We start from the raw sequence: 57531 nt of genomic DNA on the forward strand, positions 1-57531 counted from the left end.
GGAATAAAACGCATTGCCGCCATTTTTATTTATTACTGAGAATTGTTTTAGTTCTTATTAAATAAACTGCCAGCGTGACTGGCAGTAGCGGTTAATACCACGGATTCTGGCTGGAAGAGGTAACGGCATATCCCTGACATTTATACTGGATGGTCACACTTTCGTTCAGACAGAGTGAACCGCTGATCAGAGTGCAGGTTTTAATTGGCTGCCCGTAGGCTGACGCGGTGGCATAGCCCATATGTTGGCAGGCTTTGGTTGCCGTACCGTTATTAACATAGTCATCAGACCAGGCGTTTTGCAGCATGGCCTGGCCATAGTCGAGGCGCACAATTCCGTTAGGGGCATCCGTACTGCTGACTTCTGCCTGACGGTTGATGCTGCACCCGGCGAGCAACAGGATCGTTCCGGCTATGATTACTCTTTTCATGGTTCACTCTGCGTGACGGGAAATACGCCATTGTAACCAACGCGATGGCACGCAATGGCCGGAATAGCCGGAGGATCTACCCTCTCACCGTGCAACGAGCCGGGCCACCGCGCGAAATTGTGAGCGCAGCTTTGTTTTTTAAAACAAGTTTTCACTTAATTTGAAAGTGCGTTTGTTTGATAGTAAGGTTAAGTTGAAAAGGTATCCACAGCGGGATCGCCCGCCATGCATTCAGGAGAGACAAGATGAAAATTGCACTGATGATGGAAAACAGCCAGGCCGCTAAGAATCCCATCATCCTTAATGAGCTGAAAGCCGTTGCTGATGAGAAAGGTTTCCCGGTCTATAACGTCGGTATGAGTGATGAGAACGATCATCATCTCACTTATATTCACCTGGGCATCATGGCGAGCATTCTGCTTAACGCGAAAGCAGTCGATTTTGTTGTTACCGGCTGCGGTACCGGGCAGGGCGCGCTGATGTCCCTGAACATCCATCCGGGTGTGATTTGCGGTTACTGCATCGATCCTGCGGATGCCTTCCTGTTTGCGCAAATCAACAACGGTAACGCGCTCTCTCTGCCGTTTGCGAAGGGCTTCGGCTGGGGGGCAGAACTGAACGTACGCTTTATCTTTGAGAAAGCCTTTACCGGACGCAATGGCGAAGGCTATCCACCAGAGCGTAAAGAGCCGCAGGTGCGTAACGCCGGGATTCTGAACCAGGTGAAAGCGGCGGTGGTGAAAGAAAACTATCTGGATACCCTGCGTGCAATCGATCCTGAGCTGGTTAAAACCGCCGTCTCAGGCCAGCGCTTCCAGCAGTGCTTCTTCGAGAACTGCCAGGACAAAGAGATTGAAGCCTTCGTGCGCGGTATTATTGGCTGATTTAATTTGCCGGGCGGTGCGTTGCCTGCCCGGCAGATAGCGTTACTTTTTCGATGAGACCGCGCTGCCTGCATCTTTGGTCAGACGCAGCGTGTCAACCATTCCCACCAGGCAGATTAGCGCGATCGCCACAAATGCCAGCCGGAAGCTCATTCCCGGCATACCGGCAATCCCCATCGCCTCACTGACTTTTTCCCCGATACGAATACCAATCGCCCCGAGCGTGATCCCAAGCCCCACGGCAAGCTGCGTTGCGGTTGAAAACAGGGTATTGGCATAGCTCATCTGCGCCGGGGGCACATCCGCAAAGGCCAGCGTACTGATGGCCGTAAACTGAATCGAACGGAAAACGCCGCCCAGATAGAGGATCAGCATGACGAGCCACGCGGGCGTCTGCGGCGTAAGAAACGCGCAGGCCAGCAACGCCAGGACATTCAACACACCGTTAATCAGCAACAGCCGCTTAAACCCCAGGCTGCGGATCAGCGGCGTCGTCGCCGGTTTAATGGTGAGATTGCCAACGAAAACCGCCAGCACCAGCAGGCCAGAATGGAACGCGTCCATGCCAAAGCCGACCTGGAACATCAGCGGTAGCAGGAACGGAACCGCGCTGATGGAGGCGCGAAACAGCGATCCGCCGTACAGGGTGACGCGAAACGTTGGCACCTGCATCGCATCGAGCCTGATCATCGGCCAGGTTGCCCGCTTAAAGTGACGCAGCGCCAGGCTTAACGCGACAATACCGACGATAAACAGCGTGGCGGTTAATCCTGTCCGCAGAGGCTCTGCGCCCATCAACTCCATCGCATAAACCAGGCTCACCATGGCAAGGGTGGTGACAACAAAACCCGGTAGATCGAACGGTCGGCGCGTATCTTCATGCAGGTCTGGAATGATGCGCAGCGCCAGCAAAATGGCGATTATCCCCAGCGGCACGTTAATAAAGAAGATCCAGCGCCAGTCGGCATAGCTGGTAATGAACCCACCCAGCGGCGGGCCGATGATCGGCGCGACCAGCGCAGGCCACGTCAGGGTGGCGATTGCCGTGATGAGCTGATGTTTTGGCGTGGTGCGCAGTACGGCCAGGCGACCCACGGGCACCATCAGCGCGCCACCCATGCCCTGGAGGACGCGCATCGCGACGAACTGATCGAGCGTGGTGGACAGGCCGCACAATACCGAGGCCAGCGTGAAGATCGCCAGCGCGAGGGCAAACACTTTTCGCGCGCCGAAGCGGTCGGCGATCCAGCCGCTGGCGGGGATCAGCACGGCCAGGGTGATCAGATAGGCGCTGATGCCGATATTCAGATCCACCGCCTGTACGCCGAAGCTTTTTGCCATATCCGGCAGCGCGGTGGCAATCACCGTCCCGTCCAGAAACTCCATAAAGAAAGCACCGGCCACCAGCAGCGCCGCAGGTGATAATCCACGGCTCTCTTTGCCGGATACGTTTTCACTCATTCTCTTCCTGCTCGCTCAAAAAATTTTATAAACATTTACTGGAATTTATAAGCCTGTAACGTGCGGATTTATCATGGCTTTTTTTAACAAACCAGCAGCACTGAGGGTTTAATAACCGTGACACAGGTCACAAAATGGTTGATTTTTGTGATGGTGGTCATATTATAAGCGTATTGACGATAACACCTGCATAACACGTTACTGGAGCAACATAATGAAACTGCGCAAAATCCTGAAAAGCATGTGGGCAAACTACTGCACAACGTTTAAAGACGTCCCACCGGGTGCGATGTTCTGATAAAAAAACCTGCTTCGGCAGGTTTTTTTATGTCTGCGGTCGACGAGAGGGAGATGGAAGGGCGTCTGTTTTGCTACTATGGCGGCCTTTGAATAAGGAGAACCCCATGTCACAAAACCTGAGCGCCGATCAGGAACTGGTATCTGACGTCGTCGCCTGCCAGCTGGTTATCAAACAAATCCTTGATGTGATTGACGTTATCGCGCCGGTTGAGGTACGCGAAAAGATGTCGACCCAACTGAAAAACATCGATTTCACCAACCATCCTGCTGCGGCGGACCCGGTTACGCTCCGCGCGATCCAGAAAGCGATTGCGCTGATTGAACTCCGCTTCACACCGCAGGGTGAGTCACACTAAAATAAACCGATGTTTTAAAATTAGAAACTCTTTTCTGCTTTTACGTCGAAGGGCGACAGAGCCTGTCGCCCGCAGAAGGATCAGAAGAACGTCTGCACCAGCAGATAGCTCACCACGCAGGCACAACTGACGCCAATCAGCCCCGGCAGAATAAAGCTGTGGTTGATGATGAATTTACCGATGCGGGTGGTGCCGGAGCGATCGAACCCGATACAAGCCAGATCGCTCGGATAGGTGGGCAGCACAAAGTAGCCGTAGGATGCCGGGAAGAAGGCCACCAGCATTTTCGGATCGATGCCCAGCATCAACCCCATCGGGGCGACCGCGGTCAAGGCCGCAGCCTGGCTGTTGACCAGTTTTGATACCAGGAACAGCACGATGGCATACGTCCAGGGATGACTCTTCACCACCCCCTCCAGCGCCATTTTCAGCTCGTCGAGATGCGCCTGAAAAAAAGTATCGCTCATCCATGCCACGCCAAACACCGAGAAAATCGCGACCATCCCCGCCTTAAACACCGCCCCGTTTGAAATGGCCGACGCATTCACCTTGCAGGTCATCAGCATGATGGCCCCGGCGATCAGCATCATCATTTGAATGACAAGGTTCATCGACAGGGCCGTCATTTTGCCTTTGATCTCAAACGCCGGACGCAGCTCGGGCAGCGCACCCAGCAGGACCACTACGGCAATCCCGGCGAAGAAGATCCACGTGGACCAGTAGGCCTGTTTCGGGAAGCGCTGATCCATCAACGTCTCCGTTCCTCCATAGATAAACTCCCGCTGTTTCGGATCTTTCAGCTTTTCCTGAAATTCAGGATCGTCTGCGAGGTTTTTCCCGCGGCGTAAGCTCCACAGTGCTGCAATGGCGACGCCAGACAGTGAGGCCGGTACGGAGACGGCCAGAATTTCGAGGATCCCCCACGCGTGGCCGATGCCGTGCTGCGCACCCAGAATCGAGACCAGCGAAACGACGGCCACGGAAACGGGGGAGGCGGTGATCGCCATCTGAGAGGCCACCGAGGCCACCGCCATCGGCCGTTCCGGGCGTATGCCTTTTTTCAGGGCGATATCCGCAATAATGGGAAACATGGTGTAGACGACGTGGCCGGTCCCGCACAGGAAGGTCAACATCCAGGTGGTAAACGGTGCGAGAAGGGTGATGTGCTGGGGATGTTTACGCAGCAGGCGCTCTGCAAACTGCATCATTACATTCAGGCCACCGGCGGTTTGTAGCGTGGCCGCACAGCCGATGACGGCGAGGATCGTGAGCATCACGTCAACCGGCGGTTTACCGGGTTGCAGACCAAAGACAAAACTTAAAATAAACAGGCCGATACCGCTTATCAGCCCCAGGCCCATCCCGCCGAAGCGGGTGCCTATCAGCAGGCAGAGGATAATGACAATAAACTCAATGGTGATCATGATGCTCCCTCGTCAATGAATGTAATTAAATAAATCATTACACGATGTGTGGTTATTCATTGGGAGCAAGATCTGATTTGTTAAATGTCAGCAAAAGCAGGGAGTTGGTACCCACTCCCTGACGGGCTGAGGGATCCCCAGTAATTTGAAAGCAAAAGCGATAACGTTGCCTCAGAATAACTGAAGGCTTTCAGCGATGCCTCGGTCCGGCTGTAAATCGCTGAGGCGTTTCCTGTAGGCCGGGGCGAGGCGCAGGGATGCGCCGAGAGGGCGGGCTTTACAGGGATGTTACCTCCGCCCGTCCCCGATAAGCCGGAAGGAATAAGCCGAAGGCACCGCGAAGCGGCGATTTTCCGCCGGAAGCCCGGGTCGCCAGGGTGGTGGCGACTGAGCCACCCTGGCACGTTCACCGGTCATGTCGTGACAGAGTAGCAAGGAACATAAAGTGAACGGAATGACCACCAGAGCCGTATGTTCCCCCTCACCCCAGCCCTCTCCCTCAAGGGAGAGGGGGCCGTCTGTGCAGGCATTATTTTGTGGGGAACTCTCAGCCCTGACGGGAGCGGGTGAAGGACTTAGTGGTGTTGCACGGTCGCAATGTCGAGAAGATGGCGGTCCGTCTGCTCCAGACAAATCCCCGCGCGTTTCGCATTGCGGATTTCATCTGCGAGCGTCTTCAGCAGCATGCCATCCTGCTGCTGCTCTCTGTCCATATCGCGTAAAAACTTGAGGGTAATGATGTCCTGTTGCGCCTTGGCTTCATCAGCCAGTTTGCTCAGCTTCGCACAGCGTTGCTCATACTCTTCGAGCGTTTTCTGGAACAGATCTTCCAGAGAAGTGTAATTATCTTCAATCGTTTCAAGCTCTTTGACGGTAGGGTTTGCCCCGACAGCTTTCAAAAAGTTAAAGACGCGCATCATGTGCGTGACGTTACTTTGCGCCTGAGTACGAAAGAAGGTGGCAGTGCCGTTGAGGCTTTTTCTGGAACACCACGCGCTCAAATGCAGATGCAGATTGGAAGCATAAAACTCCAGGTTCATCTGGGCATTCAGTTTTTGCATCATCGTTTGGGTAGTCATTCTCATATCCTTATTGACTGCGGGACTTGATGTCCGCTACTTAACCTGACCCGGCAGGTATTGACGATTGAAGGGCAGAAATAGATTTCTGCAAGGTAAAAAAACTCGAAAATTCACTTCCTGTGTTCGATTTAAATAAGCATACGCTTCTCTTCGACTTAAGAAAACTCTTAATTGGGCTGTGTTTACCATACATTACAAATTTAAATATAGCCCAGAATGGAAAGAGGGTTACGAGATTGTGTTTTATATAAACTGTTGATTTTTATGAACATAAAATTAATTTTGCTCATTTTTATCGTTTCAGGAAACGTTCTTTGGCGGGAAATTCTGTAAAAGTGTTAAATCAGAAATAATATCTGCAAATATATCCTGTTGTATCAAATTTGAGCTAAATCAATTTTCACTCAATATACGGTTCTGTGATCGCGACGCAAGATTGCTATCTGATAATCCGAGAAAATGAAACACTGTTTTACATCGTTTAATTCGTTGAGGTTTATGATGGCTAACGTTGCGGTGCTGCTGGCACCCGGTTTTGAAGAAGCAGAAGCGATTATCACGATTGATATTCTGCGGCGTTTACAGATTGAGGTGGAGACGCTGGCCTGCGCGGCGTCCCGTGCGGTAGTGAGTTACCACAATATCCCAATGGTGGCTGACAGTACGTTAACGGAGCGCATTAATACGCTGTATGACGCAGTCGTGTTGCCCGGTGGGCCGCAGGGGAGCGTCAATCTTGCGGCTAACCAGGAGGTGCTCCGCTTTGTTTCCGCCCATGACGAGCAGGGTAAACTTATCTGCCCGATCTGCTCTGCGGCCGTGCGGGTGCTGGGCGGTAACGGGCTACTGAAGGGGCGTCGCTACGTCTGTTCCGGCGATCTCTGGCAGAGCGTTGATGATGGAGTATATGTGGATGGGCCGGTCGTGGTGGATAATAACCTCATCAGCGGCAAGGGGCTGGGGCACGCTTTTGACTTTGCGCTGACGCTCTCTGCTCGTCTGTTGGGTGACGACGCCCCCGTGCGCGATCATGCTGAACACATCTATTACCGCTGGTAATTTTTCTGCCGGGCGCTAAGGCGTCCGGGTTACAGGGATTTCTTAGCTGACCTTATGGATAATCCTGCTTAACACCTTTCCATTTGTAGGACAATTACGTCCTTTTTTATGTCATTTTCCGCTGAATTTATGTACGCAATTACTGTAATTCTGCGGTGTGATGTTGCTCTCTTATGGATGATTAATTTCCCGCTAAAACTATCTCCAGCAATAACGCTTATGACGAGGTAAGCGCTAATGCCTTGTTTTAAGTCCGATTAAATAAGTCGTTCGCCATTATTCCCTACAGATAAGAATGCTAAAGCTGGAGTTTACCATGCACAAATTTACTAAAGCGCTGGCGGCCATCGGCCTGGCTGCCGTTATGTCACAATCCGCTATCGCTGAAAATTTAAAGCTCGGTTTTCTGGTTAAACAGCCTGAAGAGCCGTGGTTCCAGACCGAATGGAAATTTGCTGATAAAGCCGGAAAAGATTTGGGATTTGAGGTAATTAAAATCGCCGTGCCTGACGGCGAGAAAACGCTGAACGCCATTGATAGCCTTGCGGCCAGCGGCGCGAAAGGTTTCGTTATCTGTACGCCGGATCCAAAACTGGGGTCAGCGATTGCCGCGAAAGCGCGCGGTTACGACATGAAAGTGATTGCGGTAGACGATCAGTTCGTAAATGCCAAAGGCAAACCGATGGATACCGTTCCGCTGGTAATGATGGCGGCCACCAAAATCGGTGAGCGTCAGGGCCAGGAGCTTTACAAAGAGATGCAAAAACGCGGCTGGGATGTCAAAGAGACCGCCGTGATGGCCATTACCGCTGACGAGCTGGACACCGCCCGTCGTCGTACCACCGGGTCCATGGACGCGCTGAAAGCGGCTGGCTTCCCGGAAAAACAGATCTACAAAGTCCCGACCAAATCCAACGATATTCCGGGCGCCTTTGATGCGGCGAACTCCATGCTCGTCCAGCATCCGGAAGTGAAGCACTGGCTGGTGGTGGGGATGAACGACAACACCGTACTGGGCGGCGTGCGTGCAACGGAAGGCCAGGGCTTTAAAGCGCCGGACGTGATCGGGATCGGCATCAACGGCGTTGACGCCGTGAGCGAACTGTCAAAAGCGCAGGCGACCGGCTTCTACGGCTCTCTGCTGCCAAGCCCGGATGTCCACGGCTATAAATCCAGCGAAATGCTCTACAACTGGGTGACCAAAGGGGTTGAGCCGCCGAAATTCACTGAAGTGACCGATGTGGTGCTGATCACCCGCGATAACTTCAAAGAGGAGCTGGCGAAAAAAGGACTGGGCGGTAAGTAATACGCTGTGATTGCGCCCCTCACTCACCGTGAGGGGCCAGACGTACACACTACAGGAATCACGGAGTCGTTATGCAACAGTCTGATCCGTATCTCTCTTTCCGCGGCATCGGTAAAACGTTCCCCGGTGTAAACGCGCTGACCGATATCAGCTTCGACTGCTATGCCGGCCAGGTTCACGCCCTGATGGGGGAGAACGGCGCGGGAAAATCCACGCTGCTCAAAATTCTCAGCGGCAACTACACGCCCACCACCGGCACGCTGGCCATTCGCGGCGAAGAGGTGGCCTTTGCCGACACTACGGCAGCGTTAAACGCGGGCGTCGCCATCATCTATCAGGAGCTGCATCTCATTCCTGAAATGACCGTGGCGGAGAACATCTATCTGGGCCAGCTTCCGCATAAAAGCGGCGTGGTCAACCGCTCGCTGCTCAACTATGAAGCGGGCTTGCAGCTCAAGCACCTTGGGCTGGATGTCGATCCGCAAACGCCCCTTAAGTATCTCTCCATCGGCCAGTGGCAGATGGTGGAAATTGCGAAAGCGCTGGCGCGTAACGCCAAAATTATCGCTTTCGATGAGCCAACCAGTTCGCTCTCGGCGCGTGAAATAGAAAATCTCTTTCGCGTGATCCGCGAGCTGCGCAAAGAGGGCCGCATCATTCTGTACGTTTCTCACCGTATGGAAGAGATTTTTGCCTTAAGCGATGCCATTACCGTGTTTAAAGATGGCCGCTACGTGCGCACCTTCACCGATATGCAGCAGGTCAACCATGACCAACTGGTGCAGGCGATGGTCGGACGCGATCTGGGGGACATTTACCACTGGAAACCGCGCGAGTATGGCCCGGAGCGTCTGCGTCTGGATAACGTCAAAGCCCCGGGCGTGCGCACGCCCATTTCACTCTCGGTGCGCAGCGGCGAAATCGTCGGGCTGTTTGGCCTCGTGGGGGCAGGGCGCAGCGAGCTGATGAAAGGGCTGTTTGGCGGGACGCGCATAACCCAGGGCCAGGTTTTCGTCGACGGGAAAAAGGTCGATATTCAGAAGCCTGCGCAGGCGATTAACGCGGGGATTATGCTCTGCCCGGAGGATCGAAAGGCCGAAGGCATTATTCCGGTGCACTCGGTGCGCGACAACATCAACATCTCTGCCCGGCGCAAGTTTATCCGCGCGGGATGCCTGATTAACGACGGCTGGGAGGCGAGCAACGCGGATCACCATATCCGTTCGCTGAACATTAAAACCCCCGGCGCTGAACAGCTGATCATGAACCTGTCCGGCGGCAACCAGCAAAAAGCCATACTGGGGCGCTGGCTGTCGGAAGACATGAAGGTCATTTTGCTGGATGAACCAACCCGCGGTATCGACGTGGGGGCGAAACACGAAATCTATAACGTCATCTATGAACTGGCAAAACGCGGTGTGGCGGTCCTGTTCGCCTCCAGCGATCTGCCCGAGGTGCTGGGCGTCGCCGACCGCATTGTTGTGATGCGTGAAGGTGAAATTGCCGGTGAATTGCTGCATGAACAGGCGAATGAACAACAGGCGTTGAGTCTCGCCATGCCTAAAGTTAGCCAGGCTGTCGCCTGAGTAAGGAGTCAATGATGTCCTCTGTTACTACATCCGGAGCGCCGAAGTCGGCTTTCAGTTTTGGCCGCATCTGGGACCAGTACGGCATGCTGGTGGTCTTTGCTGCCCTGTTCGTCGCCTGCGCGATTTTTGTGCCGAACTTCGCCACGTTCATCAATATGAAGGGGCTGGGGCTGGCTATCTCCATGTCCGGCATGGTGGCCTGCGGAATGCTGTTCTGCCTGGCCTCCGGCGATTTTGACCTGTCGGTCGCCTCGGTGATTGCCTGTGCAGGCGTCACCACTGCCGTGGTGATCAACATGACCGAAAGCCTGTGGATCGGCGTGCTGGCCGGGCTGCTGCTCGGCGTGCTGAGCGGCCTGGTGAACGGGTTTGTCATTGCGCGCCTGAAGATTAACGCCCTGATTACGACGCTGGCGACCATGCAAATCGTGCGCGGTCTGGCCTATATCATCTCCGACGGGAAAGCGGTCGGGATTGAAGACGAGCGTTTCTTCACGCTGGGCTATGCCAACTGGCTGGGTCTGCCTGCGCCAATCTGGCTGACGGTAGGCTGTTTGATCCTGTTTGGATTCCTGCTCAACCGCACCACCTTTGGCCGTAACACGCTGGCGATTGGCGGGAATGAGGAAGCGGCGCGTCTGGCGGGGGTCCCGGTCGTACGGACCAAGATCATTATCTTCGTGCTTTCCGGGCTGGTTTCGGCGGCGGCGGGGATTATTCTGGCGTCGCGTATGACCAGCGGCCAGCCAATGACCTCTATCGGTTATGAGCTGATCGTCATCTCAGCCTGCGTTTTAGGGGGCGTTTCCCTCAAGGGCGGCATCGGAAAAATCTCATATGTGGTGGCGGGGATCCTGATTCTGGGGACTGTAGAGAACGCCATGAACCTGCTTAATATTTCTCCGTTCTCGCAGTACGTCGTACGCGGTCTGATCCTGCTGGCAGCGGTGATCTTCGACCGTTACAAGCAAAAAGCGAAGCGTACCGTCTGATTTATTTTTAGCCATCGATATGCTCAACTATTAACCATAGTTGACCCCCTGACCGGCCCGCCAGTTTTGCTGACGGGCCGGTTGCCAAATGGCGAGCGCCGTCACACTGTCTATACTTACATGGCTGTTTTGTTCACTGTAAGGAGGATTAGGGTGGCTGACTTGTTAACCGCACCGCCTGTACTGCCCGGAAAATTTGCTTTCTTTTTTGACCTCGACGGGACGCTCGCCGGGATTGAACCGCATCCGGATGACGTTGTTGTACCGGACACGGTGTTAGAGAATTTGCAGCAGCTCTCCCGACAGAACGAGGGGGCACTGGCATTGATTTCAGGGCGCTCAATGGCCGAGCTGGACGTGCTCGCCAGTCCTTATCACTTTCCGCTGGCCGGTGTGCACGGAGCGGAGCGCCGCGATATCCATGATCAACTGCATATAGTTTCACTCCCCGACACGCTGATTCAGGCGCTGCATACGCAACTCTCTTCGGCTCTGGCAATGCTTCCCGGTACGGAACTGGAAGCCAAAGGCATGGCCTTTGCGCTGCACTACCGTCAGGCGCCCCATCATGAGGCGGCGATCTTTGCGATAGCAAGAAGCGTGGCGGAAGCCCATCCGGAGCTGGCGTTACAGCCGGGTAAATGTGTGGTCGAGATTAAACCGGCAGGAATTAACAAAGGCGCTGCCATTGCAGCGTTTATGGCGGAAGCGCCGTTTAAAGGGCGTACGCCAGTCTTTTTTGGGGATGACCTGACCGACGAGCCCGGGTTCAGGGTGGTAAACCAGGCCCAGGGCATGTCTGTCAAGGTTGGATCTGGTGAAACCATTGCCGGATGGCGGCTGGAAAATGTCGCCAGCGTCTGGCAGTGGATATCTGACGTCGCTAACCAGCAACAACAACAAATAGCGCAAAACAACGGGAGAAATCATTATGGGTCGCTTAGTCGTCGTCTCTAATCGCATCGCACCGCCGGATGATAAAAAAGCCAGTGCCGGTGGCCTGGCGGTCGGGGTATTAGGTGCCCTCAAAGCCGCGGGCGGTCTCTGGTTTGGCTGGAGCGGGGAAATCAGTAATGAAGAGAAACCGCTAAAAAAGGTGTCACGGGGCAATATCACGTGGGCCTCCTTCGCCCTTAGCGAAAAGGACTACGATGAATATTATTCCGAGTTCTCAAACGCCGTGCTGTGGCCAGCGTTTCACTATCGTCTGGATCTGGTGAAATTCCAGCGCGAATCCTATGAAGGCTACATGCGCGTTAACGCGCTGCTGGCAGATAAACTGCTGCCGCTGATCGAAGAAGACGATATTTTATGGATCCACGATTACCATCTGCTGCCCTTCGCGAGGGAGTTGCGGAAACGGGGTGTGAATAACCGGATTGGCTTCTTCCTGCATATTCCGTTCCCGACCCCGGAGATCTTTACGGCGCTGCCGCAGCACGAAGAGATCCTGGAGGCGCTGTCTGATTACGACCTGCTCGGCTTCCAGACGGAAAATGACAGGCTGGCCTTCCTCGACAGCGTGTCGGGTAAAACCCGGCTGGTCACTCGCGGCGGCAAATCTCACACCGCGTGGGGACGAAATTTCCATACCGAAGTCTACCCGATTGGTATTGAGCCAGACGAAATCGCCGAGCAGGCCTCCGGTCCGCTGCCGCCGAAGCTTGCCCAGCTCAAGGACGAACTCAAGCACGTTAAGAATATCTTTTCGGTTGAACGACTGGATTATTCCAAAGGGTTGCCGGAGCGATTCCTCGCCTATGAAACCCTGCTGGATAAATTCCCGCAGCATCACGGCAAGATCCGCTACACCCAGATAGCGCCGACCTCGCGCGGTGAGGTTCAGGCCTACCAGGATATTCGTCACCAGCTGGAGACCGAAGCAGGGCGCATCAACGGGCGCTATGGTCAGCTCGGCTGGACACCGCTTTTCTATCTGAATCAGCACTTTGAGCGCAAAATCCTGATGAAAGTGTTCCGCTATGCGGACGTCGGGCTGGTCACGCCGCTGCGCGACGGGATGAATCTGGTGGCAAAAGAGTATGTAGCAGCACAAGATCCTGCTGACCCGGGCGTGCTGGTGCTGTCCCAATTTGCCGGTGCGGCAAACGAGTTAACTTCAGCGCTGATTGTGAACCCTTACGATCGCGATGACGTGGCAAATGCCCTGAACCGCGCGTTAACCATGCCGCTTGCGGAACGTATTTCACGTCATTCGGAAATGATGGAGACCATCGTCAAGAATGATATCAACCGCTGGCAGGCGCGTTTTATTGACGATTTGCGCGCGATCCAGCCGCAAAGTCAGGAAGGTGATCTGCAAAAAAAGATCGCGACCTTCCCTAAACTCGCCTGATTTTCTTCGGGGGCATTAATTGCCCCCGAGAGGCACCAGCAGGACATCCACCTGGCTTGACGAAACGATGGATTTTGCCGAGCACGCCGCCCGGGAAAAAAAGCTCTGGTTATGATTTCCGCAAATAACCAGGTCAATATTCTGTTTCCGACAAATGTCGAGAATATGTCCACTTAACTCCCCGGTGGCAATCACCGTCTGATGGACAGGATAGTTTGCCCGCTCAACCAGTTCGCGCAGAAATTGCTGCGTTTCCTCCTGAAGAACCTCACGAATATCTTCCAGCATAGGCGCTGCCAGTTGATTATACATTTCGGGTTCAGCTGCCAGGGTGATCAGACTTACGCGAGCGTTGTTCGGGCGGGCAATGGAAACGGCACGGGCGACGAGTTGATGACTTTCTGGGGAAACTGCAACAGAAACAAGAAGATGGGAGTAACTCATCACACACTCCTTTTATGTCAGAATGACACGTTTCTCAAGCTTTACCGCGAATCTGCCGCTTCTGCAAGAGGTACATGCGACAATAGTGTGAACCTTATCATAATTATTCATTAATTATTCTTATAAGAAGAATAACGAAATGGGGGCGCTAAATGAAAGTAATTAACAACTTAACGTAAATCACACATTTAGCCTTCCGTGCTGTTAAATCGCGTTAACCGATCGTCAACGCAAACGTGATGGTTACCCCTGGAAATTTGTTTCTCGAATCGAAAAGTTAACCTGCTGTTTTTACTTAATTAACTCCGGCTGTTTCCTGACGTTCGCGCCCGTTCAGACGCGGAAAGGCTATGCTTCTTCGACATAGCAATTTTCATACCCGATCCCCTCATCCCTCTGCATGAGTATTCGTTCCATAAGAATATAACCAAGCTTCGGTTGCTCAATAAATAGCCAAATTACAAGTCACGCTGATGGATTTATGGGTTACATTCGCGTAAATTATGTGACGAAGATCACATTTTTTTTAAATTCCAGGGGGGGCTGCATTGTATGTGTCAAAACTGACGAGTAGAGTTTGCGTCGAATTAGGAAAAATCTTAGTTATTTGTAAGAAAAGATAAAATGTGTAACCGACATTTTGGCCATGTTAACCGGTCACGCGCTTTACGACGTACAAACCTAAATTCAACTATGCATTTGGCCTTTTCTTTTTATACCGGGTGATTTCCCGGCGACATCACGGGGTGCGGTCTTTCCGCATAAAAATAATAGTTGGTTATTCGGGATGGGAAAAATGCATACATCCGAGTTGCTAAAACATATTTATGACATCAATTTGTCGTATTTATTGCTCGCGCAGCGTTTGATTAGTCAGGACAAACCGTCAGCGATGTTTCGTCTGGGTGTTAACGAAGAGATGGCAACCATGCTGGGTGGATTAACCCTCCCGCAAATGGTCAAGCTGGCTGAAACCAATCAACTTGTCTGCCAGTTCCGTTTTGATAACCCGCAGACCATTACGCGTCTGACTCAGGAATCCCGCGTGGACGATCTGCAACAGATCCACACCGGTATTCTTCTCTCCACCCGCCTGCTCAACGAAATCAGCCAGCCTGATGACGTAGCCCGGAAGAAAAGGGCTTAACAATGAGCGAAAAAAGCATTGTTCAGGAAGCCCGTGATATCCAGCTGGCGATGGAACTCATCACGCTCGGCGCGCGTTTACAAATGCTGGAAAGCGAGACGCAGCTGAGCCGTGGTCGTCTGATCAAGCTGTACAAAGAATTGCGTGGTAGCCCGCCGCCAAAAGGCATGCTGCCGTTTTCGACTGACTGGTTCATGACCTGGGAGCAGAACATCCATGCTTCCATGTTCTGTAACGCCTGGCAGTACCTGCTTAAAACGGGCTTATGCAGCGGCGTTGATGCCGTGATCAAAGCCTACAAACTTTACCTTGAGCAATGCCCGCAGCAGGAAGAGGGACCCCTGCTGGCGCTGACCCGCGCCTGGACGCTGGTGCGTTTTGTTGAAAGCGGCATGCTTGAATTGTCGCGCTGCAACTGCTGTGACGGCAATTTTATTACCCACGCGCACCAGCCTGCGGGCAGCTTCGCCTGTAGTTTGTGCCAGCCTCCATCCCGAGCCGTAAAAAGACGTAAACTTTCCCGGGATGCTGCCGATATTATTCCACAACTGCTGGATGAACAGATCGAACACGCTGTTTAACCCGAACCTGTGGGCAAGATTCCAGCAGCGGTAAGCGATTACCGCTGCTTTTTTTTACCCTGCGTTCAGGTCTCGCGCTCGAAATGAACGTCCTGCCATAGTCACTAGCGGAAGGATGATGTCGTGCTTATCTTATTAGGTTACCTGGTAGTTCTCGGTACAGTTTTCGGCGGTTACATGATGACCGGCGGGCACCTTGGAGCACTCTATCAACCGGCTGAACTTGTCATCATCGGCGGTGCAGGGGTAGGGGCTTTTATCGTTGGTAACAACGGTAAATCGATCAAGGGCACGCTGAAGGCGATTCCGCTGCTGTTTCGTCGCTCGAAATACACCAAAAGCATGTATATGGATCTGCTGGCGCTGCTCTATCGCCTGATGGCGAAGTCACGTCAGCAGGGGATGTTCTCGCTGGAGCGGGACATCGAAAACCCGAAAGAGAGCGAAATTTTCGCCAGCTACCCGCGTATTCTGGCCGACGCGATGATGCTCGATTTTATCGTCGATTACCTGCGCCTGATCATCAGCGGCAACATGAACACCTTCGAAATTGAAGCCCTGATGGACGAAGAGATCGAAACCCACGAGAGCGAATCCGAAGTCCCGGCCAACAGCCTGGCGCTGGTGGGCGACTCGCTTCCGGCGTTCGGCATCGTGGCGGCGGTCATGGGCGTGGTGCATGCCCTGGCCTCGGCGGATCGCCCGGCGGCTGAGCTGGGGGCGCTGATTGCCCACGCGATGGTGGGGACGTTCCTCGGTATTTTACTGGCCTACGGCTTTATCTCCCCGCTGGCGAGCGTGCTGCGCCAGAAGAGCGCCGAAACCACCAAAATGATGCAGTGTGTGAAGATTACGCTGCTCTCTAACCTCAACGGTTATGCCCCGCCGATCGCCGTCGAATTTGGTCGTAAGACGCTCTACTCCAGCGAACGTCCGTCGTTTATCGAACTGGAAGAGCACGTGCGCGCGGTGAAAAACCCCAACCAACAGACGACAACTGAGGACGCATGAAAAACCAGTCCCATCCGATCGTCATCGTAAAAAAGCGCAAGCATAAGGGGCACGGTCACGGTTCTCATGGCTCCTGGAAGATCGCGTACGCCGACTTTATGACCGCCATGATGGCCTTCTTCCTGGTGATGTGGCTGATCTCCATCTCCAGTCCGAAGGAGCTTATCCAGATTGCGGAATATTTCAGGACGCCGCTGGCGACGGCGGTCACCGGCGGGCCGCGCATTTCGAACAGCGACAGCCCGATCCCCGGCGGCGGTGACGATTACACCCAGCAGCAGGGCGAAGTGAAAAAACAGCCGAACATCGACGAGCTGAAAAAACGGATGGAGCAGGCGCGCCTGAAAAAACTGCGCGGTGACCTGGATCAGCTGATTGAAGCGGACCCTAAGCTGCGCGCGCTGCGTCCGCATCTGAAAATTGACCTGGTGCAGGAAGGGCTGCGTATTCAGATCATCGACAGCCAGAACCGGCCGATGTTCAAAACCGGCAGCGCCGACGTGGAGCCTTACATGCGCGATATTCTGCGTGCGATTGCACCGGTGCTGAACGGTATTCCTAACCGCATTAGCCTGTCCGGACACACGGATGATTTCCCGTACGCCACGGGAGAGAAGGGATACAGCAACTGGGAGCTTTCTGCCGATCGCGCCAACGCCTCGCGTCGCGAGCTGGTGGCGGGTGGGCTTGATGATGGCAAGGTTCTGCGCGTGGTCGGCATGGCTGCAACCATGCGCCTGACCGACCGCGGACCGGATGACGCCATCAACCGTCGTATCAGTCTTTTAGTGCTGAACCAGCAGGCGGAGCAGGCCATCCTGCATGAAAACGCCGAAAGTCAGAATGAGTCACTGGACGATTTAAAACAGCCTGGGGCCGTCCCTTCGGCTGCCGTTCCAACATCGCCACCAGCCAATCCGAGGTGATAGCGTGAGCATGGATATTACCGATTTTTACCAGACATTTTTTGATGAAGCCGACGAATTGTTGGCCGATATGGAGCAACATTTGCTGGATCTGGTGCCCGAGGCACCGGACTCAGAACAGCTCAATGCCATCTTCCGTGCGGCGCATTCCATTAAAGGCGGAGCCGGAACGTTTGGATTTACCATTTTGCAGGAAACCACCCATTTAATGGAAAACCTGCTGGATGAAGCACGACGCGGTGAGATGCAGCTCAATACCGACATTATCAACCTGTTTTTGGAAACGAAAGATATTATGCAGGAACAGCTCGACGCCTATAAAAGTTCGGCAGAGCCTGATGCCGCCAGCTTTGAATACATCTGCAACGCGCTGCGTCAGTTAGCGCTGGAAGCCAAAGGTGAGGCGTCTGCGCCTGCTGTCCCTGCGGCAAAACTGAGCGTTGTTGACGCCGTGGCCGAACCCGATACGGCGCCTGACGCGCCCGCAGGAAAACTGCGCGTGGTGCTGTCACGTCTGAAAGAGAACGAGGTCAACCTGCTGGAAGAGGAGCTGGGGAACCTGGCGACGCTCAGCAACGTGGTGAAGGGCAAAGACAGCCTGGCCGCGACGCTCGACGGCGGGATCGGCCAGGATGACATCGTGGCGGTGCTCTGCTTCGTCATTGAAGCGGATCAGATTGCGTTTGAAACCGAGGCGGCGGCCGTTGAAGCGCCAGCTCCGGCAGAGAATATCCCTGCGGTAGTTGCCGCTGCCCCGGCCCTGAAAGCCGTGCCAAAAGAGACGGCTGCCCCGGCCCGTGGTGAAAAACCGGCGGCGCGTTCCAGCGAGTCCACGAGCATTCGCGTGGCGGTGGAGAAAGTGGATCAGCTGATCAACCTGGTGGGTGAACTGGTGATCACCCAGTCGATGCTGGCCCAGCGCTCCAACGAGCTGGACCCGGTGACCCACGGCGATCTCATCACCAGCATGGGCCAGTTACAACGTAACGCCCGCGATTTGCAGGAATCGGTGATGTCCATCCGCATGATGCCGATGGAATATGTCTTCAGCCGCTTCCCGCGCCTGGTGCGCGACCTGGCCGGCAAGCTCAACAAACAGATCGAACTCACGCTGATGGGCAGCTCCACCGAGCTGGACAAGAGCCTGATTGAACGCATTATCGACCCGTTAACGCACCTGGTGCGTAACAGCCTCGACCACGGCATCGAGCTGCCGGAAAACCGCGTGGCAGCCGGAAAATCGCCCGTGGGCAACTTGATCCTGTCAGCGGAACATCAGGGCGGCAACATCTGCATCGAAGTGACCGATGACGGCGCGGGCCTGAACCGCGAACGCATTCTGGCGAAGGCGATCTCGCAGGGAATGGCGGTCAACGAAAACATGACCGACGAAGAAGTGGGCATGCTGATTTTTGCCCCGGGCTTCTCAACCGCAGAGCAGGTCACCGACGTTTCCGGCCGCGGCGTGGGCATGGACGTGGTGAAACGTAACATTCAGGAGATGGGCGGTCACGTTGAGATCCAGTCTAAGCAGGGCGCGGGCACCACGATTCGCATCCTGCTGCCGCTGACGCTGGCCATTCTTGACGGCATGTCCGTTAAAGTGGCGGACGAAGTCTTTATTCTGCCGCTGAACGCGGTGATGGAGTCCCTCCAGCCGCGTGAAGAAGATCTGCATCCGCTGGCGGGCGGCGAGCGCGTGCTCGAAGTGCGCGGCGAGTACCTGCCGCTGGTGGAACTGTGGAAAGTGTTTGAAGTGGACGGGGCAAAAACCGAGGCCACGCAGGGTATCGTTGTGATCCTGCAAAGCGCCGGACGCCGCTACGCGCTGCTGGTCGATCAGCTGATTGGTCAGCATCAGGTGGTGGTTAAGAACCTGGAAAGTAACTACCGCAAAGTGCCGGGGATCTCTGCTGCCACCATCCTGGGTGATGGTAGCGTCGCGCTGATCGTCGATGTATCGGCACTTCAGGGATTAAATCGTGAACAACGTGTGGCGAACACAGCCGCCTGATTAAGTAAAAGGTAATAACATGACCGGTATGAGTAACGTAACGAAACTGGCGGGCGAGCCATCTGGACAGGAATTCCTGGTTTTCACTTTAGGGGATGAAGAGTACGGTATCGACATCCTGAAAGTGCAGGAAATTCGCGGTTACGACCAGGTAACGCGCATTGCGAACACGCCAGCGTTTATCAAGGGTGTGACCAACCTGCGCGGTGTGATTGTGCCTATCGTGGACCTGCGCGTGAAGTTTAGCCAGGGCGATGTGGAGTACAACGATAACACGGTGGTGATCGTCCTGAATCTGGGGCAGCGCGTGGTGGGGATCGTGGTGGATGGCGTGTCTGATGTACTGTCGCTGACCGCCGATCAAATCCGTCCTGCGCCGGAGTTTGCGGTCACGCTGTCGACGGAATACCTGACGGGGCTGGGTGCGCTCGGCGAGCGTATGCTGATTCTGGTGAATATTGAGAAGCTGCTGAACAGCGAAGAGATGGCGCTGCTGGATATCGCGGCGAATCATGTAGCATAAAACAAAGCCGGGTGGCGGCTTCGCCTTACCCGGCCTACAAATGGCTCGAACACGTAGGCCGGGTAAGCGTCAGCGCCACCCGGCTCTTTTGTATCCTTACGCCTCCTGCTCCACCAGCGCTGCTTCCGCTTCCCGCGCCCCTTCATTCTGCGACAGCATCGCCGTCGCAATCCCGTTCCCCAGCACATTAATGGCGGACCGTCCCATATCCAGGAAATGGTCAATCCCCATCAGGAGCAGGATCCCGGCCACCGGAATGTTAAAGCTCGGAATGGTTGCCGCCAGCACCACCAGCGACGAGCGCGGTACGCCCGCAATGCCCTTTGAGGCCAGCATCAGCGTTAACATCAGCACCGTCACCTCGGTGAAACTCAGGTGAATGTTGTACGCCTGGGCGATAAACATCGAGGCGAACGAGCAGTACACCATAGAGCCGACCAGGTTAAACGAGTAGCCAATCGGCAGGACGAAAGAGGCGATATTACGTGAACAGCCGAAGCGCGCTAACTGCTCCAGCGTTTTCGGGTATGCCGCTTCTGAGCTGCTGGTGGTAAACGCGACCAGCACCGGATCTTTCAGCATCGCCACCAGACGGAAAATCTCTTTTTTCAGCACCATGTAACCTACCGCCAGCAATACCAGACAGGTCAGAAGGATCGCCACATAGTAACCGCCAATAAACGAGGCATAGTTCAGCAAAATGCCCAGACCCTGAGTGGCAATCACGGACGAAATCGCGGCAAAAATGGCCAGCGGCGCAACGTACATCACGTAGCCCGTCACTTTCAGCATAATGTGGGAGACTACATCCAGCGCCGCCACCAGCGGGGCGTTGAATTTCTGACCTAATGACGCGCCGCCGATGCCGAAGAACATCGAGAAGACCACAATTTGCAGGATCTCATTGTTCGCCATCGCGCCGGCAATGCTGGTTGGAATGGTGTGTGACAGGAAGGCTTTCAGCGACATCCCGCTAACGGCCAGGCCGGTATCAACTGTCTCGGTCGGAATGCTCAGGTTCAGACCGCTGCCGGGTTGTTCAAGGGTGACAATAAACAGCCCCACCAGAATGGAAAGCACGGATGAGCTGATAAACCACACCATCGCTTTACCCCCGACGCGCCCAATCGTCGACGTTTCACCCAGCTTCATAATGCCCACCGTCAGGGTGCTGAACACCAGCGGGGCAATCACCATCTTAATCAGCCGCAGGAAAATATCGGTCAGCAGGGTGATGTTCTCCGACCAGGCCTGTATCGCGTTGGGCGAAGCATACTCATGGATCGCCGCACCTGAAAGAATGCCCGCCAGCATGAAAATCACGATGAAGAGCGTGAGTTTGTTTGCACTTGCCACAAAAAGATCCTCTATGCGCTAAAAGAGTTTCCTGCGTCAATGCATACAAAATTTTTATTTAAGCGCAGGAAAATATTCGGGGCATAAATTGAAGTAAAGCTGCGTGAGTTACAACTTGTTTTTAATTTTTATGAAATTCGTTGTTTTTACTATGACGATATATTGTGATGTGGATCACATTACAGGCGATATATCCTCAAATTAAGCAAGAATAATGCCCGTTTTATTTTGCTAACTCTTTGTAATATTTGTTAATAGTGTGTTAATTAAAGGGCGGGTGTCTCCTCTCCGTTGAAAGTGGTTGAAGCGTGAACCATAAACTAAATTCTCAGTAACCGCGCCGGGGAATGTTTAAGCGGGGCTAACATATTGAACAGTATGAATAAAATAGGGCAAGCGAACCATTATTTCTTCTGGAGGGTGGTAAATGAAAAGAAAACTTCTTTTTATCTGCGCGGGTACACTGCTGTCGGCGGCGACTGTCGGTCAGGCGCTGGCAGTCACCAGTAGCGGTACTATCGGGGCGACGCTGACGCTGACGAACGGTTGTTTGATCAACGGCTCGCCAACGCAAAATGGCATTAACTTCGGGACACTCGATTTCGGGACCCATCCTGCGACATTCTCCACCCTGACAACCCAGTTAACCGGGGCCAGCGGCGGAAACACCTTTACCATTCAATGTACCACTGCCAGTTACACGGTGGCGATCACCGGCAACACCAACGCGACCGCACCCGGAACCGTTGTCGGCACCCCTGGCACACCCGCCCGCTATCTGGTGAACACCGCCAATGCGGCACAGGGCGTGGCATACAGCCTCTATAGCGACAGCGGGTACAACAACGTGATCGCTAACAACGCCGCGTTGCCCGTAGCTTCCACGGCGGGCGGGGTGAACAGCTATACCCTCTACGGGCGCATAACGGGCGGCGGCAATAGCGTAACGGTTGTACCGGGAACCTATACCGACACGATTAACGTCAGCGTCACCTACTGATTCAGCCATGAAGGCATTGTGTTTATGTCTGCGCGAAAGCGCAGAGGGCGTCGTGCACCCTTTTTTGGCTCTGATCGTCGCGCTGATGATGATCTGCGACGCCGGGGCGGTGACCTCCCAGTCCTTCAGGGTGAGCGCGACGGTAGTACCAGGGTGCTCAGTGAGTACCGGCACGGGCGGGCGCTTTGGGACGCTGGATTTTGGAACCCGCAATGGCGTGGACAACACGCCGGTCAGCACCAGCTTTGTCGCCGACGGCGCGTTGTCCATCGCCTGCACGCCGGGCGTGGCGCTGAGCATGAGCATTGACGGCGGCCAGAATTACAGCTCGGTGCGACGGATGACGCGTTCAGGCGGGACCGAAGTTGTTGGTTACCGGCTCTATAGCAGCAGCTCTCTGGCGGCGAACAGTGAAATTGGGGTTAACCAGGCCATACCGATTACCTATACCAACAGCAATAACATCGCGCTGCCTCTTTTTGGCGTCGCGCTCCTGACGGGGTTTAGCCTGCCGGGAACATATTCAGATCAACTCACCGTGACCTTGTCATGGTAGGAAAGGGAGAACATCGATGAAGCCATTTTTCAGGCGATCGGGCCTGGTGGGTCTGTTGGGGGCAACGGCTCTGGCAGCGGGCCAGGCGCAGGCAGCGGCAACCATTCTTCTGTGGCCCATCGATCCGTGGCTGTCGGCAGAGGCCAGAGCAACTGAATTGTGGATCCAGAATCAGGGCAACAGCGCCACGACAATGCAGGTGCGTATTGTGCGCTGGAAGCAGGAGGGAGGATATGAGCGATACACCGCCCAGCAGGATGTGGTTGCCAGCCCGCCGATCGTGACCATCGCCAAAGGCAGTAAACAGCTTATTCGCCTCATCAAGCAGGGGACGATCCCGTCGGGGGTTGAGCAGGCTTACCGCATTATTGTGGATGAAATTCCCCAGCCGGATACCAAAGCGGAACCGTCCATGGGCCTCAAACTGCAAATGCGCTATTCGATTCCTTTATTTGTTTATGGGCAGGGGATCCCCACCCTCAACGAAGGGGCGCACCACGCGCTGGCGAACACGCAACAGCTGAGCTGGCGGGTCGTTCAGGAGGGGGGGAAACCCGCGTTTCAGGTCCGTAATCAGGGGGATGTTCACGTCCGGCTCAGCCAGGTTGCGGTTGAGCAGGGCGGGCAAAAACGCACGGTTGCCGAGGGGCTGCTGGGTTATGTGCTGCCAGGCAGCACCCGAAGCTGGCCGCTTCCGGCAGGGATTTATCAGCCGAACCGGATGAGCGCGCAAATTAATGCCAGGGATACGCAATGGCAATCGACGCCCGTCAACTGAAACCGGCGATCATGATCCTGCTTTGCGTCAGTACCAGCGCCTTTGCCGAAACCGGCGACGACAGTTTACCGCCGCCGCCGGATGCACGGACGATGAACGGCGAAGCAGTATTCCAGCTCGCCCTGGTGCTGAACCACTATGACACGGGTCTGGTGGTGCCGGTGACGCAGCGTGAGGGCGCCTGGTTTATTTCGGGCGCGGATTTGCTCCGCGCCGGGCTGCCGCCCGCGCATGTGCCAGCCGGTGAGGTGAATCTCTCGACGCTTACGTCGGTACGCGCAGAGTACGACAGCACGGCCCAGCGCCTGTTGCTGACGGTCCCCCGGGACTGGGTCGCGGCGCGGATCACGCCGTTCAGCGAACAGAGCACGCAAAGCAAGCCGCACTATGGCCGCGGCGCGCTGCTCAATTACGACGTTTATACCAACCATTCCGAACACACGGGCGGTCAGGCATCGGTCTGGCACGAGTTCCGCTATTTCAATGAGGATTATTCATTTTCATCGACGGGTTACGCCCGGCAGAATTTCACCGGTAACAGCGGACAGCAGGAAGGGTACGTGCGTTATGACTCTACGTTACTGATCACCAACGAAGAGGATGCCACCACCTGGTCCGCCGGGGACGTCATCAGCGATGCGCTGAGCTGGAGCACCAGCGTGCGCATGGGCGGGATCAGCTACGGGCGCGACTTCTCCCTGCGTCCGGATCTGGTGACCTGGCCGCTGCCCGCGTTTTCCGGCGAGGCGGCCGTCCCGACCTCGGTCGATCTCTTTATTAATGGCTACCGTTCCGGCTCCACCCGCCTTCAGCCGGGGCCGTTTACCCTCACCAATCTGCCGTATATCAACGGTGCCGGGGATGCGGTACTGGTTACCACGGATGCGCTGGGACGTCAGGTGAGTACCACGTTGCCGTTTTATGTCAGCAGCGATCTGCTTAAGCAGGGGTTAAGCGACGGCGCCGTGACGCTGGGCAGCCTGCGGCGTAACTACGGTATTGAGAATTTTGACTATGGCCCGGCGGCGGGCAGCGGATCGTACCGCTACGGGGTGACCGACTGGCTGACGCTGGAGGGGCATGCGGAAGGGGCGGAGTCGCTGGCGCTTGGCGGCGCGGGCACGGTGCTGAAGCTTGGGCGTTTTGGCGTGGTCAATACCTCGTGGACCCAAAGCCGCATGCGCGGCGATAGCGGCGGCCAGATAAACTGGGGCTATCAGTACAACACCAGCGAGTTTAGCGTAGCGACCCAGCATACCCGGCGCGACCGTGGCTTCGGCAACCTCGCTCTGTACGATCAGCCCACCGTTTATGATGAAAATGATAACCCCGTTGCCAGCCTGAGCCGCAATACCGACCAGTATTCCTTAACCTTTAACCTCGGCGGTTACGGCAATATCGGTGCGGCGTGGATCGGGGTTGAGAGTTTTGACAGTCAGAAAACTGAGCTGCTCAACCTCTCCTGGAGCCGTAATCTGTGGGGCTCAAGCATTATTTATCTGGCTGCCAGCCGTGACCAGCAGCGGGGCGACTGGACGGTTGCGCTGTCGTTGCAGGTTCCCCTCGGCGAACGTGACAGCGCCGCCGTCACCTTTGAAAACACTCCTGACGCAGGCAGCACTCAACGCATTAACTACAACCACTCGATGCCTTCAGACGGCGGCTTTAGCTGGAACATGGCCTGGGCCAACCAGTCGCGGTCGAGTAACTATCAGCAGGCCACGCTCGGCTGGCGGAATAACAACGTGGAGCTACAGGGCGGCGGCTACGGTGAGAAGGGCATGATGACCTGGTGGGGCGAGGCGATGGGCTCTGTCGTGCTGATGGACGGTGAGCTGTTTGCGGCGAACAAAATCAACGATGCGTTTGTGGTGATCAGCACCGACGGACATCCGGATGTTCCCGTCAGCTACGAAAACCAGCCGGTCGGAAAAACCAATAACAAAGGCTATCTGCTGGTGAGCGGCGTTTCCGCCTATTACCCGGCAAGTTACCGCATCGATACCCTGAACTTACCCGCGGATACCCGGCTGAAAGAGACCGAGCGTCGGGTGGCGATTCGTCGGCATAACGGTTATCTGGTGGATTTCCCGATGGAGCAGGAGCGGGTTGCCAGCGTGATCCTGCACGATGCGCAGGGCAATGCGATCCCGGTGGGAAGCCAGGTCAGACGCGCATCCCGCAGCAGCGCGGTTGTCGGCTACGACGGCCTCGCCTGGCTGGAAAACCTCAACGATGTGAATCCGCTCGAGGTCATCACCCCGGAGGGTAAACGCTGTACGGCAACGCTGACCGTTGGCGCAAACCCTGAACATAAGCTGCAAACCTACGGTCCGCTGACCTGTCGGGAGGCGCCGTGAGACGCCTGTTAATCGCGCTGCTGTTGCTATTTTCTGGCGGCAGCTGGGCGGCCTGTACCGTCAGTACGGTGAATGCCTCGTTTGGCAGCGTCACCTCGTTCGCACTCAGCGGTACCGGGGAAGTGGAAACGACGGGCACGCTGGTGGTGACCTGCGATACCGTTCTCAACCTGTTAACCAACGACTCGGTGACGCTGAATTACACTTCGGCATCCGTCTTCGCGAATAGCCGGGCGACCATGAAGCGTACGGACAACGCGGCTATTACCGATGTCATCCCTGCGCGGCTGTGCGGGGCGTCCGGCTGCGGCGGAAACAGTGAAATACAAATCAGCAAAGCCTATACCTGGAGCGGAAACACGCTGCTCGGGCTGCTGGGTTCAAGGCGCTACAACATTCCCCTTTATTTCCGGACCGTAATGGGGCAGAACGTCACCGCCGGGCCGTATCAGGTGTTGTTAACGTTCAGCATTAACTACAACGTGTGCGCCGTTGGCGCGGTCGGAGCGTGCCTGTCCCCGCAAACCGGCACGGCAACCACCTCGATCCTCCTTAACATGACCGTCACCAACGATTGCAGCACCATGACCACGCCGGACGCGAATTTTAACAGCGCGCCGCTGGTGCAAAATTTTCCTACCGTTTCACAGTCGGTCGCCGTCACCTGCACCAAGGGCATCACCTACACCATAGGCATTAATAATGGGGCAAACGCCCTGAACAACGTGCGTCGTATGGTCAGCGGCAGCAACTTCATGAGTTACGACATCTATAAAGAGGCGACCAGCAACCGCTGGGGCGGCAGCGGCAGCGAGCGCTGGGCCAGCGCCAGCTCATCGCAGGTCAGTACGGTCGGGCTTTTACGTACCTACAACTACACCGCCAAAGTTTTGACCAGCCAGGCCACGCCGCCTGCCGGAACCTACACCGACACGCTGATTGTCGACGTCGCATTCTGACTCCCGCGCTTTTCCCTTTCGCAAATGTAAAGTTCCTGAGGCCTGTGCCGATAACACCGTTAATAAATCTATGAGAAGGTGTTGTATGTTGAACCGTATCCGCGTTGTCACAATGCTTATGATGGTGCTGGTCATTTTCGCACTTCTTCAGCTTATTTCTGGCGGCCTCTTTTTCTCGTCGTTAAAACAGAACCAGGACAGCTTCGCGGCATCGAACGATTTGCGAATGCAGCAAAGCGAACTGACCACGACCTGGGATCTGATGTTGCAGACGCGTATCAACCTGAGCCGCTCGTCTGCCCGCATGATGATGGACCCGAATAACCAACAGAGCAGCGCAAAAACGGAACTGCTGAAGAATGCGCGCGCCACGCTGGCAGACGCGGCGAAACATTACGACGCCTTCAAAAAAATCGCCCCTCAGCCGGCAATGGCGCAGGCGAGCGCGAACATAGATGAAAAATATCAGGCCTACTTCGCTGGCCTCACGGAGCTGGTGCAGTTTCTGGAGCAGGGCAATATGGACGCCTATTTCGCGCAGCCGACCCAGGGAATGCAGAACGCCCTCGGCGCGGCGCTCGGCGAGTACGCCAAAGCCAGCGGCGAGCTTTATCACTCCGCCTTTACGCAAAGCCAGAACGACTACCGTTTCGCGAAATGGCAGATGGCGGTTCTCGCCCTCGCGCTGGTCATCGTGCTGGTGGCGGTGTGGTACGGCATTCGTCATATCCTGCTTAACCCGCTTGGTCGCGTCATTGCCCATATCCGTGATATTGGTCGGGGCGATCTCACGAAAACGCTGACCGTTTCTGGCCGCAATGAGATCACCGAGCTGGCAACCAGCGTCGACCATATGCAGCGTTCGCTGATTGATACCGTCGCCAACGTGCGCGAGGGGGCGGATGCCATCTATACCGGCACGAGTGAAATCGCGATGGGCAACAACGATCTCTCGTCCCGTACCGAACAGCAGGCGTCCGCTCTGGAAGAGACGGCGGCCAGCATGGAGCAGCTCACCGCGACCGTGAAGCAGAATGCCGACAACGCCCGCCAGGCGTCGCAGCTTGCAGAAAGCGCGTCCGACACCGCCCAGCGCGGGGGGCGGGTGGTCGACGGCGTGGTGAAAACCATGCATGACATTGCAGACAGCTCGAAGAAAATCGCCGACATCATCAGCGTTATCGACGGTATCGCCTTCCAGACCAACATCCTGGCGCTCAACGCGGCCGTTGAAGCGGCGCGTGCGGGTGAGCAGGGGCGCGGGTTTGCCGTGGTCGCTGGCGAAGTGCGTAACCTCGCCAGCCGCAGTGCCAATGCGGCGAAAGAGATCAAAGCCCTGATTGAAGACTCTGTTTCACGCGTGGATACCGGCTCGGTGCTGGTGGAAAGTGCGGGTGAAACCATGAATGACATCGTGAATGCCGTGACGCGCGTGACGGACATCATGGGTGAAATCGCCTCTGCATCGGATGAGCAGAGTCGTGGTATTGACCAGGTCGCCCTGGCGGTATCGGAAATGGATCGTGTGACGCAGCAAAACGCCGCCCTGGTGCAGGAGTCCGCTGCTGCGGCCGCTGCGCTGGAGGACCAGGCGAGCCGCCTGAAAATGGCCGTCTCAGCGTTCCGTCTTACTTCAAAAACGACAAATACGGTCAGCTCGCGGTCGGCGTACAGCGAAGCAATCCCGGCGCCCGTGACAACACGTACGCGCGCAGCGGTGACCGGACAAGATGAAAACTGGGAAACATTTTGACTGACAATTAAACCGCGGCTGCTTGCTGCTTGATGGGAGCGTGGATGTTAAATCGTATTCGTATCTCGACCACACTGTTTTTGATTCTGATCCTGTGTGGGGTTTTGCAGGTTGGCAGTAACGGGTTGTCTTTCTGGGCGTTTCGCGATGGCTATCAGAATTTGCAGGAAGTTGAGACGAGTAATCAGCAGCGCTCCGCACTGGCACAAACGCGTGCCGTGCTGTTGCAGGCAAGCACTGCGCTGAACAAGGCAGGGACGTTAACCGCGCTGAGCTATCCGCCGGAGGATATTAAGGCGCTGATGGTCGTGGCCCGCAGCAGCCTGAAGCAGGCCGACGCGCAGTTTAAGGCCTTTACGGCGCAGGAGGCGGTCAGTGAGAAAGAGAAAGCGCTGAAAGTCGCCATGAAAAAGACCTTTGATGTGTGGTACGGCGATCTCGACCATCAGGCGACGTGGCTGGAGAACAACCAGCTTTCAGATTTCCTGACCGCGCCGGTACAGGCGTCTCAGGCGGCATTTGACGGCAGCTTTAACGCATGGCAGCAGGATATTAACCAGTTTGTGGCGCGTGCCGGTGCGGACAGCCGTACCAGCTACCGCATGTCAGGGGCGATTTTCCTGACCATGGTGATCCTGGCCGCCCTGCTGACCGGCGGCTCGCTGTGGTGGTCGCGCAAAATGATCGTCCAGCCGCTGGCCATCGTCAGCAGCCACTTCGACAGTATGGCGAAGGGCGACCTGGCGCGTCCGGTGGCCGTGTATGGCAGGAATGAAATATCAGCGATTTTCGCCAGCCTGAAGGCGATGCAGGGGTCGCTGCGGGAAACGGTAAGCAACGTTCGCCAGGGCAGTTACGCCATGCATACCGGGATCTCCGAGATTGCGGCAGGCAATAACGATCTCTCATCCCGCACCGAACAGCAGGCGGCATCGTTGGCGCAGACGGCGGCCAGCATGGAGCAACTGACCGCGACGGTAAGCCAGAACGCCGATAACGCGCGTCAGGCGTCCGACTTGTCAAAACAGGCGGCGATGACGGCGAAACGTGGGGGCGATCAGGCTTCTCATGTCGCCAGTACGATGCAGGAGATTGCCGCCAGCTCGCAGAAAATTGGGGACATTATCAGTGTCATCGACGGGATCGCGTTCCAGACCAATATCCTGGCGCTGAACGCGGCCGTTGAAGCGGCGCGTGCCGGGGAGCAGGGGCGCGGGTTTGCGGTGGTTGCCGGTGAAGTCCGTAACCTCGCCAGCCGCAGCGCCAATGCGGCGAAAGAGATCAAAGGGCTGATAGAAGAGTCGGTCTCCCGCGTTCAGCAGGGCTCCGCGCTGGTGGATACCGCCGCGCAGACCATGCACGAGATTGTCACCTCCGTGACGCGGGTTAACGACATTATGGGCGAGATTGCCTCGGCGTCTGATGAACAACGCCGTGGTATTGAGCAGGTGGCGCAGGCCGTTACACAGATGGATCAGGTGACGCAGCAGAACGCCTCACTGGTGGAAGAGGCGGCGGCTGCGACCGATCAGCTGGCAAACCAGGCGGATCACCTTACCGGGTTAGTCGCCGTATTTAATGTGAAAGAGTACGTTGAAGCAGTAACAGAAGTCGGACGGTCACAGGCCGTGCCCGTTGTATCCTGAATGTGATTGAGAAGGCGCTATGACATCACCCATGCCCTCAGGGCAAACGTCATTATTGTTGCAGATGACACAGCGCCTCGCGCTGTCCGACGCGCATTTTCGTCGGATATGTCAGTTAATCTACCAGCGTGCGGGGATCGTGCTTGCGGACCATAAGCGAGACATGGTCTACAACCGGCTGGTGCGGCGCTTGCGTACGCTGGGGCTGGACGATTTTGGCCGCTATCTGAGCATGCTCGAAGCGAATCAGAACAGCGCCGAATGGCAGGCATTTATCAACTCATTAACCACCAACCTGACCGCGTTTTTCCGCGAGGCGCATCACTTCCCGGTGCTGGCGGAACACGCCCGTCGCCGTAGCGGAGAGTATCGCGTCTGGAGCGCGGCGGCCTCTACCGGGGAAGAGCCCTACTCGCTGGCCATCACCCTGGCGGACACCCTGGGCATGGCGCCGGGCCGCTGGAAAGTGTACGCCAGCGACATCGACACCGAGGTGCTGGAAAAAGCCCGTAACGGCGTTTATCGCCAGGATGAGCTGAAAACGCTGTCTCCCCAGCAGCTACAGCGTTACTTCATGCGCGGTACCGGACCGCATGAAGGACTGGTGCGCGTACGCCAGGAGCTGGCGAACTGTGTGGAATTTGCCCCCGTTAATTTACTGGATAAGCAGTACAACGTGCCGGGGCCATTCGACGCCATTTTTTGCCGTAACGTGATGATCTATTTTGATAAAACGACGCAACAGGACATCCTGCGTCGCTTTGTTCCGTTGCTCAAGCCTGACGGTTTACTGTTTGCCGGGCACTCGGAAAACTTCAGCAACCTCGTGCGTGAGTTTAGCCTGCGTGGGCAAACGGTATATGCGCTGAGTAAGGAAAAAGCATGAGTAAAATCAGGGTATTGTCTGTCGATGATTCGGCGCTGATGCGTCAGATCATGACCGAAATCATCAATAGCCACAGCGATATGGAGATGGTGGCGACAGCGCCCGATCCGCTGGTCGCGCGGGATTTAATCAAAAAATATAACCCCGACGTGCTGACGCTGGATGTTGAAATGCCGCGCATGGATGGCATCGATTTCCTGGAAAAATTAATGCGCCTGCGCCCGATGCCGGTGGTGATGGTGTCATCTCTGACCGGTAAAGGTTCAGAAATCACCCTGCGCGCGCTGGAGCTGGGGGCGGTAGATTTTGTCACCAAGCCGCAGCTCGGCATTCGCGAGGGGATGCTGGCGTACAGCGAGATGATCGCCGAGAAGATCCGCACCGCGTCCCGGGCGAAGCTTGCCGCGCATAAACCGACGGCAGCCCCGGCAACCCTGAAGGCGGGGCCGTTACTCAGCTCGGAAAAGTTGCTGGTCATTGGCGCATCAACCGGAGGAACAGAGGCAATTCGCCATGTACTCCAGCCATTGCCGCTCTCAAGCCCGGGTATTCTGATCACGCAACATATGCCGCCGGGCTTTACCCGCTCGTTCGCGGAGCGCCTGAATAAGCTGTGCCAGATTAGCGTGAAAGAGGCGGAAGACGGCGAGCGCGTACTGCCAGGTCACGCCTATATCGCCCCGGGTGACAAGCACATGGAGCTGGCGCGCAGCGGGGCGAACTATCAAATCAAAATTCATGACGGGCCGCCGATTAACCGGCACCGTCCGTCGGTGGATGTGCTGTTTCATTCGGTGGCGAAACATGCGGGGCGCAACGCCGTTGGGGTGATCCTGACGGGGATGGGCAACGACGGCGCCGCCGGAATGCTTGCGATGCACCAGGCTGGCGCCTGGACGATTGCGCAGAATGAAGCAAGTTGTGTGGTGTTCGGCATGCCGCGCGAGGCCATCAATATGGGTGGCGTAAGCGAAGTGGTCGATCTTAGCCAGGTAAGCCAGCAGATGCTGGCGAAAATCAGTGCCGGACAGGCAATACGTATTTGACTCAGGAGTATTATTTTATGGCGGATAAAGAGCTTAAGTTTTTGGTTGTGGATGACTTTTCCACCATGCGTCGCATTGTGCGCAACCTGCTGAAAGAGCTGGGCTTCAACAATGTTGAAGAAGCAGAAGACGGGGTGGATGCGCTGAACAAACTCCAGGCTGGCGGGTTTGGTTTTGTGATTTCCGACTGGAACATGCCGAACATGGACGGTCTCGAACTGCTGAAAACCATCCGCGCGGATGCGGGCATGGCCTCTCTGCCGGTGCTGATGGTGACCGCAGAAGCGAAGAAAGAGAACATTATTGCCGCTGCACAGGCGGGCGCAAGCGGCTACGTGGTGAAGCCATTCACCGCGGCGACTCTGGAAGAGAAGCTCGGGAAGATCTTCGAGAAACTCGGCATGTGAGGTGATGGATATGTTGCAACCTGCTATGAAACCCGTTGAAGAACATTCGCCGAGCGACATTATTGCCCGCATTGGTAGCCTGACCCGCATGCTGCGCGACAGCCTGCGTGAACTGGGGCTGGACCAGGCTATCGCCGAAGCGGCGGAAGCCATCCCTGACGCGCGCGACCGTCTGGACTACGTTGTGCAGATGACTGCGCAGGCGGCCGAGCGTGCGCTGAACAGCGTTGAAGCCTCGCAGCCGCACCAGGATGCGATGGAGAAGGGGGCGAAAGCGCTGAGCAAACGCTGGGATGAGTGGTTTGAGAACCCTATTGAGCTGGCGGATGCTCGCGAACTGGTAACGGATACCCGTCAGTACCTGGGTGACGTGCCGGGCCACACCAGCTTCACTAACGCCCAGCTGCTGGACATCATGATGGCGCAGGATTTCCAGGACCTCACCGGCCAGGTGATCAAGCGCATGATGGATGTGATTCAGGAGATTGAACGTCAGCTGCTGATGGTACTGCTGGAGAACATTCCGGAACCTGCTGCCCGTCCGAAACGCGAGAACGAAAGCCTGCTCAATGGTCCACAGCTTGACACCAGCAAAGCGGGCGTGGTGGCAAGCCAGGATCAAGTGGACGATCTGCTGGACAGTCTTGGTTTCTGATTGCCCGTTTTGCCTCAGGTCGTTAACGCGGCCTGAGGCAGCTCAGAACAAAAACAGCGAAAAGAGCCCGAATAAACGGGCTTTTCCCGCCATTGGATTTTCTCTGCGCTGGCATGATACCCGTGAATTAATGGGCTGCGAGCAGGCACAGTGGCAGAAGAGAACGACGACAAAACAGAAGCCCCCACACCCCACCGACTTGAAAAAGCCCGTGAGGATGGGCAGATCCCCCGATCCCGAGAGCTGACATCCCTGCTGATCCTGGTGGTGGGCGTCTGCATAATCTGGTGGGGCGGGGAGCTGCTCGCCCGCAGACTGGCGGGAATGCTCTCGGCTGGCTTACGTTTTGATCACAGCATGGTCAATGACCCCAACCTGATCCTCATTCAGATCATCAACCTTGTGAAAAGCGCGATGATCGCCTTGCTGCCGCTGATCGCGGGGGTAGTCATCGTGGCCCTTGTTTCGCCGGTCATGCTCGGTGGCCTGGTGTTCAGCGGAAAATCGCTGCAACCGAAATTTTCCAAGCTCAACCCGTTACCCGGTATTGCGAAAATGTTTTCCGCGCAAACCGGGGCAGAGCTTATTAAAGCGATCCTGAAATCGCTTCTTATGGGCAGTACCGCCGGGTTTTTTCTGTGGCACCACTGGCCGGAGATGATGCGCCTGATCAGCGAATCCCCGATGACGGCGATGAAAAATGCCCTGAACCTGGTCGGGTTATGCTCGCTGCTGGTGGTACTGAGCATTATTCCGATGGTGGCGTTCGACGTTATCTTCCAGATCTATTCCCATATCAAAAAGCTGCGAATGTCGCGTCAGGACATCCGCGATGAATATAAACAGATGGAAGGCGACCCGCACGTTAAGGGCCGTATCCGCCAGATGCAGCGTGCCGCCGCGCGTCGGCGCATGATGGAAGATGTGCCGAAAGCCGACATCATCGTCACCAACCCGACCCACTACTCCGTGGCGCTTCAGTACGACGAAAACAAAATGAGCGCGCCGAAAGTGGTGGCGAAAGGGGCCGGGCTGATTGCGCTGCGCATTCGTGAAATCGCGACGGAAAACCGTGTGCCGATCCTTGAAGCACCGCCGCTGGCCCGTGCGCTGTATCGCCACGCGGAAATTGGACAACAGATCCCGGGCCAGCTCTACGCCGCTGTCGCAGAGGTGCTGGCCTGGGTGTGGCAACTTAAACGCTGGCGTTTAGCGGGCGGTCAACGACCTGTAAAACCTGAGAACCTTCCGGTGCCTGAAGCACTGGATTTTTTGAACGAGAAGGACACTGATGGCTAATCTGGTGGCAATGTTGCGCCTGCCCGGCAACCTGAAATCGACGCAATGGCAGATCCTTGCCGGACCGATTCTGATCCTGCTAATTCTGTCGATGATGGTGCTGCCGTTACCGGCATTTATCCTCGACCTGCTTTTCACCTTCAACATTGCGTTGTCCATCATGGTGTTGCTGGTGGCGATGTTCACCCAGCGCACGCTGGAGTTCGCCGCGTTTCCAACGATCCTGCTGTTCACCACGCTGCTGCGCCTGGCGCTGAACGTTGCCTCCACGCGTATCATCCTGATGGAAGGGCACACCGGCGCGGCGGCGGCGGGCAAGGTGGTCGAAGCCTTCGGTCACTTCCTGGTGGGCGGCAACTTCGCCATCGGTATCGTGGTGTTCGTCATTCTGGTGATTATCAACTTCATGGTTATCACTAAAGGGGCGGGGCGTATCGCAGAAGTGGGCGCGCGCTTCGTGCTCGACGGGATGCCGGGTAAGCAGATGGCCATCGACGCCGACCTGAATGCCGGGCTGATCGCGGAAGATGAAGCGAAAAAACGCCGTGCCGAAGTGACCCAGGAGGCAGATTTCTACGGCTCTATGGACGGTGCGAGTAAGTTTGTGCGCGGTGACGCCATCGCGGGCATTCTGATCATGGTGATTAACGTCGTCGGCGGCCTGCTCGTCGGCGTGCTGCAACACGGCATGGACATGGGCCACGCGGCGGAAAGCTATACGCTGCTGACCATTGGTGACGGTCTGGTGGCGCAGATCCCGGCGCTGGTGATCTCCACCGCGGCGGGCGTGATTGTGACCCGCGTCAGCACCGATCAGGACGTGGGCGAGCAGATGGTGGGGCAGTTGTTCAGCAACCCGCGCGTTATGCTGCTCTCTGCGGCGGTGCTGGGCCTGCTCGGTATGGTGCCTGGCATGCCAAACCTGGTATTCCTGCTGTTCACCGCCGCGCTGCTGGGGCTTGCCTGGTGGATGCGTGGCCGTGAAACGCAGCCTAAAGCAGAGCCAGCGCCGGTCAAAATGCCTGAGAACACCCAGGCGGTGGAGGCCACCTGGAACGACGTACAGCTCGAAGATTCGCTGGGGATGGAAGTGGGGTACCGCCTGATCCCGATGGTGGATTTCCAGCAGGATGGTGAGCTGCTTGGCCGTATCCGCAGCATTCGTAAAAAATTCGCCCAGGATATGGGCTTCCTGCCGCCGGTGGTCCACATCCGGGACAATATGGATCTCCCGCCCGCGCGCTACCGCATCCTGATGAAAGGGGTGGAAATCGGCAGCGGTGATGCGTACCCCGGTCGCTGGCTGGCGATTAATCCGGGCACCGCCGCAGGCACGTTGCCGGGTGAGCAGACGACCGATCCGGCCTTTGGTCTGGCGGCAATCTGGATTGAGAGCGCCCTGAAAGAGCAGGCGCAGATCCAGGGTTACACGGTCGTTGAGGCCAGTACCGTGGTGGCGACGCACCTCAACCATCTGATTGGCCAGTTCTCTGCGGAACTGTTTGGTCGTCAGGAGGCGCAGCAACTGCTCGACCGCGTAACGCAGGAGATGCCGAAGCTGACCGAAGATTTGGTGCCGGGCGTACTGACCTTAACCACCCTGCACAAAGTGCTGCAAAATCTGCTCGATGAGAAGGTGCCCATTCGCGATATGCGTACCATCCTTGAGACGCTGGCCGAACATGCGCCGCTGCAAAGCGATCCGCACGAACTGACGGCGGTGGTGCGCGTGGCGCTCGGACGCGCCATTACCCAGCAATGGTTCCCGGGAACCGGCGAAGTGCAGGTTATTGGCCTGGATACGCCGCTGGAACGTCTGCTGCTTCAGGCGTTGCAGGGCGGTGGCGGGCTGGAGCCGGGTCTGGCGGACAGATTACTGGCGCAAACCCAGGAGGCGCTGGCGCGTCAGGAGATGCTGGGCGCGCCGCCGGTGCTGCTGGTGAATCACGCGCTGCGTCCGCTGCTGTCGCGCTTCCTGCGCCGGAGCCTGAACCAGCTGGTGGTGCTGTCGAATATGGAGCTGTCCGATAACCGCAATATTCGCATGACGGCGACCATAGGAGGGAAATAATGCGTAAGTGGCTGTGGATCTTACTTTTCCCGCTGGCGGCGCAGGCCGCAGGCGAGGGGGCATGGCAGGCCAGCAGTATCGGCTTAACGCTCAACCATCGGGGGGAGTCGATCTCCTCCCGTCCGCTGTCCGCCGCTGAGCCCGTGTCCGGGCAGATGACGCTGGTGGCCTGGAATTACACCCTGACGGGACCTTCACCGGCCGGGTTGCGGGTGCGGCTGTGCTCGCTGACCCGCTGCGCGGAAATCGAGGGACAAAGTGGCACCACCCAGGCCTTCAACGGGGTGTCTGCTCAGGAGCCTTTACGCTTTATCTGGGAAGTGCCAGGCGGTGGACGTCTGATCCCGGCGCTGAAAGTTCAGCGCAACGAGGTGCTCGTCAACTACCGCTAACTGCCCGCCTTTTCGCCAGTCTTCAGGCATTTCTGAAGGCTGGCTCGCAAAAATGACCTTCCCTTTTGATACAAAAGAAACGCTGTTTTATAAATCAGTGACACGCGTATTGACACTCTTTGCATTTTTGCCATTCACCCCTTTGTGATGGCAGAAACAGAAAGGTATCAACAGGTCGATACTTTTACTGTAGCCGTGTAAAAACTCCCGGACGAGGTTTGCTTTCAGGGAGTCTCCCAAAACTGATTAGGGTTGACGGCAATGAAAACACGTAAAATTGGACTCGCAAATTATCTTGCTTACGGGTCAGGGGACTTCCTCGGGGCGGGAACCACCGCCCTGACGGCCGCCTGGCTTTTGTATTTTTATACCACCTTCTGTGGACTCACACCGATTGAAGCAACCTTTATCTTCGCCGCCGCAAGGGTGCTGGATGCGGTTGTCAGCCCGTTAATGGGCTTTTTAACCGATAACTTTGGCACCACCTGGCTGGGCAAGCGTTTTGGCCGTCGTAAGTTCTTTATCCTGCTCGGTATTCCCTGCGTTTTCAGCTACTCGCTGATGTGGGTAGGGGACATGAGTTTCTGGTACTACCTGCTGACCTATCTGATCTTTGATATCGTCTACACCATGATCCTGGTGCCGTACGAAACGCTGGTGCCGGAGATGACGGACGATTTCAAACAGAAAACCAAATTCTCCGGGGCGCGTATCTCTATGGCGCAGATGTCCGCCATTCTGGCCTCCTTCCTGCCGGGGATCCTGCTCACGCATTTCGGCAAAGACAACGCGATCTCCTTCTTCTATGCAAGCCTGGTCTTCTCCGTACTCTGCGCGCTGATGCTTACTTTCGTCTGGTTCTTCACCTGGGAGCGTCCGCGGGAAGAGTGGTCTGAAGCGGCCCTGCGTGCCGAGGAAGAGAAGAAAAAGCTGACCCTGGGCCAGAGCCTGAACCGTCTTTTTGTCGAATTAAGTTCGACGCTGCGTATCAAGATTTTCCGCCAGCATCTGGGGATGTACCTTGGCGGCTACATCGCCCAGGACGTCTTTAATGCGGTGTTCACCTATTACGTGGTATTTGTGCTGATGCAGGAGGCGTCAATGGCGTCCAACCTGCTGGGCACGATGGCCATCTTCCAGTTCCTCGCCGTGATCGGCATGATCCCGCTGTGCATTCGCTTCGGACCTGCGCCGTCTTACCGCATGGTGGTCGTGCTGTTTGGTCTGGCTTCGCTCTCTTACGCGGTGCTTTATTACGCGGGCCTGAGCGACGTTTACGCTCTGCTGCTGCTGATCTCTGCGGTTGCCGGTCTTGGCCGCGGGGGGATCAACTACGTACCGTGGAATACCTATACCTATATTGCTGACGTGGACGAAGTGATCACCGGTCAGCGTCGCGAAGGGATCTTCGCGGGCATCATGACGCTGACCCGTAAAGCGTCTCAGGCCGGTGCGGTGATGCTGGTGGGGATCGTGATGCAGATGTCGGGCTTTGTCAGCGGGCAAAAAGTGCAGCCTGCGGAAGTGAGCCACACCATTCTGATGATCCTGAGCGTTGGCACTATTCTGGTGCTGTTCTGCGGCTTCCTTGTCTCCCTGCGCTTCAAACTCAATTTGCAGACCCACAGCACCCTGCGTGAAGAGACCGCGAAAATGCGCGAGTCCGGCCATGCGATGCCAGAGGCGGTGACCCCGCAGGCCCGCGCCACCGTGGAGATGCTGGCCGGGATGCCGTATGAATCCCTGTGGGGCAACAACAATATCGGTTATCTGAATCGCAATAAGCCGGCGGCCCCTTCGCTGAAGGATCGCGCGGTACTGAATTCGACATACAACAGAGGTTAAGATGATGAAAGTTTGGCCTGTCAAACATAGCCCGTTACTGCGTCAGCCTGAGCGCTTTATCGCCAGGGATGAGCTGAAATCGCTGATTCAAAAGGTGACGCATAACCTGGTCAATATCCACGACAAAACGGGTGAGTTTTTGCTGCGGCTGGACGACGGGCGCGTGATCGACACCAAAGGCTGGGCCGGATGGGAATGGACCCACGGCGTCGGTTTATACGGTATCTGGCAGTATTACTGCCAGACCGGTGACGAAGGCATGCGCGAGATTATCGACAGCTGGTTTGCTGACCGTTTCGCTGAAGGCGCAACCACCAAAAACGTGAATACCATGTCGCCGTTCCTGACGCTGGCGTATCGCTACGAAGAGACCAAAAACCCGGCCTGGCTGCCGTGGCTGGAAAGCTGGGCGGAATGGGCGATGAATGAGATGCCGCGCACCGAACATGGCGGCATGCAGCACATCACCCTGGCGGAAGAGAACCATCAGCAGATGTGGGATGACACGCTGATGATGACGGTGCTGCCGCTGGCGAAAATCGGCAAGCTGCTGAACAAGCCGGAGTACGTCGAGGAGGCGATCTATCAGTTCCTGCTCCACGTACAGAACCTGATGGATCGGGAGACGGGGCTGTGGTTCCACGGCTGGAATTACGACGGCAATCACAATTTTGCCCGGGCCCGCTGGGCGCGCGGCAACAGCTGGCTGACCATCGTGATCCCGGATTTCCTCGAGCTGGTGGATCTGCCGGAAAACAACGCCGTACGCCGCTATCTGGTGCAGGTACTGAACGCGCAGATCGCCGCGCTGGCAAAATGTCAGGACGAGAGTGGATTGTGGCATACGCTGCTGGACGATCCTGATTCTTATCTGGAGGCGTCGGCCACGGCAGGGTTTGCCTACGGCATTCTGAAAGCCGTGCGCAAGCGTTATGTCGGCGCAGAGTACGCAGAGGTGGCGGAGAAAGCGATTCGCGGTATCGTGCAAAACATCTCGCCGGAAGGGGAGCTGCTGCAAACGTCCTTCGGGACGGGGATGGGCAGCGATCTGGCGTTTTACCGCCAGATACCGCTGACCTCAATGCCGTATGGACAGGCCATGGCGATTCTGTGTCTGACGGAATATTTGCGGAAATATTTCTGATAATAAAAAACCCGGCGCTCGCCGGGTTTCTTTTTTACATACGTTCTACGGTTTCGATACCCAGGGTATCCAGACCCAGCTTCAGGGTCTTCGCCGTCAGCTGCGCCAGCTTCAGGCGGCTGTGGCGCACCGCTTCGCTCTCGGCAGAGAGGATAGGGCAGTGTTCGTAGAAGCCAGAGAACAGACCGGCCAGATCGTACAGGTATGCACACATAACGTGCGGCGTACCGTCACGCGCGACCACGGAGAGCGTCTCTTCGAACTGAAGCAGGCGGGCAGCCAGCTGTGCTTCACGATCTTCGGTAATAGACACCGTGGCGTTCGCCAGCACGCTTTCGTCGATATTGGCTTTACGGAAGACGGAGAGTACGCGGGTATAAGCGTACTGCATGTATGGCGCGGTGTTGCCTTCGAACGCCAGCATGTTGTCCCAGTCGAAGATATAGTCGGTGGTTCGGTTCTTGGAGAGATCCGCGTATTTCACCGCGCCGATCCCCACCGCGTTAGCCAGTTTTTCCAGCTCGTCAGCAGGCATATCCGGGTTCTTCTCGGCCACCAGGCGACGGGCGCGCTCCAGCGCTTCATCCAGCAGATCGGAAAGCTTCACGGTGCCGCCCGCACGGGTTTTGAACGGCTTACCGTCTTTACCCAGCATCATGCCGAACATGTGGTGTTCCAGCGGCACGGAATCCGGCACATAACCTGCTTTACGCACGATAGTCCACGCCTGCATCAGGTGCTGGTGCTGGCGGGAGTCGATGTAGTACAGCACGCGGTCCGCATGCAGGGTTTCGTAACGGTATTTCGCACAGGCGATGTCGGTGGTGGTGTACAGATAGCCGCCATCTTTTTTCTGGACGATCACGCCCATCGGTTCGCCTTCCTTGTTTTTATACTCATCAAGGAACACCACCGTTGCGCCTTCGCTTTCCACCGCCAGATGTTTAGCTTTCAGGTCCGCCACAATGCCTGGCAGCATCGGGTTATACAGGCTTTCACCCATCACGTCGTCACGGGTCAGGGTCACGTTCAGACGGTTATAGGTAAGCTGGTTCTGGGACATGGTAATGTCCACCAGCTTGCGCCACATCTCGAGGAAGTACGGGTCGCCACCTTGAAGTTTTACCACGTAGCTGCGCGCGCGCTCGGCGAAGGCTTCATCTTCGTCATAGTGCTTTTTGGCTTCACGGTAGAAACCTTCCAGGTCTGCCAGCGCCATTTCGCCTGCGTTTTCCTGCTGCTGCTTTTCCAGATACGCGATCAGCATGCCGAACTGCGTGCCCCAGTCGCCTACGTGGTTAGCGCGGATCACCTTGTGACCAAGGAACTCCAGGGTACGTACCGCCGCGTCACCGATGATGGTGGAGCGCAGGTGACCGACGTGCATCTCTTTCGCCACGTTTGGCGCGGAGTAGTCAACCACCACGGTCTGCGCTTCTGGCTGAGCCACGCCCAGACGGTCAGACTTCAGCGCCGCGTCAACGTGGCTTGCCAGGAACGCAGGCTCAAGGAAAATGTTGATAAAGCCCGGACCGGCGATTTCGGTTTTGCTGGCGATGCCGGTAAGATCCAGATGCGTCAGTACCTGCTCAGCGAGCTGTCGCGGCGGCATGCCCAGTTTTTTAGCCACTGCCATCACGCCATTAGCCTGATAGTCGCCAAACTGTACTTTCGCTGACTGACGAACCTGTGGTTCGCAATCCGCAGGCGCACCTGCGGCAATCAGTGCCTGACTGACTTTTTCTGAGAGAAGAGCCTGAATATTCACCTGGATACCTTACGTTTTTGATGCGGGTAAAAAACACCCACGCCAGTTTAAGAATTTAGGGCGGGAGTATACTGCAAATGCCTGCGGGCGTCAGCCCTGCGGGGGGCGAAGATCGCTCAGAATCCAGGCGAAGACGGTATGCATAATCATGCAGTCGAAAAAACCGTGATTCTGCGGTTGGTCGACAGAGGGCAACAGAGTAAATTAGCGGCTTTGCGACACGAAACGAGACTGACCTATGGCGAACTGGCACACCATTGACGAACTGCATGATATTTCCGCAGATTTACCGCGCTTCACTCAGGCGTTCACAGAACTTGCCACCCGTCTCGGGCTGGATATCGCGCCGCTTGAGGCCGATCACATCTCTTTGCGCTGCCACCAGAATGCCACCGCCGAACGTTGGCGGCGTGGCTTTGAGCAGTGCGGAGAACTGCTGTCGGAGAATATCATTAACGGTCGCCCGATCTGCCTGTTCAAACTTCACGCGCCGGTAACGGTGGCGCACTGGCAATTCACCGTTGTGGAACTGCCCTGGCCAGGAGAGAAGCGTTATCCGCACGAAGGCTGGGAGCATATCGAAATTGTTCTGCCTGGGGAGCCCGAGACGCTGAACGCCCGTGCGCTGGCGCTGCTTTCCGACGAGGGGTTAAGCCAGCCGGGTATTTTCGTCAAAACCAGCTCGCCAAAAGGGGAGCGCGAACGCTTACCGAACCCTACGCTTGCCGTAACGGACGGCAACGTGACGGTGAAATTCCATCCCTGGACTATCGAGCAGATCGTCGCCAGCGAAGCGTAAGCATTGTGAGCGTCGATCCAGACACCAATCGGGTAACGTGCCACGATGGTACGTTGAGTGAAATTTAAGGAGGATGACATGGCGCTGCTGGAAATTTGTTGTTACAGCGTGGAGTGTGCCGTCACTGCGCAACGGCAGGGGGCCGATCGCATTGAGCTTTGCGCGGCACCGAAAGAAGGAGGATTAACCCCGTCCTTTGGCGTGCTGAAATCAGCCCGTCAGGCCATCACTATTCCGGTGCACCCGATTATTCGCCCGCGCGGCGGTGATTTTTGTTATACGGCGGGTGAGTTCAGTGCCATGCTTGAGGATATCGCCCTCGTCCGTGATTCCGGTTTTCCGGGGCTGGTGATCGGTGTGCTGGACGAAGACGGCAACATCGATCTTCCGCGTATGCGTCAGGTCATGCGCGCCGCCCGGGGGATGGCGGTCACTTTTCATCGTGCGTTCGATATGTGTAAGGATCCGATACAAGCCTTTGATACGCTGGCAGAACTGGGCGTGGCGCGCGTTCTGACGTCGGGCCAGCAGTCCTCGGCTGAAAAAGGACTGAAATTAATTACGGAACTAAAAGCACATTCCGGTGTTCCAATAATCATGGCGGGCGCAGGAGTACGCGCCAGCAATCTGGAACTGTTTTTAAACGCAGGGGTGGAAGAGCTGCACAGCTCGGCGGGTAAATGGATACCTTCACCCATGCGTTATCGCAATACAGGGTTGTCAATGTCGACGGATGCTGAAGCGGATGAGTACTCGCGCTACGGTGTGGATGGAGAGTCGGTTGCGGTAATGAAATCGTTGATTGAACGTCATCACGTGTAGCAACGTACCGATTTTTACCGCGCATCATGTCGCCCAATATGATGCTTGCTTGTACCAGGCCCCTGCAAATTACACAGGGGCCTTTTTTTCTTTTTTGCCCGGTGGCGCTGCGCTTACCGGGCCTACGAAATCACGCGTAGGCCGGGTAAGGCGCAGCCGCCACCCGGCTAAAGGCTACGGCTTGGTCGCAATCAATACCGCACGCATCGGGGCCGGATAGCCTTCGATGGTTTTACTGTGATCGTCCGGGTCGAGGAATTGCTCCAGCGATTCGGTGATCATCCAGTCGGTGCGGCGCTGTTCCTCAACTGACGTCACGCACACATCGGCGATGCGTACATCGACAAACCCACATTTCTCCAGCCAGTTCTTCAGCGCCAGCGCGGAAGGGATGAAGTAAACGTTGCGCATCTGCGCATAGCGATCGCCCGGCACCAGAACGGCATGTTCATCGCCTTCGATGACCAGCGTTTCCAGCACCAGTTCGCCGCCGCTGACCAGCTGATCTTTCAACTGCCAGAGATGCTCCAGCGGGGAACGACGGTGGTACAGCACGCCCATTGAGAAAACGGTATCAAACGCTTTCAGGGCAGGGAGTTGCTCGATACCCAGCGGCAGCAGGTGCGCGCGCTGGTCGTTACCCAGCAGCTTACGCACCGCTTCAAACTGGCACAGGAACAGCTGCATCGGATCGATACCGACGACCAGATGCGCGCCTGCGCCGATCATGCGCCACATGTGATAGCCGCTACCGCAGCCCACGTCCAGAATAGTGCGCCCGGTCAGGTCGGATAAATGCGGCAGAACGCGATCCCACTTCCAGTCAGAGCGCCACTCGGTGTTGATGTTTACGCCGTACAGCGAGAACGGCCCTTTGCGCCACGGCATCAGGTTACGCATCAGCGTTTCGATGCGGTTGAGCTGCCCGGCCGGGAGCGGCTCTTCGCTCTCTGCCGTCACGCTGTGCAGTAAATCCAGACGATGAGGCGTCAGTTCAGGCAGAAACTCCACGGCGTTGGACCACTGCTTCAACAGACCATGCTGCTGATCGCGCTGCCAGGTGGCAATTTGCGCAGGCAGGGTTTCCAGCCAGTGGGAAAGGTGGTTTTTGGCAATCAGTTGATAGAAATTACCGAACTCGATCATGCTGCGTCTCCGGCTTTCAGCGCCACCAGAGAACCAAAGTTAAAGCACTGGAACCACAGTTCGCTGTGTTCAAATCCGGCTTTACGCAGGCGCGCTTTGTGGGTTTCTACGGAATCCGTCAGCATGACGTTTTCAAGCATGCTGCGCTTCTGGCTGATCTCCAGCTCGCTGTAGCCGTTCGCACGCTTGAAATCATGGTGCATGTTGAACAGCAGTTCGCCCACGCTGGCGTCTTCAAAGCTGAATTTCTCAGACAACACCAGCGCGCCGCCCGGGTTCAGGCCCTGATAAATTTTATCCAGCAACCGCTGACGATCGTCCGGCACCAGGAACTGAAGGGTAAAGTTCAGGACCACCATCGAGGCGTTCTGGATGTCGATATCGCGGATATCGCCTTCTACCACCTCCACAGGCGTAGGGGCTTTATACGCGTCAATGTGGCGACGGCAGCGTTCGACCATGGCCGGTGAGTTATCGACAGCCACAATCTTGCAGCCTTCGTGATGAACGTTACGACGAATGGACAGCGTTGCCGCTCCCAGCGAACAGCCCAGGTCATAGACCTGCGTACCGGGTTGAACAAAACGCTCCGCCAGCATGCCGATCATGGAGATAATATTGGAATAACCGGGAACAGAGCGCTGGATCATATCCGGGAAGACTTCGGCTACCCGCTCATCAAAGGTCCAGTCGCCCAGGCTGGCGATAGGCGCGGAAAAAAGCGTGTCGCGATCTGACATAACGTAAAAATCCGGGAAAAATAAAGGGGCATATTGTGCGCTAATGGAAGGAGAAAACCAACTCCCACGGCATATACCAAAGGTTAGCCAGCACCATCAGCAAAAGCGAGCACCAGGTCGCGCTCATGCCGGAACGACGCCAGCGGATCAGGCGGTGGTGAAAACCATAATAATGCATCAAACGCCCTGCGATCAGCAGCAGCCCACAGACGTGCACCATCCAGGTTTCAGCGCCATCCATCTCCATTAACAGCAGTAAAATTAACGCGACGGGAATGTACTCGACCGCGTTGCCGTGGATCCGGATTGCGCTTTGCAGCTCAGAAAAGCCCCCGTCACCGTACGAGACGCGGTACTGCATTCTCAGGCGCACAACATCAAATGAAAATTTAATCAGCAGTAATGCACCTAACACCGCATACAGCGCGCTGACCATACTAACTCCCTGTTTTTGGCAGATGGCACGTCTCTATGATAGGGGGTGATTTCAGAAAAGAGAAGATTGTTGTGGGATGGACGGCGCGGGGCCAACCGACGGAACCGCCTGCTGCAAGGCCTGCCAGAGAGCATCGACCAGTTCAGGCGCCTGCGCGATATCCGGCGTATGTAAAAAAAGGTACGGCGTGGTGGTGTGCTCCCATTTCGCCAGCGTTTGCAGCCAGACGGCGAACATCTCCTCATTTTGCTGCATGTTATCGCTGCCGATAAACCGGACCATCGGGTTCTGCGCCGTTACGATCGCGTGGACGGGCACTTTCGGTTTTTTGCGCTGGGCATCAACAACCGCTTCGCTGTGCGGGATTGCGCTGTGCACAGGGCGGCTGTCGAGGATCACGCGGTTGACCGATCGTTCATGCAGGCCGCGATTGAGCGCTTTCTCCGCGTCGCCCTTGGCAAAGAATTCCGGATGCCTCACTTCTACGCCGTAGGTGAAGCCCTGTGGCAGGGCGTCGAGAAACTGCCAGAGGGCGGGCAGGTCGCGCGGGCCAAACGTGGCGGGAAGCTGGAGCCAGTACTGGCCAATACGGTTGGCCAGAGGCGACATGCGGGTGAAAAATTCGTGGGTTAAATCATCGCAGTTGCGCAGCGCGGCGTTGTGGGAGATGGTCGCCGGGAATTTAAAGCAAAAGCGGAAGTCGTCGCTGGTTTGCTCGCGCCAGCGTTCGACGATCTCCGCGCGGGGCAGGGCGTACAGCGTGGTATTGCCCTCCACGCAGTTAAAGTGTCGGGCATACTCTTCAATGCTGGTAATACCCAGGCGCACCCATTTCGGGTGCGACCACTGGGGCAGGCCCACGTACATCATAGCGCGCTGAGGATCTCATCCGTGCTGCGCACGCGACCGATACGCGGGAAGATATGGGTCATGCTGCCCTGATGCTGATCCGCAGAGGCTGCGCTGCACGCATCTTCCGCGATCACCAGGTTAAAGCCCAGCTCCCAGGCGTTACGGGCGGTGGATTCCACACCAATGTTGGTGGAGATCCCGCACAGAATAATCGTGTCGATCCCGCGACGGCGCAGCTGGAGCTCCAGGTCGGTGCCGTAGAATGCGCCCCACTGGCGTTTGGTGACTTCTATATCGCTGTCGCGTTTACCGAGCGAGACAGGATATGTCCACCAGTTGTCCGGCAGCGCCTGCGCCGGGGCCTGGGCATCAACCGGCTGTTTTAGCGCTTCGGCGAAATCAGCGGACCAGCCGACGCGCACCATAACAACAGGCGAGCCGCTGGCGCGGCATTTTTCTGCCAGGCGCGCAGCGCGGCTGACCACATCGTCAGCGGTGTGCGGTCCACCGGCAAAAGGCAGAATGCCTTCCTGTAAATCAATGACCACAAGGGCGGTTTTGGTGGCATCTAGTGTAAACATCGTCACTCCCGTCAAATGAATTGCTTTTCTACACCTTACGACGTGATGGCCTGTTATCGGTCGGATAATTTTGTTAATTTTTGTGAGAATAGGCAATAAGAGTTCAGCAAACGCGCGTCAGGCCGTGCTTCGCTCTTATCGTGCGGCAGAATTTCCAGTATAATAGCCGCCTTTTTTCATCCAGTTGTGACATACAGAAAGCTGCGACATCGTAGCCTGCGAGACAGGCGACAATCAGCCTGCGGCTAATTAAGGGATATCTCATGCGTACAGAATATTGCGGGCAGCTGCGTCAGTCCCACGTCGGGCAGCAGGTCACCCTGTGTGGTTGGGTCAATCGTCGTCGCGATCTTGGTAGCCTTATCTTTATTGATATGCGTGACCGCGAAGGTATCGTTCAGGTGTTCTTCGATCCGGATCGCGCTGATGCGTTGAAGCTGGCTTCTGAGCTGCGCAATGAGTTCTGCATTCAGGTGACGGGCACCGTGCGTGCGCGTGACGAGAAAAACGTCAACGCCGACATGGCGACCGGCGCTATCGAAGTGCTGGCGTCCGATCTGACGATCATCAACCGCGCGGAAGCGCTGCCGCTGGACTCCAACCACGTCAATACCGAAGAAGCGCGTCTGAAATACCGCTACCTGGATCTGCGTCGTCCGGAAATGGCTCAGCGCCTGAAAACCCGTGCGAAAATCACCAGCCTGGTGCGCCGTTTTATGGATGATCACGGTTTCCTCGATATCGAAACCCCGATGCTGACCAAAGCCACGCCGGAAGGCGCGCGCGACTATCTGGTGCCATCCCGCGTCCATAAAGGCAAATTCTACGCGCTGCCGCAGTCACCACAGCTGTTCAAACAGCTGCTGATGATGTCCGGCTTCGATCGCTACTATCAGATCGTGAAATGCTTCCGCGACGAAGACCTGCGCGCTGACCGTCAGCCAGAATTTACCCAGATCGATGTGGAAACCTCCTTCATGACCGCCGAGCAGGTGCGTGAGGTGATGGAAGCCCTGGTGCGTAGCCTGTGGAACGACGTGAAAGGCGTTGAGCTGGGCGATTTCCCTGTCATGACCTTCGCGGAAGCCGAGCGTCGCTACGGCTCCGACAAACCAGACCTGCGTAACCCGATGGAGCTGGTGGACGTGGCAGACCTGGTGAAAGCCGTTGAGTTCGCGGTCTTTGCTGGCCCGGCTAACGATCCGAAAGGCCGCGTGGCTGCCCTGCGCGTTCCGGGCGGTGCTGCCCTGAGCCGTAAGCAGATTGACGACTACGGCAACTTCATCAAGATCTACGGCGCGAAAGGTCTGGCCTATATTAAAGTAACCGAGCGTGCAAAAGGTCTGGAAGGCATCACCAGCCCGGTGGCGAAATTCCTGAATGCGGACATCGTGGAAGCGATCCTTGAGCGCACCGGCGCGCAGGACGGCGACATGATCTTCTTCGGCGCAGACAACAAGAAAGTGGTTGCGGATGCGATGGGCGCGCTGCGTCTGAAGCTCGGCAAAGACCTGAACCTGACCGACGAAAGCAAATGGGCGCCGCTGTGGGTAATCGACTTCCCGATGTTTGAAGACGACGGTGAAGGCGGCCTGACCGCGATGCACCACCCGTTCACCTCGCCAAAAGAGATGACGGCGGCAGAGCTGAAAGCGGCGCCGGAAAACGCGGTGGCAAACGCCTACGATATGGTCATCAACGGCTACGAAGTGGGCGGCGGCTCCGTGCGTATTCACAGCGGTGAAATGCAGCAGACCGTGTTCGGCATTCTGGGCATTAACGAGCAGGAGCAGCGCGAGAAGTTTGGCTTCCTGCTGGACGCCCTGAAGTACGGTACCCCTCCGCACGCGGGTCTGGCATTCGGTCTTGACCGTCTGACCATGCTGCTGACCGGCACCGACAACATCCGTGATGTGATCGCCTTCCCGAAAACCACCGCAGCGGCGTGTCTGATGACTGAAGCGCCAAGCTTTGCCAACCCGGCCGCGCTGGCTGAGCTGGGCATTGAGGTGGTGAAGAAGGAAGAGAAAAACTGATATGGCATATAAGCGTCCCGTTTCGGTTCTGGTGGTCATTTATGCAGAAGACACGAAGCGGGTGCTGATGTTGCAGCGGCGCGACGATCCGGATTTCTGGCAGTCGGTTACCGGCAGCCTGGAAGAGGGGGAGACCGCGCCGCAGGCCGCCGCGCGTGAAGTAAAGGAAGAGGTCGCCATTGATGTTGCTCGCGAGCAACTGACCCTGAAGGACTGTCAGCGCACGGTGGAGTTTGAAATTTTTAGCCATTTACGTCATCGCTATGCACCGGGAATTGAGCGCAATACGGAATCGTGGTTCTGCCTTGCGCTTCCCCATGAGCGGGAGATCGTGTTCACGGAACACCTGACCTACCGCTGGGTGGATGCGGCGGATGCCGCCGCACTGACCAAGTCGTGGAGCAACCGGCAGGCGATTGAAGAATTTGTAATTAACGCTGCCTGAGAAGGCGCGATTTTTGGAGAACTTTTATGGCAGGTCATAGTAAGTGGGCCAACACCAAACACCGCAAAGCGGCACAGGATGCCAAACGCGGTAAAATCTTTACCAAAATCATTCGTGAGCTGGTGACAGCGGCGCGTCTGGGCGGCGGCGATCCGGCCTCTAACCCACGTCTGCGCGCAGCGGTGGATAAAGCCCTGTCCAACAACATGACGCGTGACACCCTGAACCGTGCCATCGCACGTGGCGTGGGCGGTGATGAAGACGCGAACATGGAAACCATCATTTATGAAGGTTACGGTCCTGGCGGTACGGCGGTAATGGTTGAGTGCCTGTCCGATAACCGTAACCGTACCGTTGCGGAAGTGCGCCACGCGTTCACCAAAACTGGCGGCAACCTGGGCACTGACGGTTCTGTAGCGTACCTGTTCAGCAAAAAAGGCGTCATCTCCTTCGAGAAAGGCGACGAAGATGCGATCATGGAAGCGGCGCTGGAAGCCGGTGCGGAAGACGTAGTGACCTACGACGACGGCGCTATTGATGTTTACACCGCATGGGAAGAGATGGGTGCCGTGCGCGATGCGCTGGAAGCGGCTGGCCTGAAGGCGGATAACGCTGAAGTCTCCATGATCCCGTCTACCAAAGCGGACATGGACGCGGAAACCGCACCGAAACTGCTGCGTCTGATCGACATGCTCGAAGACTGCGACGACGTGCAGGAAGTTTATCACAACGGTGAAATCTCTGATGAGGTTGCAGCGACTCTCTGATGAGAGCCTGTAAACCGTTTACGGGAGACGCGTGATGTCGATTATTCTCGGGATTGACCCCGGCTCACGCGTCACCGGCTATGGCGTTATCCGTCAGGTGGGACGCCAGCTAACCTACCTCGGCAGCGGCTGTATTCGCACCAAAGTGGACGATCTGCCGTCGCGCCTGAAGCTCATCTATGCGGGCGTGTCGGAGATCATCACCCAGTTTCAGCCGGACTTTTTCGCCATCGAGCAGGTCTTTATGGCGAAAAACGCTGACTCGGCGTTAAAGCTCGGTCAGGCGCGCGGCGTGGCGATTGTTGCCGCCGTGAACCAGGATCTGCCGGTGTTTGAGTACGCGGCCCGTCAGGTTAAGCAGACGGTGGTGGGCATTGGTAGCGCGGAGAAAAGCCAGGTACAGCACATGGTGCGTACCCTGCTGAAGCTCCCTGCGAACCCGCAGGCCGACGCCGCGGATGCGCTGGCCATTGCGATTACCCACTGTCACGTCAGCCAGAATGCGATGCAAATGAGCGAGTCGCGGCTCAATCTGGCGCGAGGCAGGTTACGATAATGATAAATCAGGCTGGATGTTTATCCAGCCTTTTTTTATTATGTCGGCAGATAATTTCTTCCAGAACGCAGGAGCGTCACGTGATAGGCAGACTCAGAGGCATCATCATTGAAAAACAACCCCCGTTAGTGCTGCTGGAAGTGGGTGGCGTGGGCTATGAAGTCCATATGCCGATGACCTGCTTCTACGAGCTGCCGGAGGCGGGCAAAGAGGCGGTTGTCTTTACCCAGTTTGTGGTGCGTGAAGACGCTCAGCTGCTGTACGGATTCAATAACAAACAGGAACGCACCCTGTTCCGCGAATTGATCAAAACCAACGGCGTCGGGCCGAAGCTGGCGCTGGCGATTCTGTCCGGTATGTCAGCGCCACAGTTTGTGAATGCCGTTGAGCGTGAAGATCCGGCTGCGTTAATTAAACTTCCGGGCATCGGGAAGAAAACCGCCGAGCGTTTGATTGTCGAGATGAAGGACCGCTTCAAAGGTCTGCATGGCGATCTGTTCACTCCGGCAGCCGATCTGGTGCTGACTTCCCCGGGCGCGCCTGCATCGGATGATGATGCCGAGCAGGAAGCGGTTGCCGCGCTGGTGGCGCTGGGCTATAAACCTCAGGAGGCCAGCCGGATGGTGAGCAAAATTGCTAAACCGGATGCCAGCAGTGAAACTCTGATTCGTGAAGCGCTGCGCGCTGCATTGTGAGGTAAAGGATGATTGAAGCAGACCGCCTGGTATCGGCAGGCACTATTCAGCCAGATGACGTGGTGGATCGCGCGATCCGTCCCAAACTGCTGGATGAGTACATCGGCCAGCCGCAGGTTCGTTCTCAGATGGAGATTTTCATCCAGGCGGCAAAGCTGCGCGGCGATGCGCTCGATCACCTGCTGATTTTTGGTCCGCCGGGGTTAGGTAAAACCACCCTGGCGAATATCGTCGCCAACGAAATGGGCGTTAATCTGCGTACCACCTCCGGCCCGGTACTGGAGAAAGCAGGGGACCTGGCGGCGATGCTGACCAACCTCGAACCGCATGACGTGCTGTTTATCGACGAGATCCACCGCCTGTCGCCGGTGGTGGAGGAAGTGCTCTATCCGGCAATGGAGGATTACCAGCTGGATATCATGATCGGTGAAGGCCCGGCCGCGCGCTCGATCAAAATCGATCTGCCGCCGTTTACCCTGATTGGCGCCACGACCCGCGCCGGCTCGCTGACCTCACCGCTACGCGACCGGTTTGGTATCGTGCAGCGTCTGGAGTTTTATCAGGTGCCCGACCTTCAGCATATTGTAGGGCGCAGCGCGCGCTACATGGGGCTGGATATGAGCGAAGAGGGGGCGTTTGAAGTAGCGAAGCGCTCCCGCGGTACGCCGCGTATCGCCAACCGCCTGCTGCGCCGGGTGCGTGACTTTGCCGAGGTGAAGCACGACGGCACTATATCGGCCGAGATCGCCGCCCAGGCGCTGGATATGCTGAACGTCGATGCTGAAGGTTTTGACTATATGGACCGTAAGCTGCTGCTGGCGGTGCTGGATAAGTTCTTTGGCGGGCCGGTAGGGCTGGATAACCTGGCGGCGGCAATTGGCGAAGAGCGTGAGACTATCGAGGACGTGCTGGAGCCGTATCTGATCCAGCAGGGCTTTTTGCAGCGTACCCCGCGTGGTCGTATGGCGACGGTGCGGGCGTGGAACCATTTCGGCATTACGCCACCGGCAATGCCGTAATGCATTGTTCCCTCTCCCTGTGGGAGAGGGCCAGGGTGAGGGCATCAGCGCCCTCGATGTTAATTTGCGGTCTTCTTCATCATACTGAAAATAAACAACACCGCCGCGCACAGTACCACCGACGGCCCTGCTGGCGTGTCATAAAACGCCGAGAAGGTTAACCCGCCCGTCACCGCAATCATTCCGATAATCACCGCGATACCGGCCATTTGCTCCGGCGTACGTGCAAAACGGCGCGCCGTGGCGGCAGGGATTATCAGCAGCGACGTGATGATCAGCGCGCCAACAAATTTCATCGCCACGCCGATGGTTAACGCCGTCACCAGCATCAACAGCAGCTTCACGCGCTGAAGCTTCACGCCGTCGACAAAGGCCAGATCCGGGCTGACGGTCATTGCCAGTAAATTCCGCCACTGCCACAGCAGGATCCCGAGCACCACCGCCACGCCAATGGCAATGGAAATGAGATCTTCGGGCGTGACGGCCAGCAGATCGCCAAACAGGTAGGCCATCAGGTCCACGCGGATGTTTGACATCAGGCTCACTACCACCAGGCCCAGCGACAGGGCGCTGTGCGCCATAATGCCGAGCAGGGTATCAATTGCCAGGTGAGGGCGTTTTTCCAGCCAGACCAGACCGGCAGCCAGCAGCAGCGTGACGACAATCACCGCATAAAACGGGTTCACGTCCAGTAACAAACCAAACGCCACACCCAGCAATGAAGCATGGGCCAGCGTATCGCCGAAATAGGACATTCTGCGCCAGACGACAAACGAGCCGAGTGGACCCGCGGCGCAGGCAAGCATAATCCCGGCCAGCCAGCCGGGCAGTAACAGTTCAATCATGAGTGTCCATTTCCCCGACGCAGGACAATTCGTCCCTGTAAATCATGGCGGTGATTGTGATTATGACGATAGATGCCCAGTTGCTCGGCGCCGCGATGGCCAAACATAGAGATAAATTCCGGATGCATTGACACCACTTCCGGCGTGCCGGAACAACAAATGTGATGGTTCAGGCACAGCACTTCGTCGGTTTTGGCCATCACCAGATGCAGATCATGGGACACCATCAGCACTGCGCAGTTTAGCTCCCGACGGAGCTGGTCAATCAGATCGTACAGCGCAACCTGGCCGTTGACGTCAACACCCTGCGTCGGCTCATCCAGGACCAACAGCTGAGGGCTGCTGAGCAGGGCGCGGGCAAGCAATACGCGCTGGGTTTCACCGCCCGACAGCTTTTGCAAGGGCGCCTCAACAAGATGTCCCGCCTGAACGCGTTTCAGCGCCGGGAGGATATCCGCTTTACGCGTACCGGGGCGGAGGCGCAGGAAGCGGCTCACCGTCAGGGGCAGGGTGGCATCGAGGTGTAATTTTTGCGGCACATAGCCGATACGCAATTTGTCTTCGCGGACGATAACACCTGCGTCAGGGGCTACCAGGCCTAATACGACGCGTACCAGCGTCGACTTGCCTGCACCGTTAGGGCCGAGCAGGGTGAGTATTTTGCCGGGCTTCAGATTCAGCGACACGTCAGAAAGGACGCGGCGCTGGCCGAATGAGACCGAAACATTTTCAAGAGAAACTAAAGTCGTCATGTCAATTTAAGCTTGCAGAAGTCATCTAATGTTATAATATCACATTCCACGCATTCTTTACGATGATTAGTCGCATTATGTTACAGAAAAATACGCTTCTTTTCGCAGCTTTATCCGCTGCTCTTTGGGGTACAACAGCACAAGATGTTAACGCCGCCGTTGTCGCTTCGCTTAAACCGCTTGGATTTATCGCCTCCGCCATCGCGGATGGGGTCACTGAGACCCAGGTTCTGCTGCCTGACGGGGCTTCCGAGCATGATTATTCTCTGCGTCCATCTGATGTAAAACGCTTACAGAACGCGGACTTAGTGGTCTGGATTGGTCCTGAGATGGAAGCGTTCATGCAGAAGTCAGCCAGACAGCTTCCCGCTGAGAAACAGGTGACGATTGCCGGGCTGTCCGGCGTGAAACCGTTACTCATGAAAGGCGCTGAGGATGAGGGTGACGAACACGACCACGACCATGCTCACGGCGAAAAAGGTGACGACCATCACCATCACGGCGAATACAACATGCATCTCTGGCTTTCCCCAGAGATAGCGCGGCTTACAGCGGTTGCAATCCACGACAAATTAGTGGAACTTATGCCGCAAAGTCGAATCAAACTCGACGCCAACCTGAAGGATTTTGAGGCTCAATTAGCCGCAACCGACAAGCAGGTGGGTAACGAGCTCGCACCGCTTAAAGGAAAAGGGTACTTCGTTTTTCATGATGCCTACGGGTATTACGAGAAACATTACGGTCTGACCCCGCTGGGGCATTTTACCGTCAACCCTGAAATTCAGCCTGGTGCGCAGCGTTTACATGAAATCAGAACACAGTTGGTTGAGCAAAAAGCGACATGCGTTTTTGCTGAGCCACAGTTCAGGCCAGCGGTCGTAGAAGCCGTGGCCAGGGGAACATCCGTGCGCATGGGAACCCTTGACCCGCTAGGTACGAACATCCAGTTGAGCAAAGCGAGCTATTCGCAGTTCCTCAGCCAACTGGCGAATCAGTATGCGAGCTGCCTGAAAGGAGATTAACGAGGAAGTGAATACGTGCAACAGATAGCCCGCTCTGTCGCCCTGGCATTTAACAATCTGCCTCGACCCCACCGCGTTATGCTGGGGTCGCTTACAGTTCTCACGTTAGCGGTCGCCGTCTGGCGGCCCTATGTTTACCACCCGAGTTCTGCCCCCATCATCAAAACCATCGAACTGGAGAAGAGCGAGATCCGCTCTCTGCTGCCTGAGGCCAGCGAGCCTATCGATCAGGCCGCTCAGGAAGATGAAGCGATTCCCCAGGATGAGCTGGATGACAAGATCCAGAATGAAGCCGGCATTCATGAATACGTTATTTCCACTGGCGATACGCTGAGCAGCGTCCTGAACCAGTACGGTATCGACATGGGCAACATCAGCCAGCTCGCCGCATCCGATAAAGAGCTGCGTAACCTGAAAATTGGTCAGCAGCTTTCCTGGACCCTAACGCCCGACGGCGATCTGCAACGTCTGACCTGGGAGATGTCCCGTCGCGAAACCCGCACCTACGATCGCACTGCAAACGGTTTCAAAATGACCAGCGAATTGCAGCAGGGCGACTGGGTTAACAGCGTCATGAAAGGGACCGTCGGCGGCAGCTTTGTTTCCAGCGCACGCGATGCCGGCCTGACCAGCGCTGAAATCAGCTCGGTGATCAAAGCCATGCAGTGGCAGATGGATTTCCGCAAACTGAAAAAAGGCGATCAGTTCTCTGTCCTGATGTCCCGCGAAATGCTGGACGGTAAGCGCGAGCAGAGCCAATTGGTGGGCGTTCGTCTGCGTTCAGACGGCAAAGACTACTACGCCATTCGCGCGGAAGACGGTAAGTTCTATGACCGCAGCGGTACGGGTCTGGCAAAAGGCTTCCTGCGTTTCCCAACGGCGAAACAGTTCCGCGTCTCCTCCAACTTTAACCCGCGTCGTCTGAACCCGGTAACTGGCCGCGTAGCGCCGCACCGTGGCGTAGACTTTGCCATGCCGCAGGGCACGCCAGTGCTGGCGGTAGGGGATGGTGAAGTGGTCATGGCGAAACGCAGCGGTGCTGCTGGCTATTACGTTGCTATTCGTCACGGTCGTACGTACACCACCCGCTACATGCACCTGCGTAAACTGCTGGTCAAACCGGGCCAGAAAGTGAAACGTGGCGATCGCATCGCGCTGTCCGGTAACACCGGCCGGTCGACGGGCCCGCACCTGCATTATGAAGTGTGGATTAACCAGCAGGCGGTTAACCCGCTGACGGCAAAACTGCCGCGCACCGAAGGGCTGACCGGGAAAGATCGCAAAGATTACCTGGCGCAGGTGAAAGACGTGATGCCGCAGCTGCGCTTCGACTAAGCTCTCCTGATTTAAAAAGCCGGCGACAGTATGCGCCGGCTTTTTCTTTTGTGCGCGGGCGGCAGCCTCGCTACACTATCCGCATATATTTTTGCGTCACCAGACCCTGGAACCCGCATGGAAACCAAAAAAAACAATATTGAGTACATTCCCGAGTTTGAAAAATCTTTTCGCCACCCGCGTAACTGGGGCGCCTGGATTGGCGTATACGCGTTTGCTGGCATGGCGTTGCTACCTGCTTCACTCCGCGATCCGGTGCTCGGTAAAGTGGGGCGCCTGGCAGGGCGCTTGGGTAAAAGCGCGCGCCGCCGCGCGCAAATAAACCTGTTGTACTGTTTCCCGGATAAAAGCGACGCCGAACGCGAAGCAATTATTGATGACATGTATACCACCGCGCCACAGGCCATGGCGATGATGGCGGAACTGGCGCTGAAAGGGCCGGAGAAGATCGTCGAACGCGTAGACTGGAAAGGGCTGGAGATCATCGACGAGATGCGTCGCAATGATGAAAAGGTGATTTTCCTGGTGCCGCACGGCTGGGGGGTCGACATTCCGGCAATGTTAATGGCGTCGCAGGGCCAGAAAATGGCGGCGATGTTCCATAATCAGGGAAACAAAATCTACGATTTCGTCTGGAATACCGTGCGCCGTCGCTTTGGCGGACGTTTGCACGCCCGAAACGATGGCATTAAGCCTTTCATTCAGTCGGTACGTCAGGGTTACTGGGGCTACTATCTGCCCGATCAGGACCACGGCCCTGAGCACAGCGAGTTTGTCGATTTCTTCGCAACCTATAAAGCCACGCTACCTGCGATTGGTCGTCTGATGAAAGTCTGCCGCGCCCGCGTGATCCCACTGTTCCCGACTTATGACGGTA

56 protein-coding genes (1 of these 56 only partly in view) are annotated in these 57531 nt (G+C 56.4%); 42 read left to right on the forward strand and 14 right to left on the reverse strand.

All coding sequences use genetic code 11. The features are described from left to right. Positions 1-91 precede the first annotated feature (91 nt). Entirely contained in the window at positions 92-430 is a 339-nt protein-coding gene (yecR, locus tag ACNQ0W_RS16135) for a YecR family lipoprotein (protein ID WP_032104233.1), read from the reverse strand. Positions 431-675: 245 nt separating this feature from the next. Here yecR and ACNQ0W_RS16140 point away from each other — a divergent pair, with 245 nt between their 5' ends. Further along, a complete protein-coding gene (locus ACNQ0W_RS16140) occupies positions 676-1314 on the forward strand; it encodes an RpiB/LacA/LacB family sugar-phosphate isomerase (RefSeq protein WP_062933830.1) in 639 nt (212 codons plus the stop codon). Between the two features lie 42 nt (positions 1315-1356). Here ACNQ0W_RS16140 and ACNQ0W_RS16145 read toward each other — a convergent pair whose 3' ends face one another. After that, the gene (locus tag ACNQ0W_RS16145) at positions 1357-2775 is read right to left on the reverse strand and encodes an MFS transporter (RefSeq protein ID WP_062933831.1); all 1419 of its coding nucleotides are present in this window, start codon (positions 2773-2775) and stop codon (positions 1357-1359) included. 214 nt (positions 2776-2989) lie between these two features. On the opposite strand from ACNQ0W_RS16145, the gene azuC reads away from it, so the two are divergent. Then, positions 2990-3073: a stress response protein AzuC gene (gene azuC, locus ACNQ0W_RS16150; protein WP_003859682.1), complete on the forward strand. Its 84-nt coding sequence runs from the start codon at positions 2990-2992 to the stop codon at positions 3071-3073. Between the two features lie 106 nt (positions 3074-3179). Then, complete coding sequence (locus ACNQ0W_RS16155) at positions 3180-3431, forward strand: DUF2766 family protein (RefSeq protein WP_003859683.1); 252 nt, start codon at positions 3180-3182, stop codon at positions 3429-3431. Between the two features lie 80 nt (positions 3432-3511). Here ACNQ0W_RS16155 and ACNQ0W_RS16160 read toward each other — a convergent pair whose 3' ends face one another. Both ACNQ0W_RS16160 and ACNQ0W_RS16165 read right to left on the reverse strand, forming a co-directional pair. Next, positions 3512-4855, reverse strand: a complete 1344-nt coding sequence (locus ACNQ0W_RS16160; protein WP_032654011.1) for an anaerobic C4-dicarboxylate transporter — start codon at positions 4853-4855, stop codon at positions 3512-3514. 575 nt (positions 4856-5430) lie between these two features. Then, a complete protein-coding gene (locus ACNQ0W_RS16165; RefSeq protein ID WP_032654009.1) occupies positions 5431-5934 on the reverse strand; it encodes a non-heme ferritin-like protein in 504 nt (167 codons plus the stop codon). A 504-nt stretch (positions 5935-6438) separates the two neighbouring features. On the opposite strand from ACNQ0W_RS16165, the gene ACNQ0W_RS16170 reads away from it, so the two are divergent. The 6 genes from ACNQ0W_RS16170 to otsA all read left to right on the forward strand — a co-directional run bounded on the left by ACNQ0W_RS16170 (position 6439) and on the right by otsA (position 13239). Then, entirely contained in the window at positions 6439-6996 is a 558-nt protein-coding gene (locus ACNQ0W_RS16170; RefSeq protein ID WP_116329870.1) for a DJ-1/PfpI family protein, read from the forward strand. A 316-nt stretch (positions 6997-7312) separates the two neighbouring features. Then, the gene (gene araF, locus ACNQ0W_RS16175) at positions 7313-8302 is read left to right on the forward strand and encodes an arabinose ABC transporter substrate-binding protein AraF (protein ID WP_017384422.1); all 990 of its coding nucleotides are present in this window, start codon (positions 7313-7315) and stop codon (positions 8300-8302) included. Between the two features lie 71 nt (positions 8303-8373). After that, on the forward strand, positions 8374-9888 hold the full coding sequence (gene araG, locus ACNQ0W_RS16180; RefSeq protein WP_003859688.1) for an L-arabinose ABC transporter ATP-binding protein AraG: 1515 nt from the start codon (positions 8374-8376) through the stop codon (positions 9886-9888). Between the two features lie 14 nt (positions 9889-9902). Next, positions 9903-10883, forward strand: coding sequence for an arabinose ABC transporter permease AraH (araH, locus tag ACNQ0W_RS16185; RefSeq protein WP_003859689.1), 981 nt, complete (start codon positions 9903-9905; stop codon positions 10881-10883). Between the two features lie 153 nt (positions 10884-11036). Next, on the forward strand, positions 11037-11840 hold the full coding sequence (otsB, locus tag ACNQ0W_RS16190; protein WP_116329856.1) for a trehalose-phosphatase: 804 nt from the start codon (positions 11037-11039) through the stop codon (positions 11838-11840). Continuing rightward, positions 11815-13239: an alpha,alpha-trehalose-phosphate synthase gene (gene otsA, locus ACNQ0W_RS16195; RefSeq protein WP_062933451.1), complete on the forward strand. Its 1425-nt coding sequence runs from the start codon at positions 11815-11817 to the stop codon at positions 13237-13239. Before otsB ends, otsA begins: the two co-directional genes overlap by 26 nt. 15 nt (positions 13240-13254) lie before the next feature. On the opposite strand, the gene uspC is transcribed toward otsA, so the two are convergent. After that, positions 13255-13683, reverse strand: coding sequence for a universal stress protein UspC (gene uspC / locus ACNQ0W_RS16200; protein WP_062933452.1), 429 nt, complete (start codon positions 13681-13683; stop codon positions 13255-13257). A 796-nt stretch (positions 13684-14479) separates the two neighbouring features. Here uspC and flhD point away from each other — a divergent pair. From flhD to cheW, 6 genes are all read left to right on the forward strand, one after another. Next, complete coding sequence (flhD, locus tag ACNQ0W_RS16205; protein WP_003859693.1) at positions 14480-14830, forward strand: flagellar transcriptional regulator FlhD; 351 nt, start codon at positions 14480-14482, stop codon at positions 14828-14830. 2 nt (positions 14831-14832) lie between these two features. Beyond that, positions 14833-15411: a flagellar transcriptional regulator FlhC gene (gene flhC / locus ACNQ0W_RS16210; RefSeq protein WP_003859695.1), complete on the forward strand. Its 579-nt coding sequence runs from the start codon at positions 14833-14835 to the stop codon at positions 15409-15411. Positions 15412-15534: 123 nt separating this feature from the next. Then, on the forward strand, positions 15535-16422 hold the full coding sequence (gene motA / locus ACNQ0W_RS16215; protein WP_003859696.1) for a flagellar motor stator protein MotA: 888 nt from the start codon (positions 15535-15537) through the stop codon (positions 16420-16422). Continuing rightward, positions 16419-17348 (forward strand): flagellar motor protein MotB, encoded by a 930-nt coding sequence (gene motB, locus ACNQ0W_RS16220; RefSeq protein ID WP_003859697.1) that lies wholly within the window; start codon positions 16419-16421, stop codon positions 17346-17348. The genes motA and motB overlap by 4 nt, the downstream gene beginning before the upstream one ends. A 4-nt stretch (positions 17349-17352) precedes the next feature. Next, positions 17353-19362 (forward strand): chemotaxis protein CheA, encoded by a 2010-nt coding sequence (gene cheA / locus ACNQ0W_RS16225; protein ID WP_062933453.1) that lies wholly within the window; start codon positions 17353-17355, stop codon positions 19360-19362. 19 nt (positions 19363-19381) lie between these two features. Continuing rightward, positions 19382-19885, forward strand: coding sequence for a chemotaxis protein CheW (gene cheW, locus ACNQ0W_RS16230; protein WP_003859699.1), 504 nt, complete (start codon positions 19382-19384; stop codon positions 19883-19885). Positions 19886-19981: 96 nt separating this feature from the next. Here cheW and ACNQ0W_RS16235 read toward each other — a convergent pair whose 3' ends face one another. Further along, positions 19982-21241, reverse strand: coding sequence for a dicarboxylate/amino acid:cation symporter (locus ACNQ0W_RS16235; protein ID WP_062933454.1), 1260 nt, complete (start codon positions 21239-21241; stop codon positions 19982-19984). A 427-nt stretch (positions 21242-21668) separates the two neighbouring features. Here ACNQ0W_RS16235 and ACNQ0W_RS16240 point away from each other — a divergent pair, with 427 nt between their 5' ends. The 16 genes from ACNQ0W_RS16240 to ACNQ0W_RS16315 all read left to right on the forward strand — a co-directional run bounded on the left by ACNQ0W_RS16240 (position 21669) and on the right by ACNQ0W_RS16315 (position 40038). After that, the gene (locus tag ACNQ0W_RS16240; protein ID WP_023303908.1) at positions 21669-22241 is read left to right on the forward strand and encodes a spore coat U domain-containing protein; all 573 of its coding nucleotides are present in this window, start codon (positions 21669-21671) and stop codon (positions 22239-22241) included. Positions 22242-22248: 7 nt separating this feature from the next. After that, the gene (locus ACNQ0W_RS16245) at positions 22249-22797 is read left to right on the forward strand and encodes a spore coat U domain-containing protein (protein ID WP_015570265.1); all 549 of its coding nucleotides are present in this window, start codon (positions 22249-22251) and stop codon (positions 22795-22797) included. Positions 22798-22813: 16 nt separating this feature from the next. After that, positions 22814-23575, forward strand: coding sequence for a molecular chaperone (locus ACNQ0W_RS16250; protein ID WP_062933455.1), 762 nt, complete (start codon positions 22814-22816; stop codon positions 23573-23575). After that, positions 23551-25935: a fimbria/pilus outer membrane usher protein gene (locus tag ACNQ0W_RS16255; RefSeq protein WP_417933216.1), complete on the forward strand. Its 2385-nt coding sequence runs from the start codon at positions 23551-23553 to the stop codon at positions 25933-25935. Before ACNQ0W_RS16250 ends, ACNQ0W_RS16255 begins: the two co-directional genes overlap by 25 nt. Continuing rightward, on the forward strand, positions 25932-26894 hold the full coding sequence (locus tag ACNQ0W_RS16260; RefSeq protein ID WP_116329854.1) for a spore coat U domain-containing protein: 963 nt from the start codon (positions 25932-25934) through the stop codon (positions 26892-26894). Before ACNQ0W_RS16255 ends, ACNQ0W_RS16260 begins: the two co-directional genes overlap by 4 nt. Positions 26895-26979: 85 nt before the next feature. After that, positions 26980-28647, forward strand: coding sequence for a methyl-accepting chemotaxis protein II (tar, locus tag ACNQ0W_RS16265; protein WP_062939374.1), 1668 nt, complete (start codon positions 26980-26982; stop codon positions 28645-28647). A gap of 44 nt (positions 28648-28691) precedes the next feature. Beyond that, positions 28692-30293 carry a methyl-accepting chemotaxis protein IV gene (tap, locus tag ACNQ0W_RS16270; protein WP_062933458.1) on the forward strand — a complete coding sequence of 534 codons (1602 nt, stop codon included), beginning with the start codon at positions 28692-28694 and terminating at the stop codon, positions 30291-30293. A gap of 19 nt (positions 30294-30312) precedes the next feature. Further along, entirely contained in the window at positions 30313-31179 is an 867-nt protein-coding gene (cheR, locus tag ACNQ0W_RS16275) for a protein-glutamate O-methyltransferase CheR (RefSeq protein ID WP_017384409.1), read from the forward strand. Continuing rightward, positions 31176-32225 carry a protein-glutamate methylesterase/protein-glutamine glutaminase gene (locus tag ACNQ0W_RS16280; RefSeq protein ID WP_062933459.1) on the forward strand — a complete coding sequence of 350 codons (1050 nt, stop codon included), beginning with the start codon at positions 31176-31178 and terminating at the stop codon, positions 32223-32225. The genes cheR and ACNQ0W_RS16280 overlap by 4 nt, the downstream gene beginning before the upstream one ends. Before the next feature lie 17 nt (positions 32226-32242). Next, complete coding sequence (gene cheY / locus ACNQ0W_RS16285) at positions 32243-32632, forward strand: chemotaxis response regulator CheY (RefSeq protein WP_000763862.1); 390 nt, start codon at positions 32243-32245, stop codon at positions 32630-32632. Between the two features lie 10 nt (positions 32633-32642). Next, positions 32643-33287 (forward strand): protein phosphatase CheZ, encoded by a 645-nt coding sequence (cheZ, locus tag ACNQ0W_RS16290; protein WP_003859718.1) that lies wholly within the window; start codon positions 32643-32645, stop codon positions 33285-33287. A 150-nt stretch (positions 33288-33437) separates the two neighbouring features. Continuing rightward, positions 33438-34586: a flagellar biosynthesis protein FlhB gene (flhB, locus tag ACNQ0W_RS16295; RefSeq protein ID WP_062933460.1), complete on the forward strand. Its 1149-nt coding sequence runs from the start codon at positions 33438-33440 to the stop codon at positions 34584-34586. Beyond that, positions 34579-36657: a flagellar biosynthesis protein FlhA gene (flhA, locus tag ACNQ0W_RS16300; RefSeq protein WP_003859723.1), complete on the forward strand. Its 2079-nt coding sequence runs from the start codon at positions 34579-34581 to the stop codon at positions 36655-36657. Before flhB ends, flhA begins: the two co-directional genes overlap by 8 nt. After that, the gene (gene flhE / locus ACNQ0W_RS16305; RefSeq protein ID WP_062933461.1) at positions 36657-37049 is read left to right on the forward strand and encodes a flagellar protein FlhE; all 393 of its coding nucleotides are present in this window, start codon (positions 36657-36659) and stop codon (positions 37047-37049) included. Before flhA ends, flhE begins: the two co-directional genes overlap by 1 nt. Before the next feature lie 261 nt (positions 37050-37310). Further along, the gene (locus ACNQ0W_RS16310; RefSeq protein WP_003859727.1) at positions 37311-38894 is read left to right on the forward strand and encodes an MFS transporter; all 1584 of its coding nucleotides are present in this window, start codon (positions 37311-37313) and stop codon (positions 38892-38894) included. Between the two features lie 4 nt (positions 38895-38898). Next, the gene (locus tag ACNQ0W_RS16315) at positions 38899-40038 is read left to right on the forward strand and encodes a glycoside hydrolase family 88/105 protein (protein ID WP_026080697.1); all 1140 of its coding nucleotides are present in this window, start codon (positions 38899-38901) and stop codon (positions 40036-40038) included. Positions 40039-40072: 34 nt separating this feature from the next. On the opposite strand, the gene argS is transcribed toward ACNQ0W_RS16315, so the two are convergent. Beyond that, positions 40073-41806, reverse strand: a complete 1734-nt coding sequence (gene argS / locus ACNQ0W_RS16320) for an arginine--tRNA ligase (protein WP_032648767.1) — start codon at positions 41804-41806, stop codon at positions 40073-40075. Positions 41807-42044: 238 nt separating this feature from the next. Here argS and ACNQ0W_RS16325 point away from each other — a divergent pair, with 238 nt between their 5' ends. Together ACNQ0W_RS16325 and cutC are read left to right on the forward strand one after the other, a co-directional pair. Continuing rightward, on the forward strand, positions 42045-42605 hold the full coding sequence (locus tag ACNQ0W_RS16325) for a VOC family protein (protein ID WP_015570274.1): 561 nt from the start codon (positions 42045-42047) through the stop codon (positions 42603-42605). A gap of 78 nt (positions 42606-42683) precedes the next feature. Beyond that, entirely contained in the window at positions 42684-43427 is a 744-nt protein-coding gene (gene cutC / locus ACNQ0W_RS16330; protein ID WP_062933462.1) for a copper homeostasis protein CutC, read from the forward strand. Between the two features lie 174 nt (positions 43428-43601). On the opposite strand, the gene cmoB is transcribed toward cutC, so the two are convergent. The 5 genes from cmoB to ACNQ0W_RS16355 are packed head-to-tail and all read right to left on the reverse strand — an operon-like array spanning position 43602 to position 47182. Further along, positions 43602-44573 carry a tRNA 5-methoxyuridine(34)/uridine 5-oxyacetic acid(34) synthase CmoB gene (gene cmoB, locus ACNQ0W_RS16335; RefSeq protein ID WP_047051624.1) on the reverse strand — a complete coding sequence of 324 codons (972 nt, stop codon included), beginning with the start codon at positions 44571-44573 and terminating at the stop codon, positions 43602-43604. Next, positions 44570-45313 (reverse strand): carboxy-S-adenosyl-L-methionine synthase CmoA, encoded by a 744-nt coding sequence (gene cmoA / locus ACNQ0W_RS16340; protein WP_003859735.1) that lies wholly within the window; start codon positions 45311-45313, stop codon positions 44570-44572. Before cmoA ends, cmoB begins: the two co-directional genes overlap by 4 nt. A 40-nt stretch (positions 45314-45353) precedes the next feature. Further along, on the reverse strand, positions 45354-45749 hold the full coding sequence (locus ACNQ0W_RS16345) for an MAPEG family protein (RefSeq protein WP_003859737.1): 396 nt from the start codon (positions 45747-45749) through the stop codon (positions 45354-45356). 51 nt (positions 45750-45800) lie between these two features. Next, positions 45801-46619, reverse strand: coding sequence for a DUF72 domain-containing protein (locus tag ACNQ0W_RS16350; protein ID WP_062933464.1), 819 nt, complete (start codon positions 46617-46619; stop codon positions 45801-45803). Next, positions 46616-47182: a hydrolase gene (locus ACNQ0W_RS16355; RefSeq protein WP_017384353.1), complete on the reverse strand. Its 567-nt coding sequence runs from the start codon at positions 47180-47182 to the stop codon at positions 46616-46618. The genes ACNQ0W_RS16350 and ACNQ0W_RS16355 overlap by 4 nt, the downstream gene beginning before the upstream one ends. 263 nt (positions 47183-47445) lie before the next feature. Between ACNQ0W_RS16355 and aspS the strand changes: the two genes are divergently transcribed. The 6 genes from aspS to ruvB all read left to right on the forward strand — a co-directional run bounded on the left by aspS (position 47446) and on the right by ruvB (position 52700). Further along, entirely contained in the window at positions 47446-49218 is a 1773-nt protein-coding gene (gene aspS / locus ACNQ0W_RS16360; protein WP_062933465.1) for an aspartate--tRNA ligase, read from the forward strand. A 1-nt stretch (position 49219) separates the two neighbouring features. Then, positions 49220-49663: a dihydroneopterin triphosphate diphosphatase gene (nudB, locus tag ACNQ0W_RS16365; RefSeq protein ID WP_032653994.1), complete on the forward strand. Its 444-nt coding sequence runs from the start codon at positions 49220-49222 to the stop codon at positions 49661-49663. A gap of 26 nt (positions 49664-49689) precedes the next feature. Further along, a complete protein-coding gene (locus ACNQ0W_RS16370) occupies positions 49690-50430 on the forward strand; it encodes a YebC/PmpR family DNA-binding transcriptional regulator (RefSeq protein WP_003859747.1) in 741 nt (246 codons plus the stop codon). Between the two features lie 34 nt (positions 50431-50464). Beyond that, a complete protein-coding gene (gene ruvC, locus ACNQ0W_RS16375) occupies positions 50465-50986 on the forward strand; it encodes a crossover junction endodeoxyribonuclease RuvC (protein WP_014884319.1) in 522 nt (173 codons plus the stop codon). Positions 50987-51066: 80 nt separating this feature from the next. Further along, positions 51067-51681 (forward strand): Holliday junction branch migration protein RuvA, encoded by a 615-nt coding sequence (gene ruvA / locus ACNQ0W_RS16380; protein WP_003859751.1) that lies wholly within the window; start codon positions 51067-51069, stop codon positions 51679-51681. 8 nt (positions 51682-51689) lie between these two features. Beyond that, positions 51690-52700 carry a Holliday junction branch migration DNA helicase RuvB gene (ruvB, locus tag ACNQ0W_RS16385; RefSeq protein WP_003859753.1) on the forward strand — a complete coding sequence of 337 codons (1011 nt, stop codon included), beginning with the start codon at positions 51690-51692 and terminating at the stop codon, positions 52698-52700. A gap of 59 nt (positions 52701-52759) precedes the next feature. Here the strand turns inward: ruvB and znuB are convergent, their stop codons facing one another. Together znuB and znuC are read right to left on the reverse strand one after the other, a co-directional pair. Continuing rightward, entirely contained in the window at positions 52760-53545 is a 786-nt protein-coding gene (gene znuB, locus ACNQ0W_RS16390; protein ID WP_006811034.1) for a zinc ABC transporter permease subunit ZnuB, read from the reverse strand. Then, entirely contained in the window at positions 53542-54297 is a 756-nt protein-coding gene (gene znuC, locus ACNQ0W_RS16395; protein WP_003859757.1) for a zinc ABC transporter ATP-binding protein ZnuC, read from the reverse strand. Before znuC ends, znuB begins: the two co-directional genes overlap by 4 nt. 77 nt (positions 54298-54374) lie before the next feature. On the opposite strand from znuC, the gene znuA reads away from it, so the two are divergent. The 3 genes from znuA to lpxM all read left to right on the forward strand — a co-directional run. After that, positions 54375-55319 carry a zinc ABC transporter substrate-binding protein ZnuA gene (gene znuA, locus ACNQ0W_RS16400; RefSeq protein WP_003859760.1) on the forward strand — a complete coding sequence of 315 codons (945 nt, stop codon included), beginning with the start codon at positions 54375-54377 and terminating at the stop codon, positions 55317-55319. Positions 55320-55334: 15 nt separating this feature from the next. Further along, on the forward strand, positions 55335-56654 hold the full coding sequence (mepM, locus tag ACNQ0W_RS16405) for a murein DD-endopeptidase MepM (protein WP_062933466.1): 1320 nt from the start codon (positions 55335-55337) through the stop codon (positions 56652-56654). 117 nt (positions 56655-56771) lie between these two features. Next, a protein-coding gene (lpxM, locus tag ACNQ0W_RS16410; RefSeq protein WP_062933467.1) for a lauroyl-Kdo(2)-lipid IV(A) myristoyltransferase crosses the window boundary here: on the forward strand, positions 56772-57531 show its 5' portion. Its footprint extends 212 nt past the window's final position; only the first 760 of its 972 coding nucleotides appear in the window; it begins with the start codon at positions 56772-56774; its stop codon lies off the right edge, out of view.

The sequence above is a fragment of the Enterobacter cloacae complex sp. 6730903 genome (genome assembly GCF_048283985.1).
Lineage (GTDB): Bacteria > Pseudomonadota > Gammaproteobacteria > Enterobacterales > Enterobacteriaceae > Enterobacter > Enterobacter hormaechei_C.

Bases quoted from the DNA above. Each gene is read 5' to 3' on its own strand.
- yecR (WP_032104233.1), bottom strand. From the start codon at position 430: ATGAAAAGAGTAATCATAGCCGGAACGATCCTGTTGCTCGCCGGGTGC.
- ACNQ0W_RS16140 (WP_062933830.1), top strand. From the start codon at position 676: ATGAAAATTGCACTGATGATGGAAAACAGCCAGGCCGCTAAGAATCCC.
- ACNQ0W_RS16145 (WP_062933831.1), bottom strand. From the start codon at position 2,775: ATGAGTGAAAACGTATCCGGCAAAGAGAGCCGTGGATTATCACCTGCG.
- azuC (WP_003859682.1), top strand. From the start codon at position 2,990: ATGAAACTGCGCAAAATCCTGAAAAGCATGTGGGCAAACTACTGCACA.
- ACNQ0W_RS16155 (WP_003859683.1), top strand. From the start codon at position 3,180: ATGTCACAAAACCTGAGCGCCGATCAGGAACTGGTATCTGACGTCGTC.
- ACNQ0W_RS16160 (WP_032654011.1), bottom strand. From the start codon at position 4,855: ATGATCACCATTGAGTTTATTGTCATTATCCTCTGCCTGCTGATAGGC.
- ACNQ0W_RS16165 (WP_032654009.1), bottom strand. From the start codon at position 5,934: ATGACTACCCAAACGATGATGCAAAAACTGAATGCCCAGATGAACCTG.
- ACNQ0W_RS16170 (WP_116329870.1), top strand. From the start codon at position 6,439: ATGGCTAACGTTGCGGTGCTGCTGGCACCCGGTTTTGAAGAAGCAGAA.
- araF (WP_017384422.1), top strand. From the start codon at position 7,313: ATGCACAAATTTACTAAAGCGCTGGCGGCCATCGGCCTGGCTGCCGTT.
- araG (WP_003859688.1), top strand. From the start codon at position 8,374: ATGCAACAGTCTGATCCGTATCTCTCTTTCCGCGGCATCGGTAAAACG.
- araH (WP_003859689.1), top strand. From the start codon at position 9,903: ATGTCCTCTGTTACTACATCCGGAGCGCCGAAGTCGGCTTTCAGTTTT.
- otsA (WP_062933451.1), top strand. From the start codon at position 11,815: ATGGGTCGCTTAGTCGTCGTCTCTAATCGCATCGCACCGCCGGATGAT.
- uspC (WP_062933452.1), bottom strand. From the start codon at position 13,683: ATGAGTTACTCCCATCTTCTTGTTTCTGTTGCAGTTTCCCCAGAAAGT.
- flhD (WP_003859693.1), top strand. From the start codon at position 14,480: ATGCATACATCCGAGTTGCTAAAACATATTTATGACATCAATTTGTCG.
- flhC (WP_003859695.1), top strand. From the start codon at position 14,833: ATGAGCGAAAAAAGCATTGTTCAGGAAGCCCGTGATATCCAGCTGGCG.
- motB (WP_003859697.1), top strand. From the start codon at position 16,419: ATGAAAAACCAGTCCCATCCGATCGTCATCGTAAAAAAGCGCAAGCAT.
- cheW (WP_003859699.1), top strand. From the start codon at position 19,382: ATGACCGGTATGAGTAACGTAACGAAACTGGCGGGCGAGCCATCTGGA.
- ACNQ0W_RS16240 (WP_023303908.1), top strand. From the start codon at position 21,669: ATGAAAAGAAAACTTCTTTTTATCTGCGCGGGTACACTGCTGTCGGCG.
- ACNQ0W_RS16245 (WP_015570265.1), top strand. From the start codon at position 22,249: ATGAAGGCATTGTGTTTATGTCTGCGCGAAAGCGCAGAGGGCGTCGTG.
- ACNQ0W_RS16250 (WP_062933455.1), top strand. From the start codon at position 22,814: ATGAAGCCATTTTTCAGGCGATCGGGCCTGGTGGGTCTGTTGGGGGCA.
- ACNQ0W_RS16255 (WP_417933216.1), top strand. From the start codon at position 23,551: ATGGCAATCGACGCCCGTCAACTGAAACCGGCGATCATGATCCTGCTT.
- tar (WP_062939374.1), top strand. From the start codon at position 26,980: ATGTTGAACCGTATCCGCGTTGTCACAATGCTTATGATGGTGCTGGTC.
- tap (WP_062933458.1), top strand. From the start codon at position 28,692: ATGTTAAATCGTATTCGTATCTCGACCACACTGTTTTTGATTCTGATC.
- cheR (WP_017384409.1), top strand. From the start codon at position 30,313: ATGACATCACCCATGCCCTCAGGGCAAACGTCATTATTGTTGCAGATG.
- ACNQ0W_RS16280 (WP_062933459.1), top strand. From the start codon at position 31,176: ATGAGTAAAATCAGGGTATTGTCTGTCGATGATTCGGCGCTGATGCGT.
- cheY (WP_000763862.1), top strand. From the start codon at position 32,243: ATGGCGGATAAAGAGCTTAAGTTTTTGGTTGTGGATGACTTTTCCACC.
- cheZ (WP_003859718.1), top strand. From the start codon at position 32,643: ATGTTGCAACCTGCTATGAAACCCGTTGAAGAACATTCGCCGAGCGAC.
- flhA (WP_003859723.1), top strand. From the start codon at position 34,579: ATGGCTAATCTGGTGGCAATGTTGCGCCTGCCCGGCAACCTGAAATCG.
- flhE (WP_062933461.1), top strand. From the start codon at position 36,657: ATGCGTAAGTGGCTGTGGATCTTACTTTTCCCGCTGGCGGCGCAGGCC.
- ACNQ0W_RS16310 (WP_003859727.1), top strand. From the start codon at position 37,311: ATGAAAACACGTAAAATTGGACTCGCAAATTATCTTGCTTACGGGTCA.
- ACNQ0W_RS16315 (WP_026080697.1), top strand. From the start codon at position 38,899: ATGAAAGTTTGGCCTGTCAAACATAGCCCGTTACTGCGTCAGCCTGAG.
- ACNQ0W_RS16325 (WP_015570274.1), top strand. From the start codon at position 42,045: ATGGCGAACTGGCACACCATTGACGAACTGCATGATATTTCCGCAGAT.
- cutC (WP_062933462.1), top strand. From the start codon at position 42,684: ATGGCGCTGCTGGAAATTTGTTGTTACAGCGTGGAGTGTGCCGTCACT.
- cmoB (WP_047051624.1), bottom strand. From the start codon at position 44,573: ATGATCGAGTTCGGTAATTTCTATCAACTGATTGCCAAAAACCACCTT.
- cmoA (WP_003859735.1), bottom strand. From the start codon at position 45,313: ATGTCAGATCGCGACACGCTTTTTTCCGCGCCTATCGCCAGCCTGGGC.
- ACNQ0W_RS16345 (WP_003859737.1), bottom strand. From the start codon at position 45,749: ATGGTCAGCGCGCTGTATGCGGTGTTAGGTGCATTACTGCTGATTAAA.
- ACNQ0W_RS16350 (WP_062933464.1), bottom strand. From the start codon at position 46,619: ATGATGTACGTGGGCCTGCCCCAGTGGTCGCACCCGAAATGGGTGCGC.
- ACNQ0W_RS16355 (WP_017384353.1), bottom strand. From the start codon at position 47,182: ATGTTTACACTAGATGCCACCAAAACCGCCCTTGTGGTCATTGATTTA.
- aspS (WP_062933465.1), top strand. From the start codon at position 47,446: ATGCGTACAGAATATTGCGGGCAGCTGCGTCAGTCCCACGTCGGGCAG.
- nudB (WP_032653994.1), top strand. From the start codon at position 49,220: ATGGCATATAAGCGTCCCGTTTCGGTTCTGGTGGTCATTTATGCAGAA.
- ACNQ0W_RS16370 (WP_003859747.1), top strand. From the start codon at position 49,690: ATGGCAGGTCATAGTAAGTGGGCCAACACCAAACACCGCAAAGCGGCA.
- ruvC (WP_014884319.1), top strand. From the start codon at position 50,465: ATGTCGATTATTCTCGGGATTGACCCCGGCTCACGCGTCACCGGCTAT.
- ruvB (WP_003859753.1), top strand. From the start codon at position 51,690: ATGATTGAAGCAGACCGCCTGGTATCGGCAGGCACTATTCAGCCAGAT.
- znuB (WP_006811034.1), bottom strand. From the start codon at position 53,545: ATGATTGAACTGTTACTGCCCGGCTGGCTGGCCGGGATTATGCTTGCC.
- znuC (WP_003859757.1), bottom strand. From the start codon at position 54,297: ATGACGACTTTAGTTTCTCTTGAAAATGTTTCGGTCTCATTCGGCCAG.
- znuA (WP_003859760.1), top strand. From the start codon at position 54,375: ATGTTACAGAAAAATACGCTTCTTTTCGCAGCTTTATCCGCTGCTCTT.